Origin of the sequence: Actinomadura macra NBRC 14102, assembly GCF_001552215.1 — a bacterium.
GTDB lineage: Bacteria > Actinomycetota > Actinomycetes > Streptosporangiales > Streptosporangiaceae > Spirillospora > Spirillospora macra.
This window is the reverse complement of record NZ_BCQT01000019.1, coordinates 111,810-167,092: the sequence shown is the minus strand read 5'-3', so window position 1 is coordinate 167,092 and position 55,283 is coordinate 111,810. Positions and strand designations below refer to the sequence as shown.

The window sequence follows — 55,283 nt, the reverse complement described above, 5'->3', positions numbered from 1 at the left end:
ATCACCGTAGCGGGGCGAAGGCGCATGATCACCCCTTTTCGGCGGGCCCGGTCGGGCCGAGCTCCGCCAGCAGCCCGGCGAGCGCCCGGCCGAGCGGCATGTCCACGGTGACGAGCGCGTGGGCGTCACCGCGGGTGGCGCCCTGGTTGACGATCCCGACCGGGATGTCGAGGCCCGCCGCGTGCCGGACGAACCGGTACCCCGACAGCACCGTCAGCGACGACCCGAGGACCAGCAGCGCCCCGGCGCCCCCGGTCAGCGCGAAGCACTCCTGGACACGGGCGGGCGGTACGTTCTCGCCGAAGAACACCACGTCGGGTTTCAGCGGGCCGCCGCACCGGTCGCAGTCCACCATCCGGAACGCCGCCACGGCCACGTCGTCCAGGACGGCGTCGCCGTCGGGGTTGACGGCCTCGGCCCGCCCCTCCCAGCCGGGGTTGGCGTCGCGCAGCCGCCGCTCCAGGTGCTCGCGCGGCGTCCGGTCGCCGCAGGCCAGGCACACCACCCGGTCCAGGCCGCCGTGCAACTCCACCACGTCCCGCGCGCCGGCGGCCTGGTGCAGGCCGTCGACGTTCTGGGTGATGATCCCGCGGACCAGCCCGCGGCCCTGCAACGCGGCGACCGCGCGGTGCCCGGCGTTCGGACGGGCGCGGGCGATGTGCCGCCACCCGAGATGGCTGCGCGCCCAATAGCGGCGTCGCGCCTCGGCGCTGCTGGTGAACCGCTGATAGGTCATCGGCTCCGCCCGGCGCCGCCGCCCGGTCTCACCGCGATAGTCCGGGATTCCCGACTCGGTGGACAGGCCGGCGCCGCTCATCACCACCACGTCGCCGTCCGCCACAAGATCCGCCAGCACCCGCAGCCCGGGCCCGGCGACCGCCGCCCCGGCCCGCCCGGCCGCCTCCGCCGTCCCGTCCACCACCTGCGTCATCTCTCCATGGTGCCCGACGCGCGGCGATGGGCGCGTCAGTGGGCGCGTCAGTGGGCGGGTCAGTGATCGGCCGAGCGCTGTGGTGGCCCCTCTCCCGCCCCCGGCGGACGGACCGGAGGGCCCATGAGGGGTATTGCGGGTGTCCGAAACGGGGGTTCGGTTTGGTGGGGGCGGTGCTGGACATCCGGTAGGCACCCCTCGGGGCGCCCGCGCCCCCGACCGACCGGAGGTCCGCCATGCTCGCGATCGTCGCCGCGATCGTCTTCGTTCTCGCCCTGCTCTTCGACCTCGCCGACGTCACCTCGGACGCCCTGGACTACCAGACGCTGATCACCCTCGGCCTGCTGCTGCTCGCGCTGCACCTCGCCGGTGTCGGTGCCGGTACCGACTGGCGCGCCCGCCGCTCCTCCCGGCGACGGCGCTAAGAAATCTACAACGTAAAGGACGGTGCCGATGGTCGTCAGTCCTGCCCATGGGCGAAGGCGCGCAGGCCGGGGAGGTCCACGACGCTGATCCTCCGCCATCCGGTGCTGACCAGGTTCTTGCGGCGCAGGCTGTTCAGGGCGCGTGCGACGGTCTCGCGCGAGGCGTCCATCCAGCTGCCCAGCTCCTCCTGGGACAGCGGCGGCGCGATGTCGATCCGGCCGTCCGCCGCCGGCGGGCAGTGCCGCGTCGACAGCTCGGCGAGCTCGGTCAGCAGCAGCGCCAGCCGCCGCGCCCCGCGGGCCGACACGTGCGCCTGCAGGCGCCGGTCAGCGTCGTCCAGCCGCCGCACGAACGTGCCGCTGACCAGCAGCCACACGCTGGGATGAGCGTCCAGGAACCCGGTGAAGCGCGCCGCGGGCACCACCAGTGCCCGGATCGGGCTGAGCGCGGTGACGGTCGCCGACCGCCCCCGCCTGCCGAGTACCGCGCTCTCGCACACCAGGTCGCCCGGCCCGCGCACCGCCAGCACCACCTCGTGCCCGTCGGCGGTGGAGGAGGTCACCTTCGCCCATCCGCTCTCGACGATGATGATGTGGTCGGATTCCTCGCCCTGGTAGCACAGCGGCATCCGCGGCTGGTAGTGGCGCGGCCGCGCGACCTGCCGCAGCGTCGTGCGCTGCGGGCCGTCGAGGTCATCCCAAAATCCCTCGCCGCGCTGCAGCGTGGCGGCGGGGTCGGTCCTTTCGCTCACGAGGGGGATCCGCTTTCTGGGCCGGGGCCCGCCGGTCGAAGCGCGGACGTGCCGCCAGGTGAACCGGTACCCGCGGCATGTGGGGGGAGTGGGGCAGTGAGGCCCAGTGCCGCGGATACCAGTCCGCTCATGCGGCCGCCACGGCGCGGGCGCTCGTCATGGCCTCTCCCGCGGCGGTGTCCGTGCCAGGTGCATGGTCCCAAGCAAAGCCCCTCATCGAACGCAAGGCTGCACTCGCGGACCCGCCCTGTCTGCGTCACCTGACACAGTGGACCAGGTGAGAGTCAAGTCCCCAGCTCACGGTACCGGGTGGGGCAGACGCCCCCTCAGCGCGCGAGGGCGTTCAGGAGGCGGTTCACGGGACCGTCCAGGTTCCAGCGCTCGGCCAGCGCGACGAGCGCCTCCGGATCGCGCGGTGCCGACGGCAGCCGGTCGTCCAGCCCCGCCAGCGCGGGGGCGCCGATGTCGGTGACGACCCGCACCACCGTCTCGGCGGACGCCAGGTACTCGCGCGCCGCCTCCATCCGGCGCCGCGCACCCGCCGGGAACCCCTCGTCGGTGCCCGCGTCCAGCGCCGCGAGGATGCCCTCGACGGACCCGAACCGGGTGACCAGCGCCGCCGCCGTCTTGTCGCCGACCCCCGGCACGCCGGGCAGACCGTCGCTGGGGTCCCCGCGCAGCGTCGCGTAGTCGCCGTAGCCGCGGCCCGGGATGCCGTACTTGGCCGCGACCTCCTTCTCGCCCATGATCTGTAGGTTCCTGATTCCGCGCGCGGTGTACAGGACGGCGACGGGACCGTCGTCGTCGACCAGCTGGAACAGGTCGCGGTCACCGGTCACGATGTCGACCGGGCCGTCGGCCGCGCCCCGCACCGCGAGGGTCCCGATGACGTCGTCGGCCTCGTATCCCGCGACACCGACCCTGGCCAGGCCGAACGCGTCGAGTACCGCGTCGATGACGGGCAGTTGCGCCTCCAGCGCGTCCGGCGTCTGGTCGCCGCCGTCGTCCGCGACCCGGTGCGCCTTGTAGGACGGCAGCGCCGCCACCCGGAACTCCGGCCGCCAGTCGGCGTCCATGCAGCACACGAGCCGTTCGGGGGAGCGGTCCTGGACGAGCCGGGCGATCATGTCGATGAGACCGCGCACCGCGTTCACCGGCGTCCCGTCCGGCGCGGTCACCGACTCGGGCACCCCGAAGAAGGCGCGGAAGTACAACGACGGCGTGTCCAGCAGCATCAACCCGCTCATGGGCCCATCGTCGCACGGCCGTGGGACGGTTCTAGGCGACCTGGACGGCGAGGACGCAGGTGTCGTCGTCGGGATTGGCGGCGCCGAGGGAGCGCAGGACATGGTCGATGACCGCGTCCGGGGGCGCGGCGGCGCGTTCCTCGACGGCCGCGCGCAGCAGCCGGAACCCCTCGGCCAGATCCCGGTCGCGGCGCTCGATGAGGCCGTCGGTGTAGAACAGCAGCAGGTCGCCGTGCTCAAGGCGGGTGATGGCGAGCTCCAGGCAGGGCGCCTCCAGGGCGCCGAGCAGCACACCCTCCGGCGGGTCGAGCAGTTCGGCGCGTCCGCCGCGCAGCAGCAGCGGCGGCGGGTGCCCGGCCTGCGCCCACGTCAGGACGCGCGGACCCGGCTCGTAGCGGGCCGCGATGGCGCTCGCGGTGGGCGTGGAGTGCCGGTCGGGGGACGGCCGTTCCAGCAGCAGCCGGTTCAGCCACGCCAGCAGCCGGTCAGGGGCGGCGCCGGTGCAGGTCAGGCCGCTGAGGGCGTTGCGGAGCCGGGCCATCTGCGCGGCGGCGGGCAGGCCGTGTCCCGACACGTCGCCGATGGCGAGGAACACCTCCCCGTCCGACAGGGCGGCGGCCTCGTACCAGTCGCCCCCGACGCGCGTCTCGCTGCGCGCCGGCAGGTAGCGGACGGCGGTGCGCAGGCCGGGCAGCGCGCGCGGCCCCCGCGGCAGCGGCAGGATCGCGCGTTGCAGCTCCACGGCGATGTGCCGCTCCTCGGCGATGCGGCGGCGCTGCCGCATGAGCTGCCGGCGGGTCGCGGCGAGCGTCTCGTCGCAGCGGCGGCGCTGGGAGACGTCCTGGAAGACGGCGTGCAGGGCCGCCGGTTCACCGAGCGGGTCCAGGACGGGCTCGGCCGTCACCCGCACGTGCCGCACCTCCGCGCCGGCACGCAGCCGCAGCTCGGCGTCGGCGGGCTCGCGGTGAGCGAGCAGGCTGCGCAACAGATGCTCGGCCCGCGGCAGGTCGGCGGGGACGACATGGTCGGCGAGCCGGTCCAGCGGCGGCGGTCCGGCGGCCCGGTCCCGGCCGAAGATCTCGTAGACCTGGTCGGACCAGCGCGCGTCGCCGGTGGCCAGGTCCCAGCGCGCCCACCCGATGTTGCCGAGCCGTTGCGCCAGCGCGAGCTGCGCGGCGAGGTCGGCGGTGTCGTCGTGGAACCGCCAGCCGACCAGGACCCCGTCGCCCACCCGGCACGCCCGCACGCTGGGCCCGCCACCCGCGTGGCCGCGCCGCAGCGGGACACCGGTCTCCAGAACCCGGAGGTACTCCTCGAACAGCCCCGGGAGCGCGGTCGCGTCGGCGTTGACCGCCTCCACCCGGAACTCCACCACCCGTCCGGACGCATCGCGCACAGGCGTCATGAACGCGCCAGGCCCCTGCATGACGTCCAGCACCGCCTGTGGCCAGGGCTCGGGAGGCCCCTCGCCGGCTCCCTCCACCGGCCGCGCTCCGACCTCGGCTTGAGACGGCGCCGAGCCGCGGGCCCCGTACCGGAGCTGGGCTCGGCCAGGGCTTTCGAGCCCGCGCTGGGAATCGTGCAGGCTCTGGGCCGCGCGCCCCTCCAGGACCTCACGCTCGTGTGGACCCCCGTGCCCGCTTCGCCCCGCCGGGCGGCGGGGTTCGTGTGAAGTCTCCGGCCCTTGCGGAGCGAATGGCCGGAGCGGGGGGCCGGGGAGGGCAGGCGGCTCGGCGGTGCGGGGCGCGGGGATCGCGGGAGCGGCCGGGTCGGTACCGAGGAGGAGCGCGGCCGCGGTGGCGGGTTCGACGCCGGTGTCGGCGGCCAGCTCCAGCAGGTGGTCGTAGGCGGTGTCGAGCCCGCAGCCCAGGCGTTCGGCGAGGACGCCCTTGGCCTGCTCGACCGCCATGCGGGCGCGGCGGCCGCGCCGCTCGGCGTCCAGCTCCAGGCGCAGGCGCTCGACGGTGGCGGCCAGGGCGGTGCCGGCGTCGCTGTCCATCCCGAGCCCCGCGGATCAGCCGCCGCGTAGCGCGGTGACGGGCGGGCCGGGGCGGCGGCGCGCCCGGGTTCTTGGGATCCTGGTGCCGTATCCGAAGCGGGCGGTCCTGTATCGGAACACGTACAGAAGGTAACAGAACCAGGTCACAGGGAGGAGGAAGCGGCGGTTCGCGGCGCGGCACGTGCCGCGTGCGAGGCGCCGCGACCGGAATGGAGACGGATGTGACAACGGAGTTGTATCCGCGCGAGCGTCTGGGGCAGGTGCAGGAGGCGACGGCGAAGGCCGGCCTCGGCGCGGTGTTCCTCACGCCGGGCCCGGACCTGCGCTACGTCAGCGGCTATGACGCGCTGCCACTGGAGAGGCTCACCTGTCTGGTGGTGCCCGCTGCGGGGGAGCCGTTCATGGTCGTGCCGAGATTGGAGCTGCCCGCCGCGCAGGAGTCGCCGGCCGGTTCCCTCGGCGTGGAGCTCGTGCCGTGGGACGAGACCGAAGACCCGTTCGCGTTGGCCGTTGGCCGGTTGCCGCAGGGGGTCACGAAGGTCGGCGTGGCCGACCGCATGTGGGCGGTGATGGCGCTGCGGTTCCGTGCGGTGTTGCCGGGCGCCGAGCAGGTCGCCGCGGGCGGCGTGCTGCGCGAGCTGCGGATGCGCAAGAGCGCCGCCGAGGTGGAGGCCCTGCGGGAGGCGGGCGCGGCGATCGACCGCGTCCACCGGCGCGTGCCCGGCTTCCTGACGGCGGGACGGACGGAACGGGAGGTCGGACGCGACATCGCCGATGCGATCATCGCCGAGGGGCACGCCCGGGTCGACTTCGTCATCGTCGGGTCGGGGCCGAACGGCGCCAACCCGCACGCTGAGCTGTCGGACCGGGTCATCGCGCCGGGCGAGCCGGTCGTGGTCGACATCGGCGGGACGATGCCGAGCGGCTACTGCTCGGACTCCACCCGCAACTACTGCGTGGGCGAGCCGCCCGCGGCGTACCGGGAGTACTTTCAGGTGCTGGAGGAGGCACAGCGGGCATCGTGCGAGGCCGTCCGCCCCGGGGTGACGCCCGAGGCGGTGGACGCGGCGGCCCGCGACATCATCGCCGCGGCCGGGCACGGCGCGCACTTCTTCCACCGCACCGGCCACGGCATCGGGCTGGAGTCGCACGAGGAGCCCTACATCGTCGCCGGCAACCGGGAGCCGCTGGAGCCGGGCATGGCGTTCTCGATCGAGCCGGGCATCTACCCGGGCCCGCACGGCGCCCGCATCGAGGACATCGTCGTGTGCACCGAGGACGGGTACGACCCGATGAACGTCACCGGGCACGGCCTGGTGATCACGGGCTGACCCCTGCCGCCGTGGGGGCGGGGACGCACACGCGTCCCCGCCCCCACGGTGCTCCCGGAGTCTCGTGGGACGCCCGAAAGACCCGGGAGGCCGGTGGATAACGATCGCTGCACCAAATGTGTCAGCGCGCACAGTTCATATTGCACTGCGGGCGTCACGGCCTGTACCAGTTTGTCTCGTTGTTACGCGGGGGTAGCGCCGAGAGGAGAAGCCGTGGCAGGGGTCGATCTGACCAACGTCGGGAAGGTCTATCCCGACGGCACCCGGGCCGTGACCGACCTGACCCTCGGCGTCGCCGACGGGGAGTTCCTCGTCCTGGTCGGGCCCTCGGGCTGCGGAAAGACCACCGCGCTGAGGATGGTCGCCGGGCTGGAGGACATCTCCGAGGGCGAGGTGGCGATCGGCGGCCGGGTCGTCAACCGTGTCCCCGCGCGCGACCGCGACGTCGCCATGGTGTTCCAGAGCTACGCGCTGTACCCGCACCTGTCCGTCCGCGACAACATCGGGTTCGGGTTGTCGTTGCGCAAGGTGCCCAAGGCCGAGATCAGGGAGAAGGTCGACCGCGCCGCGCGGATCCTCGGGCTCACCGAGCACCTGGGCCGCAAGCCCCGCCACCTGTCGGGCGGCCAGCGGCAGCGGGTCGCGATGGGCCGGGCGATCGTCCGGGAGCCGCAGGCGTTCCTGATGGACGAGCCGCTGTCCAATCTCGACGCCAAGCTCCGCGTCCAGATGCGCGCGGAGATCGCCCGCATCCAGCGCGACCTCGGCGTCACCACGATCTACGTCACGCACGACCAGACCGAGGCGATGACCCTCGGCGACCGTGTCGCGGTGATGAAGAAGGGCGAACTGCAGCAGGTGGCGCCGCCCCAGGAGCTCTACGACCGGCCGGCGAACCTGTTCGTCGCCGGGTTCATCGGCTCGCCCGCCATGAACCTGCTCCAGGGCACGCTGTCCGGGGACGCGGGGCATCCGCTGCTGGAGGTCGGCGGCCAGCGGCTGTCACTGCCGGCCGGAACGCTGACCGAGCGCCCGGCCCTGGCGTCCTACCTGGGACGGGACGTCGTCGTCGGTGTCCGCCCGGAGGACATGGAGGACGCCGAACTCGTCGAGACGTCCGAGGGCGGCGCGCTGACCTCGACCGCCGAACTGGTCGAGGCGATGGGCTCGGACGTGCTGGTCCACTTCGCGGTGGAGGCCGCTCAGGTCGTCACCGAGGACACCCGGGAACTCGCCCGCGACGCGGGGACCGACGTGCTCGGGCGGCTGGAGAGTCCCCGTACGGACCTGGTCGCGCGGTTCAACCCCCGCACCCGCGTGAAGGTCGGCGACCCGGTGACGATCAACGTCGACACCGGCCGCCTGCACTTCTTCGATATCGATACCGGCGCGTCGATCTGGGGATCGGACGGCGCCGGGGCGTCCAGGAGGGATGAGGAATGAGGGTCGGCAGGCATGCGAGGGGCAGGCGCTTCCTGAGCGCGGCGGTGGCGACGGGACTGGTCCTGTCGGCGGCCGCATGCGGCGGCGATGACGACAAGAGCGACGAGGCGTCGGCACCCGCCGGCGGGGGAGCGCTCAAGGGCACCAAGATCGAGGTCGCGGCCAAGTGGACGGGCCCGGAGGAGGCCAACTTCCGCAAGGTGCTGCAGGCGTTCGAGAAGAAGACCGGCGCGACCGTCACCTACGCCTCGACCGGCGAGAACACCGACGCCTACCTCGGACCGAGGCTGGCGGCCAAGACACCGCCGGACGTGGCGATCCTGCCGCAGCCGGGCCTGATGCAGCAGTACGCGGCCAAGGGATCGCTGAAGCCGCTCTCCGCGGCCGTGGTGGCCGAGGTCGGCACGAACTTCTCGCCGTACTGGAAGGAACTCGGCTCCGCCAAGGGCCAGACCTACGGCGTGATGGTCAAGGCGGCCTACAAGTCGATCCTGTGGTACCGGCCGCAGGTGTTCGCCGACGCGGGCGTGCAGCCACCGGTGACGTTCGACGAACTGGTCAAGGCCGCCGGCACCCTCCAGGACTCGGGCACCACCCCCTTCACCCTGGCAGCCGGACCGCAGGACTCCTGGACGCTGACCGACTGGTTCGAGAACGTCTACCTCTCCCAGGCCGGACCGGACAACTACGACAAGCTCGCCAAGCACGAGATCAAGTGGACCGACCCGACGGTCGGCAAGGCGCTGCAGACCCTCGCCCAGATCTGGGGCAAGCCCGACCTCCTGAGCGGCGGCGTCGCGACCGCCACCAAGACCAAATTCGACGAGTCGGTCACGCAGACGTTCGGGCAGAACAAGGCGGCGATGGTCTACGGCGGCGACTTCGCCGCCGCGAACATCGCCACCACCAAGGCCAAGGTCGGCACGGACGCCAAGGTGTTCGCCTTCCCGAAGGCCGGCGGTACCGCGCCCGCGATCCTCGGTGGCGACATCGCGGTCGCGCTGAAGGACGGCAAGGGCACGCAGGAGCTGATGAAGTTCCTGGCGTCCCCGGAGGCCGGCAAGGTCTGGGCGGGGCTCGGCGGATACCTGACGCCGAACAAGGGCGTCGCCCCGGACGCCTACTCCGACCCGGTGGCCAAGCAGCTCATCACCCAGCTCCAGCAGGCCGGCGACGCCGCCCGCTACGACATGTCCGACCTGACGCCCGCCGCGTTCGGCGCGACCCCAGGCAAGGGGGAGTGGGAGGCGCTGCGGACGTTCGTGCAGAGGCCGTCCGACGTCAAGGGCACGCAGGCCAAGCTCGAAGCCGAGGCCGCCAAGGCCTACGAGTAGGCGGCCGGCATGCGACGGACAGGGACCTTGGATGATGGCTTCGCATGAGGGGACGCCGCCGGTCGCCGCGGCCGGCGGCGCCGCGGCGGTTCCGGACGGGCCGGCTCCCGACGGGCCGGCCACGCGGCCCGGTGGGACCGACAGACGCCGCGGCAGGCGCGAGCGGCTGACTCCGCCGTCGTGGCTGGCGCTGCTGTTCCTGCTGCCCGCGCTGCTGCTGCTCGGTTTCCTCGTCGTCTACCCGATCGTCTATTCGGTGATCCGCAGCTTCTTCGACGCCTCCGGCGACTCGTTCGTCGGCGTCGACAACTACACGGGGGTCTTCCAGGGGCACGACAACCTCGTCGCGGTCCGCAACACCGCGATCTGGGTCGTCGTCGCGCCGACGCTCGTGACCATCGCCGGCCTGCTGTTCGCCGTCCTCACCGAACGGATCCGGTGGTCGACGGCGTTCAAGATGGTGGTGTTCATGCCGATGGCGATCTCGTTCCTCGCCTCCGGTGTGATCTTCCGGCTGGTGTACCAGCAGGACCCCGACAAGGGCCTGGCGAACGCCGCGATGGTCGCCGTCCACGACATGTTCCGCGGCGGGACGGCCTATCCGGGCGCGGGGCCGCGCAGTGGCGGGAACCAGCCGATCCGCGAGGAGGGCGGTGCGGTCGTCACGACCGCGTCGTTCGCCGCCGGGCAGAGCGTGCTCGTCCCGCTGCTGAAGGTCAAGCCGGAGTACCTGCCGGGGAACGCCAGGCCCGCCGCGCCCGCGCCCGCCGCCCGGCCGGGGCAGCTCACCGGGACGGTGTGGTTCGACTTCACCAAGGGAGGCGGGGGCGCACCCAACACCCCCAACGCCGGGGAGGTCGGGCTGCCGGGCGTCAGGGTCGAGGCGGTCCAGGGCGGCAAGGCCGTCGCCAAGGCCACCACCGGCCCCGACGGGACGTTCACGCTGACGAAGGTGCCGTCCGGCCCGGTGACGGTCCGGCTGCCCAAGGACAACTTCACCGCCTCCTACGGCGGCGCCGAATGGCTCGGCGGCACCCTCATCACCCCGGCGATCATCGGGTCCTACCTGTGGGTGTGGTCGGGGTTCGCGATGGTGCTGATCGCCGCCGGGCTCGCCGCGATCCCCCGGGACGCGCTGGAGGCGGCCCGCGTGGACGGCGCGACCGAGTGGCAGGTGTTCCGGCGGGTGACGATCCCGCTGCTGGCACCGGTGCTGGTGGTCGTGCTGGTGACGCTGGTCATCAACGTGCTGAAGGTGTTCGACCTGGTGTTCATCATCGGCGGCGGCGACCCGGACGCCAGCGTCCTGGCGCTGCAGATGTGGACCGAGTCGTTCGGCGGCGGCAACGACCAGGGGGCGGGCAGCGCGATGGCGGTGCTGCTGTTCCTGCTGGTCCTGCCCGCCATGGCGTTCAACATCTGGCGACTGCGGCAGGAGCGAAGATGAGCACCGCTGACAAGGGCGCGCCCGCCGGCGGCGCCTCGGGCGCGCCGCGGCGGGGCCTGGCCGCGGCGGTCGTCGGGCGGCTCGGCGGCGGCGCCGTCCAGGGGGTGCTGGCGCTCGTCGCGCTGTTCTGGCTGGTGCCGACGCTGGGGCTGCTGGTGGAGTCGCTGCGCTCCAACGAGGACAACAACGCCGGCGGCTGGTGGAAGGTGTTCACCCAGCCGTCGCAGCTCACGTTCGGGTCCTACTCAGCGCTGCTGGACAAACCCGACTTCGTCGACTCGTTCTGGAACACCGTGCTCATCACCGTCCCGGCGACGGTGCTGGTGGTGGGGATCGCCTCGCTGGCGGCGTACGCGTTCGCGTGGCTGGAGTTCCCCGGCCGCGACTGGCTGTTCCTGCTGGTGGTGGCGCTGCTGGTGGTCCCCGTCCAGGTGGCGCTGCTGCCGGTGGCCAAGCTCTACGGCAGGATCGACTTCGGCGGGTTCACGATGTTCGGCTCGGTGACCGGTGTGGTGCTGTTCCACGTCGCGTTCGGGCTGCCGTTCGCGATCTTCCTGCTCCGCAACTTCTTCGCCGCGATCCCCCGGGACCTGCTCGAGGCGGCGCGGATGGACGGCGGCTCGGAGTGGACGATCTTCCGGCGGGTCATCTTCCCGCTGGGCGGCCCGGCGATCGCCTCGCTCGGCATCTTCCAGTTCCTGTGGGTGTGGAACGACCTGCTGGTCTCGCTGGTGTTCGCCGACACCGAGTCCCAGCCGATGACCAAGTGGCTGCAGTCGCAGATGCGGCAGTTCACCGGCAACATCGACATCCTCGCGCCCGGCGCGTTCCTGTCGCTGATCGTCCCGCTCGCGGTGTTCTTCGCCTTCCAGCGCTACTTCGTCCAGGGTGTTCTCGCGGGCTCGGTGAAGTGACGACGGACGCCTGGCCGCGGCGCACTCGACCGCCACGCGGCTGGACGCGGTGATGCCCCGGCCCGCCCGGGCCGGGGCATCACCGCGTCCGGTGCCGGTGCGGCTCTACTTGCGCAGGCCGTCGGTGACGGTGTCGGCCGGGGCCGGTCCGCCGGCGTCGGGGTGCCCGATGGCAAGGCCGCTGGCGAGGTCGAAGAAGTGCAGCCGCTTGGTGTCCACGGCCAGATCCACCTGCTGCCCGGGGCGGACGTGGGAGCGGGAGTTGACGCGCGCCGTCCACAGCGCCCGGTTGTCGATCAGCGGGATCGCCTCGCTCTCGCCTTCGGCGGCGTCCTCGGCGAGGTCGGCGGTGTCCTTGTGCTCGACCGGCGGGGCGTCGATGGCGAAGATGACGTTGATCTCGCTGCCGAGCTCCTCGGTGACGGTGCTCTTGACCGCCATCGGCGCCCAGTCGGGGTTGGCGTGCGCGGCGTCCTCGAAGTCGGAGGGGCGGATGCCGAGGATCACCTGGCGGCCGAAGTAGTTCTGCAGGCCGGGCTTGTCGGTGAGCGTCGCGTCCGGTACCGGCAGCGTGTATCCGGCGAACGCGACATGCGCGCCGCCGTCGCCGCGTACCAACTCGGCGGAGACGAAGTTCATCGCCGGGGAACCGATGAAGCCCGCCACGAACAGGTTGACGGGGTTGTCGAACAGCCGCTGCGGCGTGTCGACCTGCTGGAGCCGCCCCTCGCGCAGCACGCACACCCGCGAGCCGAGCGTCATGGCCTCGACCTGGTCGTGGGTGACGTAGACGGTGGTGACGCCGAGCCGGTCGTGGAGCTGGCTGAGGGACGCGCGCATCGACACGCGCAGCTTGGCGTCGAGGTTGGACAGCGGCTCGTCCATCAGGAACGCCTGCGGTTCCCGGACGATCGCCCGGCCCATCGCGACCCGCTGCCGCTGGCCGCCCGACAGCGCGGCGGGCTTGCGGCCGAGGAACTGTTCCAGGCCCAGCATCTTGGCGGCCTCCAGCACCTTCTGCCGGATCTCCGCCTTGGGCGTGCCGCGCAGCTTCAGACCGAACGCCAGGTTCTGCTCGACGGTCATGTGCGGGTACAGGGCGTAGTTCTGGAAGACCATGGCGATGTCACGGTCCTTGGGCGCCAGGTCGTTCACGACCTGCTCGCCGATGGAGATCTTGCCGCCACTGATCTCCTCCAGACCGGCGATCATCCGCAGCGCGGTCGACTTCCCGCACCCCGACGGCCCCACCAGCACCATGAACTCGCCGTCGCGGATTTCCAGGTCCAGGCCGTCCACGGCCTTGACGCCACCGGCGTACACCTTGTCCACCCGGTCTAGAACGATCTTTGCCATCAGCTCCCCTTCCGATGGAAACGTTTCCCATCCACCCTGTCCAACAGGGAATTCACGTCAGTGTGAGGAGTAAACAACATGGAATCGTTTCCAGGGGAGGGGTGGTCATGAGAAGATGATCGCCAGACCCGCGGACCGCGAGGAGACCCGACGATGACACCGGCGCGCTCGGCGACGATCAAGGACGTGGCCGCCGCGGCCGGCGTCGGTATCGCCACGGTGTCGCGGGTGTTCTCCGGGACGGGCTCGGTGAGCGCGGCGACCCGCGAGCGGGTGCTGGCCGCCGCCCGCGAGCTGGACTACCGGCCGAGCGCCCTCGGCCGCGGCCTCAAGCTGCGCCGCAGCGGCGGCATCGGGCTGATCGTCCCGGATGTCACCGACCCCTTCTGCGCCGACCTGGTCGCGGGAGTGCTCGCCTGCGCCCGCACCCTCGGCGAGCACGTCATCGTCGACGCCGCCCACGGCGATCCCGCCCGCGAGGCCGAGATCGTCGACCGGCTCGTCGAACAGCGCGTGGACGGGGTCATCGCGGTGCCCGCGGGCGAGGACGCCGACTGGCGCGCCGCCGCCCGGGTGTGCTCCAGCGTCGTGTTCGCCGACCGGGTCCTGCCCCGCCTGCCGGAGATCCCCGCCGTCCTCGCCGACGACGCCGGCGGCGTCCGCTCCCTCGTGGAGTACCTGGTCGGGCTCGGCCACCGGCGTATCGGCTTCCTCGGCGCCGCCCCGCCCGGTGCCCCCTCCGGAGCCGCTTCGACCGGCCGGGACGGCCCGCCCGGGGCGTCGTGGGGAGTGCGGGAGCGGGCCTTCCGCGACACCCTCGCCCAGCTGCGCGTCCCGCTGGAGGAGGACCTGATCGTCGCGGCCCGCTCGGCGGGTGATGCCGCCTACGCCGCCGCGGCCGGGCTGCTGCAGCGCCGCGCGGACGTCACCGCCGTGCTGGCCGCCGGCCACCTGCTCGGCGAGGCCGCCGTGCTGGTGGCCCGCGGGCTTGACCTGCGGGTCCCCGCGGACGTGTCCATCGCGATGGTCGACGACGTCGCCTGGGCCGAACTGTGCGACCCGCCGCTGACGGCGGTGGCCCGTCCCGCCCGCGACATCGGCTACCGGGCCTGCGAACTGCTGCTGCGCGACCGGGCCCGGCGCGGCAGGGGCGGTCCCGTGCTGCTGCCGACGGAGCTGGTCGTCCGGGGCAGCTGCGGCCCGCTTCGCACCGCCCGCGCCCCCGGGCGTGGGACGGCCCGGCACGCCTGAAACCTCCTGGACGCGCGTCCAACCGTCCAGATGGCGAGACGATCGGGGCGGGGACCTCGATATGTGATCCGCAGGGGCCCAACCACCGCGCCGGGCGCGCTAGATTTCCTGGGTGGAGGAGATCGATCGTCAGATCCTGGCGCTGCTGGCCGACGATGGACGCATGAGTTTCACCGATCTGGCCAAGGAGACCGGCCTGTCGGTGTCGGCCGTGCACCAGCGCGTCCGGCGGCTGCAAAAGCGCGGGGTCATCAAGGGATTCACCGCCCAGCTCGACAACGAGCAGATCGGGCTGCCGCTCACCGCGTTCGTGTCGATCAAACCGATCGACCCCGCCGCGCCCGACGACGCGCCCGACCGGCTGACGCATCTCGCGGCGATCGAGGCCTGCCATTCGGTCGCCGGGGACGAGAGCTACATACTCAAGGTCCGCGTCGGCTCACCGAACGAGCTGGAGGACCTGCTCCAACGGATCCGCGCGGCGGCGAACGTCGCGACCCGCACCACGGTCGTCCTCAGCACGCCCTGGGAAGGCCGGCGCCCGCCGCTGTAGATATTCATCCCAGCCCGTGGGCCTCGCCTTCGGCTTCGCCTCACGGGTCAGGTAGCGCGCTTGCGTGATGCTCTGGGCTGACGGGCCAGAGGGCCGGGTCACATGCTCGGTGTGATCGGGGCGAAGGCGTTCAGGGATTCGTGGGTTCGGCGCATCGCCTCGGTGGCGGCGGTGTCGGGGGCGCTGAGCTCGGGGTCGAAGTTCAGGTCGACGAACAGTTCGGTGACGCCCTGGGCGGCGATCGCCTCGAAGTCGCTCCTGATCTCCTCGTGGGTGCCGGTGAGCGGCCTGCGGTCGGGCTGGCCGCCGGGGCGGACGCGGACGGCGGCGCGGCACACGAAACGCAGGGTGGCGGGGTCCCGGCCGGCCTGCTCGGCCGCCCCGCGGACGATCTCGATGGACCGTCCGAGCGTGGTGGGGTCGGCGCGGCTCGCGCTGACCCAGCCGTCGGCCAGGCGGCCGGCGCGGCGCAGCGCGCCCTCCGACGCGCCGCCGAGCAGGATCGGCGGCCCGCCGGGCTGGAGGGGACGGGGGTCCATGGTGACGGGCGGGATGTCGTAGAACTCGCCGTGGTACTCGCTGGCGTCGCCGGGCCCGCCGCCCCACAGCGCCCGCAGCGCGCCGAGGAACTCCTCGGCGCGCGCCCCGCGCCGTTCCATCGGCGCGCCGACCGCGGCGAACTCCGCGGGCATCCAGCCGAGCCCGAGGCCGAGGTCGAACCGTCCGGCGGTGACGTGGTCGAGCGTCGCGGCCTGCTTGGCCAGGATCGGCGGCGGGTAGAAGGGCAGGTTCAGCACGGCGACGCCGAGCCGCGCCCGCCGGGTGAAGCCGGCGAGGTAGGCCAGCGTCACCAGCGGATCGGGCACCTCCCGGTAGGTCTGGTCGGCCGCACCGGCCGGATTGAGCAGGCGTTGTAGCGTCCAGAGCGAGTGGTAGCCGAGCTCCTCCGCCCGCTGCGCGATCTCGACCTGGTTGGCGGGTGTGGCCCACGCCCCGGTCACCGGCACCGAGAAACCGATCTGCACGGCGCGTTCCTCCTCGTCATCGCCCTCCAGCTCGACCTTACAACGTCAAGGTCCGGGGCGGTGGAAGCCGGCCCGGAGCGTCGCGTGGGCGGCGGGCGGGGCGGCCAGATGGTCCAGCCCGAGCAGCGCGGCGCCGAGGAGCGGCGGGGCCTCGGGGACGAGGAGCCGGGCGTGGGGGGCGACGCCGGCGTAACGTTCGGCGATCGCGTCCATCAGCAGGGGCCGGCGGGCGCGCAGGATGCCGCCGCCGAGGACGACGTCGGCGGGGGAGTCCAGCAGGTCCAGGCGGCGCAGCGCGACCGAGCCGAGGATCGCCACCTCCTCGGCGAGGCGGGCCACGACGCCGCGGGCCACCTCGTCGCCCGCCTCCGCGGTGTCGATCATCAGGGGGGACAGGACGGTGAGGTGGTCGAGGCCGATCTCGCCGCGGTGGATGGCAAGGCCCACGTCGATGGCGCGGGCGACACCGAAGTACGCGGCGACGGCGGCGGTCAGGGCGGTGGCGGGGCCGCGGCCGTCCTCGCCGCGGATGCCGTGCCACAGCGCCGCGCGGCCGAGCTCGCCGCCGCCTCCCCAGTCGCCGGTGTGGGGGCCGAGGGAGGGGAACCGGGCGGTGCGGCCGTCGGGGGCGACGCCAGCGCAGTTGATCCCGGCGCCGCAGACGACGGCGACGCCCCAGCCCTCGCTCACGGCGCTGCGCAGCAGGGCGAAGGTGTCGTTGCCGGCGGTGACGCTCGGCGCGGGGCCGCGGGCGAGCAGCAGCTTCTCCAGCCGCTCCTCCTCGCCCGGCAGGTCCACGTTGGCCATGTACGCGGCGAGGTGGGCGACGCCGCCGGGCGGGACGCCGGCGCGGTCGAGAGCGGTGTCGATGACCGCGCCGAGCGTGTCCACGGCGGTGTCGAGGCCGTCGGCCTGCGGCCGGAACCCGTCGCCGCGTGCGGTGGCGAGCAGGTCGCCGGCGGGCCCGACGACCGCTGCGTCGGTCTTGCTGTTGCCGCCGTCCACGGCGATGAGGACCCCCTCCGGACGGGTCATCGGGTGGCCCAGGGCAGGTGGGCGCGGTTGGCGGCGACCAGCTCGCGGGCGAGGCGGTCGGCGGTGTCGCGCTGCCCGATGAGGGGGTGGGCGAGCAGCGCGGCGGCGACGCGGTCGACTCCGCCGCGCAGCGCCGCGTCCAGCGCGAGCTCCTCGTAGGCCGACACATGGGCGACCAGGCCGGCGAACAACGGCTCCAGTGGTGAAACCGGCAGCGGCTCCGGCCCGGCGGAGGTGATCCGCGCGGGTACCTCGATGACCGCCTGCTCGCCCAGGAAGGGGAACGTGGCGCCGTTGCGGACGTTGACCACCTGCGTGTCGCCGCGTCCGGTGAGCAGGGACGCCGCGAGCTGGACGGCGGCCTCGGAGTAGTAGGCGCCGCCGCGCTCGTCCAGGCGGGCCGGTTTGGTGTCCAGGGTCGGGTCGGCGTACAGGTCGAGCAGGTCGCGTTCGAGCGCGGCGACCGTCTCGGCGCGGGTCGGGGAGCCCCGTTGTTCCTCGACCACGCGGTCGTGCTCGTAGAAGTACCGCAGGTAGTAGGAGGGGAGGGCGCCGAGCCCGCGCAGGAACTCCGCGGGCAGGCCGGACGCCCCGGAGAGCTGTTCGGCGTGCTCGTCGAGCAGCGCCGGCAGGACGTCCTCGCCGTCCACCGTCACCGAGCGGACCCAGGTGAGGTGGTTGAGGCCGGCGTGCCCGAGACCCACCCGGTCGGGTGGGACCTCCAGCAGACCGGCGGCGCGGCGCTGGACCCCGATCGCGACGTTGCACAGGCCGGCGGCGCGGTGGCCGGCGTCCAGCAGGGCGCGGGTGACGATGCCGACGGGGTTGGTGAAGTCGATGATCCAGGCGTCGGGGGCGCGGGCGGTGACGCGCCCGGCGATGTCCAGGACGACCGGGACGGTGCGCAGCGCCTTGGCGAGCCCGCCCGCGCCGGTGGTCTCCTGCCCGACGCATCCGCAGGTCAGCGGCAGTGTCTCGTCCACCTGCCGGGCGGCCTGGCCGCCGACGCGCAGCTGGAGCAGCACGACCGAGGCGCCCTCCACCGCGTCATCGAGGTCGGCGGCGGTGTCGAGCACGGCGGTGCGGACGGTGCCGGGGTGCCCGGCGCGGGCGAACATCCGTGCCGCGAGCCCGCCGACGAGCTCCAGCCGCCCGGCGTCGGGGTCGGCGAGGACGAGCTCGGAGACCGGCAGGTCGGCGCGCATCCGCGCGAGCCCGTCCACCAGTTCGGGGGTGTAGGTGGAGCCACCCCCGACGACTGTCAGCTTCAACCCTTCACTCCCGTCAAGGTTACGCCCTGGATGAAGACGCGCTGGGCAAGGAAGAACACCACCAGGACCGGCATGATGGTCAGTAGCGTCGCGGCCATGGTCAGGTTCCACTCCACGTGGTGGGCGGCGCGGAACGTCGCCACGCCGATGGCCAGTGTCCAGTTCTCGGGCTTGGCGTAGACCAGCGGCCCGTAGTAGTCGTTCCAGCAGTAGAAGAACTGGAACAGCGCCACCGCCGCCAGCGCCGGCCTCGCCATCGGCAGGACGACCCGCAGCATCGTCCGCAGTTCCCCGCAGCCGTCCACGCGGGCGGCGTCGGCGTACTCGCGCGGGATGGTCACCAGGAACTGGCGGAGCAGGAAGATGGAGAACGCGTCACCGAACAGCTGCGGGATGATCAGCGGCCAGAGCGTGCCGGTCAGCTGGAACCGGGACCACACGATGTACAGCGGCACCATCGTGACCTGCGGCGGCAGCATCATCGCCGAGATCACCACGACGAGCGCGGCGTTGCGGCCGCGGAACCGGAAGCGGGCCAGCGCGTAGGCGACCGGGACGCTGGAGACCAGCATGAACGCCGTGGACGCCAGCGCATACATGGTGCTGTTGAGCGTCCAGCGGACCATGTCGCCGGTGAAGACGCGGCGGAAGTTCTCGAAGTGCCACTCGCGCGGCCACAGCGTGGAGCTGAGAGCCTGCTCGTCGCTCATCACGGCGGTGAGGAACATGAATACCAGCGGTGCCAGGAACATCACCGCGAGGGCGACGGCGACGGCGTGGGTGGCGATGAACAGCAGCGTCCGCCGCGACCGCGAGGGCCGGGCGCTCGCGCGGGCGGTCACGACGCCTCCTCGCCGGCGAACGCGCGGAACTGCCGGAGCAGGACGAGCGTGAACGCCATCGCCAGCAGGAACATGACCAGCGCGAGCACGCAGGCGTAGCCCATGTTGAACTGCCGGAACCCTTCGTCGTAGAGCCACTGCGGGAACGTCAGCGTGGATCCCCCGGGGTAGCCGGGGGCGAAGTGCGTGCCGGCCAGGTCGGCCCGTCCGGAGGCGACCTTGGCCGCCACCATCGCCTGCGTGAAGTACTGCAGCGTCTGGATGACGCCGGTGACGGCCGCGAACGCCAGGACGGGCGAGACGGTCGGCAGCGTGATGTGCCGGAACCGCGCCCACGGCCCGGCGCCGTCGATCGAGGCGGCCTCGTACAGCGACTTCGGGACGTTCAGCAGCGCCGCCAGCAGGATGATCATCACGTCGCCGACGGCCCACAGCCCGAGCAGGCCGAGGCCGGGCTTGGCCCAGGCGGCATCGTTGAAGAAGTCCGGCAGCGAGAAGCCCAGGTGGCGGGTGATCACCGGGAAGGGGCCGGTGCCGGGGTTGAGCACGAACACGAACGCCACGGTCGCCGACACCGGCGGGATCAGGTACGGGACGTAGAACACCGACCGCAGCAGGTTGCCGCCGCGTCTGATCCTGGTGAGGAGCTGGGCGACGCCGAGGCCGAACAGGACCCGCAGCGGGACCACGATCGCCACCAGCCACAGCGTGTTGCGCATCGCCTTCCAGGCGTCGCCGTCGTTCAGCAGGAAGCGGTAGTTGTCCAGGCCGACGTACTCCAGCGTGAACAGGTTGTAGCGGGTGAAGGAGAAGTACACGGTGGCGGCGAGCGGGTAGGCGAAGAACATCCCGAACCCGATCAGCCAGGGGGACAGGAAGGCCAGCACCTGGAGCCGGCGGCGACGCCGGGCCCGCGGCGCCGCCGCCCGCGCGCCCCGGCCGGCCCGGCGGGAGGGGCCCCGCGGCCCGGTGCCGGAGGAGGCGCGCGGTGCGACGGAGGTCACCGGTCAGCCCCCGGCCAGCTTGAGGGCGTCGTCGACCTTGCGGTCGAGGCCGGTGAGCGCGGCGTCGAGGTCTTTGACCTTGCCGGGTTCCCACTCGTCCTGGACGAACTGCTGGAACTTCACCATGTAGTCGTTGCCGTTCGGGGTGGGCGGGGAGGTGGAGGAGTTCGGGTTCTTGAAGATGTCGAGGAACGTCTTGAACTGCGGGGGGAGGGTCAGGTTCGGCGAGGACAGGGACGCGATCGTGGTGGGGACGTTGCCGAGCGCGTTGGCGAAGGTGACGAGCGAGCCGGTGTCGGTGGTGAGGTACTTGATGAACTCCCATGCGGCCTGGGCGTGCTTGGAGCCGCGGGGGACCCCGATGACCGTCCCGGTGACGTAGCCGCCGCCGTAGTGGGCCTCCTGGCCGTCGGCGACGGGGGCGGGCGCGGTGCCGTAGTCGACCTTGGGCGCCTCCTCCTGGAGGAACTTGGTGCGCCACTCACCGTCGATGGCCATCGCGACCTTGCCCTTGTGGAAGGGGTTGGACGCCTCGAACTCCTGGCCCAGCGAGCGCAGGAACCGCTTGACGTTGTCGTATCCGTACCAGTCGATCAGGCTCTTGGTCCATTGCAGGTAGGCCTTGAACCCGGGGTCCTTGGAGAAGCCGGCGTGCCCGTCGGGGGTCAGCCATTTGACGCCGAACTGCGTGGTGACGTGCTGGGGCATGTGCTCGTAGTACTGGACGGACGGCATGAACCCGGCGACCTTGATCGTCCCGTCGGGGTCGCGGACGGTCAGCTTCTTGGCGAGGTCGGTCAGCTGGGTGATGGTCTTGGGCGGCTGCTGGCCCTTCATCAGGGCCTTGTTGTAGTAGAGGCCGTAGGCGTCGGCGAGCAGCGGCATCGCGCAGCGGCGGCCCTTGTACTGGGTGTACTCCTGGACGGCCTTGGGGAACTGGTTCAGGTCCAGCCCGGACTTGGCGATGTAGGGCGCCAGGTCCTGCCAGGCTCCGCTCTGGCACCACTGGCCGACGCTGTCGGTGGTGAAGGAGGAGACCACATCGGGCGGGCTCCCGCCGCGGATGGCGTTGGAGATGCGCTCGTCGGTCTGGTCCTTGACCAGCTTGACGGTGATGTTGGGGTGGGCCTTGTGGAAGCCGGCGGCGGCGCTCTCGAACGCCTTCACCTCGTGCGCGGCGCTCCAGCCGTGCCAGACCTCGATGGTCTGCGCCTCCCCGGCCTTGGGGCCGCTGGTGGACTGGTCGCCGCTGCCGCCGGCCGTGCAGGCCGCCGTGAGGCCGAGCGCCGCGGCGGCCAGGGCCGCCGCGACCCGGCGCGGTGTCGTGGTGCGCACTCCGGTTCTCCTTCGGGGGAGGGACGGCTGGTGGCGCCGTCCACGGGGGGAGGGATCTAGGGGGCGGTGCTGGAGAAGACCTCCTCGCGGGTCTCCTGGAGTGCCTGGCGGAGCGCCCCGGCCAGGACGGGGTTGCCCTCGACGGAGCTGAGCCGCACCTTGGGGCGCGGGATCGTCAGGCTGTGCAGGTGCTGCTGGACGCGGGCGCGCAGCGGTTCCCCGCCGGCGTGCAGGACGTCGCCGGTGAGGACGACGAGGGCGGGGTCCAGGACCGCCACGACCGTGGCGAGGGTGGCGCCGAGACGCGCCGCCAGTTCGGTGAGCGCACGCTCGGCGCGTGCGCCGGCGTCGGAGGCGCCGGCGGTGTGGCCGGCGGGGCGCGCCGCGCCGATGTCGGAGGCGGCGCGGCTGAGGGCGGTCGCGGCGTCCCGGCCGCGGAACCCGTGCTCGCGCATCAGCCGCAGCACGGCCACGCCGCCGGTGATGCTGTGCACGCCGCCGGTGTGGGTGCGGCGCACGTCCCGCATGAGGGGCGCGCCGACCACCGGCATGTAGCCGATCTCGCCGGCGCCGCCGGTCGCGCCACGGTGCAGCGCGCCGTTCAGCACGACGGCCATGCCGACGCCGTCGGCGACCCACAGCAGCACGAAGTCGCCCGTGCCGGTGGCCCGGCCGCCGGCGAGTTCGGCGAGCGCGGCGAGGTTGACGTCGTTCTCGATGGCGACGCGGACGCCGAGGCCGCCGGCGAGCGTGCCGGTCAGGTCGGGGATGTGCCAGCCGGGGATGTGCGCGGCGTACCCGAGGCGGCCGGTGCCCGGGTCGACCGCGCCCTGGATGCCGATGACGGCGCGGTCGAGGTGGGCGCGGGTGAGGCCCGCGGCCGCGGCGGCACCGTCCAGCGCCTCGCCCACCCGGGCGACGACGTCCACGTGCGTGCGGCCGGGGGTGCGCAGGGTGTGTGCGCCGACGACCGTCCCGGTGAGGTCGGCGACGGTCGCGCGGATCCGCGCGGGGGTGACGTCGGCGCCGGCGACGTGTGCGACGGCCGCGTTCAGCCGGTAGAGCTCGGCGGTCCGGCCGGGCAGGCCCTCGCGGATCCCGTCCCGCACGACGAGCCCGGCCTGCTCCAGCCGCGCGAGCAGCTGCGAGGCGGTGGGCTTGGAGATGCCGGTCAGCTCGGAGATCTGCGGGCGGGTGAGCGGCCCGCGGGCGAGCAGGGCCTCCAGTGCGGCGCGGTCGTTGATGGAGCGCAGCAGGCTGGGGGTTCCGGGGCTGGGCGTCCCGGGGACGGGCGAGGGCACGGCGCTCCCTCCGAATTAGGAAAGTTTCCTAACTTGGAGGAGAAAGTAAGGACTCTAAACGATCACGTCAAGACCCAGGACCGAGAAAGGTCGCGGGGAGTGGGGGCCGTCAGGGCGCGGTGACGATGAACGCGGCGTTGCCGAAGCCGACCTCGTCGCCGGGGCGGACGCGGGCGGGGCCGGTCAGCCGCCAGCCGTTCACCCGCGTGCCGTTCATGGAGCCGAGGTCGGAGATCATCCAGCCCTCGTCGGACTGGTAGATCTCGGCGTGGAAGCGCGAGACCGTCAGGTCGGTGAGGACGAACTGGCAGCCGGGGGCGCGGCCGACGACGATCCGGGTCAGCTCGCGCGGCGGCAGCGCGAAGCGGGGCAGCCGCGGCGCCCGCCAGGCGGCCTCGATCCGCGCGGTCACCTGCGAGACCGAGGAGATGATGCCGGTGAGCCGGCCGACGACGCGGCCGGCGGGCGGCAGGTCGTGCACGATGTCGGCGAGTTCGGCCCGGCTGCGCGCTCGCAGCACCTGGTCGACGCGCCGCTCGAACGTCTCGTGCGACATCCGTCCCTCGGCCACGCGGTCACCGAGGGCGCGCAGGACCCGGTCGCGTTCCCGGTCGGACGCTCGCACCGGATATGAGGGCCGACCGTCCATGCTGTGAGTATCCAGTTCTCGTTGTCGCCTGTCCAGAACGAGCCGGGAGACGGGCGCTCGCCCGCACCCGCCCCCCACCTGTTTCGACGTCGCGCGGTCTCGAAAGGTTCGTGCCGTTCCCTCCGAGGCGGGGTCCGCTAGCGCGAGAGGAGGTCGCGGGCGATGTGGGTCACCTGGATCTCGTCGGTGCCGGCGTAGATCTGGAACGACTTGGCGTCGCGGGCGAGCTGCTCCACGCGGTACTCGCTCATGTAGCCGTTGCCGCCGAACAGCTGGACGGCCTCCTGCGCGACCTCGCTGGCGGCCTGCGCCGAGTACAGCTTCATCGCCGACGCCTCGGCGAGGGTGGGCGCGCGTCCGGCACGCTGCATCTCGATGTGCCGGAACACCAGGTTCTGGACGTTGAGCCGCGCGACCTCCATCTTGGCCAGCTTGAGCTGGATGAGCTGGAAGTCGCCGATGCGCTGGCCCCACAGCTCGCGGGTCTTGGCGTACTCGACCGACAGTTTCAGGCACTCCTCGATGACGCCGAGCGCCATCGCGGCGACGCCGGCGCGTTCGGTGACGAAGTTCTGCCGGGCCGACTCCTTGCCGCCGCCCGCGCCCGCCGCCAGGAGCCGGTCGGCGCCCGCGCGGACGTCGGTGAGGTACAGCTCGCCGGTGGGGGAGGAGTGCAGGCCCATCTTGCGGAACGGCTTCGTCTGCTCCAGGCCCGGCATGCCGCGGTCCAGGACGAAGGTGAGGATCTCTCGCTCGCGCGGGTCTCCGCCGTCGTCGAGCTTGCAGTAGAACACGATCGTGTCGGCGTAGGGGCCGTTGGTGATGAAGGTCTTGCCGCCGTTGAGGACGTACTCCTCGCCGGCCTTGCGGGCGGTGGCCTGCATGCCGCCGAACGCGTCGGACCCGGAGTTCGGCTCGGTGATGGCCCACGCGCCGACCTTGTCCAGGGTGAGCAGGTCCAGCGCCCAGCGCCGCTTCTGCGCGGCCGTCCCCCGCTTCATGATCGTGCCGGCGGCGAGGCCGAGGCTGACGCCCATCGCCGAGACCAGCCCGGGCGCGACCCGGCACATCTCGATGACCGGCAGCAGGGTCATCGCCGCGTTCCCGCCGCCCGGCCGTCCGCCGTCGGCGCTCTCGCCGTCCGGGGCCGCCTCGCCCGGCGTGCCCCCGTGTGCCCGGGCCAGCCTGGCGTGGAAGGACGAGCGGGCCATCTCGTCCATGCCGAACGTCTTGTACAGCCTCCGGATGAGGTCGTAGGGCGGCAGATCGCCCGACTCCAGGGCGTCCAGGTTGGGGCGGACCTCCGTGTCGATCCAGCCGCGCACCGCGTCCCGGATCATCAGGTCTTCCTCGGACCACTCGATCATGACCGCCCGCCCCTCGACTCCCGCAGGTCTGCGATCCCATCCAAGCAGACGTCGAAAGTGAGCGCTTATTCAGGTGGTGTACCGAGGTCGATCACGTCGGCGACTACGCCGCCGTGCGGGGTGAGGCGCCCGGGGGAGGGGCTGTCGTAGACCACGAGGACACGGGTGCCCGCCGCGTCGGCCTCGTCCAGCACGGCGATGCCCTCGGCGTGGTCGTCGCCGTCGCCGTACGGGAGGTCGCCCACCACCTCCAGTTCGTCGGCGGGCACGATCTCGGCGGCGTCCGCCTTGACCGCGCCGCGCCACCGCACGACGCGGACCGGGCCGTCCAGGTCCATGCTCGGGCCGGTGAGGACGAGCAGGTCGTCGCCGTGCGGGCACAGGTCGCGGATGCCGAGGCCGCCGAGGTCGAGGAAATGGGTGCGGTACAGCTCCTTGCCGTCGCCGACCGGGCGCAGCCGCAGCCGGTGCGGGTCGTCTGGATCCTGGTCGGGACGGATCTCGATCAGGACGGCCCAGCCGCGCAGCACCGGCCCGCGCAGCCCGATGTAGAGGCGGTCGCCGTGCGCGGCCACGCCTTCGACGTCGATGCCGTTGTCCTTGCTGGGGATCGACAGGAACGGCGCAAGGTGCGGGTCGTCCTCCAGCAGGTCGGTGAGGGAGTCGCCGCGCCCGCCGAGCACGGCGGCGGTGCGGTCGCCGTCCGCGCGGACGACCTCGGGCAGCCCGTCCTCACCGGTGACGAGGGGGAGCCGCGCGAGGATGAAGCGGTTGTCCTCGCGGACGATCGTGGCCAGGCGCTTGCGGGCCTTGGACGCGGACTGCCCTGGTTTGATCTTCTTGCGCTTGAGGCTGTGCGAGCCGATCGCCCACAGCCACCCGTTGGCGCGTGCCAGGCCCTCGATGTCGGCCTCCTCGTCGGGCCCGGCCGGCAGCGGGACCAGCTCGGCGAGCGCGATCGTGGCCTGGCCGTCGTAGCCGGTGACGCGCCCGTCGCCGTCCAGGGTGGCCGTGAGCCGCTCGATGGTGGCGGTCTCGTCGCCCGCCACCCACAGGCAGCGGCCGTCCTGGCGCACGGCGGACAGGTTGGTGTGCGTCTCGGCTTCCCGGCTTTCATGCCCGAAGCGCAGCTCGACCCGGCGTTCGACGATCATTTGGAGATGTTCCCACAGAACTCGGATCCGAATGCCCGGTGGGCCGGTCCTGGACGGGCCGCTAAACGTCCCACAGCACGTGCAGGTGGGGTGGTTTGCGGAACACCAGGCCGTGCGGCGCGGACGGGCGGGACGGGTCGAGCCGCAGCCCGGGCAGCCGCTCCAGCAGAGCGCCGAGCGCGGTCCGGGCCTCCAGCCTGGCCAGGTGCGCGCCGAAGCAGAAGTGCGGGCCGTGCGCGAACGCCAGGTGCTCGCCGGCGTTGGCCCGGCGGACATCGAACCGGCCGGGGTCGGGGAAGGCCGCCGGATCGCGGTTGGCGCCCGTGATCGAAACCCGGACGAGGTCGCCCGCCCGCACGGCTGCCCCGCCGAGGTCGGTGTCGCGGGTGGCGTAGCGGTCGACGACCGATGCCGAGGGTTCCAGCCGCAGCGACTCCTCGATGGCGGCGGGCAGCAGGCCGGGCTCGTCCAGCACGAGCCGGAGCTGCGCGGGGTCGCCGAGCAGGTGCCACGCCAGGTTGGCGATCATCCCCTCGGTGGTGTCGATGCCGCCGAACATCAGGATGGCGGCGTTGGCGACGACCTCGGCGGTGTCCAGCCCCGCCTCCGGGTGCGCGGCCTCGGTGAGCACCGACCCGGGGGCGCCGTCCCGGATCGCCCCGGCGACCGCGTCGCGGAGCAGCGCGTACGCCTGACTGGAACGTTCCGGCGCGCTGCCGCCGGCGGTGATGGCGGACACGGCCTCGACGAACGCCCCGTACCAGGAGCGGACGGTCGCGGCGTCCACACCGTCCAGGCCGAGCGCCTCGGCGACGACCGCGACGGCCAGGGGCCCGGCCAGGTCGCCGCGCAGTTCGCCGCGGCCCGCCGGGGCGAGGCCGCCGACGAGCCGGTCCACCTCGTCTCGGACGAAGGCGGCGAACCGCTCGCGTGTACGGGCGGGGCGGAACGGCCGGGCGAACGGGTCGCGGTGCCGGGTGTGGACGGGGCCGTCCAGCGACAGCATGCTCGGCCCGACCAGCTGGGCGGTGGAAAAGCGCGGGTCGTCCACCGTGAACGCGGCGGCGTCGCGCATGACGCGCAGGGCCGGGGGGCGGGAGGTCACCAGCCACCCGCCGAGGGCGGGCAGCCACGAGACGGGTTCGCTTCCGCGCAGCCGGGCCAGCAGCGCGTACGGATCGTCCTGCAGTTCGGCGACGGTCGCCGATGAGCCGAGAGGGTACCGGGCCGTCAGATCCGCCCGCGGGCCGTGGGGCAGGGGGCCGGCCGGGGCGCCGGGCAGGTCATCGGAGGTCACCCGTTCGAGGATATGCGGCGATCCGGCCCCTCGGCCTATCTTTGATCTACAATGTAAAGGCGTCGGGTGGGTGTCGCCGAGATCAGGCCGCCTCGGAACGTTCCCGCCACCACTCCCGGCCCGTGTCCGGCAAGGTGTAGATCGGGTCGTGGTACTCGTAGCGCCTGGTCAGGGCGTCGGGGTCGGCGGCCTCAAGGCCGGTGCGGTAGTTCTTCGTCCAGTACGAGATGCCGCGCTCGCGGTCGTAGCCGGCGAGCTGGTGCACCCACCGCTTGCCCACGTAGGGAACGTCGCACACGATGCGCGGGGTGGCGAACCCGGGCAGGTAACCCATGATCGCGTGTTGCAGTTCCTGGGCCTCCCAGACGGCGAGCCGCCAATGCTCGCTGTTGGGGATCATGTCGCACATGTACAGGTAGTAGGGCATGATTCCGGCCTCGTCCAGCAGCGCGAACGACAGGTCGAGCAGCGCGGCGGGGGAGTCGTTGACGCCGCGCAGCAGCACGCCCTGGTTGCGGACGTCGCGGATCCCGGTGTCGAGCATCGCGCGGGCGGCGCGGGCGACCAGCGGGGTCACCGACTGGGCGGCGTTGACGTGGGTGTGGATCGCGATCTGGGCGCCGCGCTCGCGCGCCTTGGCCGCCAGGCGCTCCATGCCCGCGCGGACCTCGTCCTGCAGCCAGTGCTGCGGCAGGCCCATCAGCGCCTTGCTGGCCAGCCGGATGTCGCGGACGTTCTCGACGTCCAGCAGGGAGTCGACGAAGGACTCCAGGCGGGGCCAGGGCAGGTTGGCGACGTCGCCGCCGGAGACCACCACGTCCCGGACGCCGGGGGTGCGGTGCAGGTAGTCGATCATGGCGCCGAGCCGGTCGGCGGGCTTGGCGGCGAACCGGTGCTTGTCGACGTTGGGGGTGGAGTTGCCGACCAGATCCATCCGGGTGCAGTGCCCGCAGTACTGCGGGCAGGTCGGCAGCAGTTCGGCCAGGACCTTGGTGGGGTAGCGGTGGGTGAGGCCCTCGACCGCCCACATCTCCGCCTCGTGCAGGGAGTCACGTGTGGCGTGCGGGTGGGAGGGCCAGTCGGTGCGTCGGTCGCTGAGAACGGGCAGCATGTAGCGCCGCACGGGGTCGGCGTAGAACGCCTCGGTGGAGGTGGAGTCCATGGTGTTGAGCATCTGCGGCGGCAGGAGCATCGACATCGTCGCCCGCTCGGCCATGTCGCGCTCCAGGTCGGCGTAGAACCGCTCGTCCAGCAGGTCGCTCATGACCTGGCGGAGTTGCCGCGTGTTCTTGACGCAGTGGGCACGCTGCCACTGCGCGGACTCCCATTCGGCGCTGGTGACGTCCCGCCATCCGGGTAGGCGGCGCCAGTCGGGCTCCTCCAGGGGGCGGCGGCGGTAGGCGTAGGGCTGGCCGGTGGACTCCCGGCCGCCCGCCGATGAGGACCGGACGGCGGCGTCTGGGTCCGGGTGCAGGCCTGTGGTCATCGTCGACTCCCTCCTCGCCTCACATTGATCGCATAAAAGTCTTGTATGAAGCCGACGCTACGGGAAGACTTTCGTTGAAACCAGTGGTGTTCGGAATATCTTCCGGGAGATGGGGAGATGGCGAGATCTCAGGGGTGATCATGGGTGCTGAGGGTGCCGCGGCGGGGCTGCGCCGCGTTCTGGAACCCGCCGGGGTCCTGCCCCAAGCCGCGCTGCGGCTGGACACCGACCCGCGGATCCACCCGGACGAGGTACGCGTCCGGGTGGAACGGCTCAACCTGGACGCCGCGTCCTACCGGCAACTGCACACCGCGCACGGCGGCGACCCAGACGCGATCAGGGCCGAGGTGCTGCGCATCATCGGTGAGCGCGGCAAGATGCACAATCCCGTCACCGGGTCGGGCGGCATGCTCGTCGGAGTGGTGGAGGAGGCGGGACCGGACTCGCCGCTCGGGCTGAGACAGGGCGACCGCGTCGCCACCCTGGTCTCCCTCACCCTCACCCCGCTGGTGGTGACCGACGGGCTGGCCCGCTGGGACGGCCTGTCCGAGCAGGTCCCCGCCGAAGGCCACGCGATCCTGTTCGCCCGCTCGATCGCCGCCGTCCTCCCGGACGACCTGCCCGTCCCGCTCGCGCTGTCGGTCATGGACGTGTGCGGTGCGCCGGCCCTCACCCACCGTGTCGTCGCCTCCCGCACCTCCGCCGGGAACCCGGTCAAGGCACCGGTGGTGGCGGTGCTGGGCGCCGCGGGCAAGAGCGGCTCGCTCTCGCTGGCCGCCGCCCGCCGCGCCGGCGCGTCCCGCGTGATCGGGCTGGTCCCCACCGCGGCGGAGCAGGAGCGGCTGACCGCCGCGGGCCTCGCCGACGCGGTCGTGCGCGCCGACGCCCGCGATCCCGTCGCCGTCGCCGAGGCGCTCGGCGAGCCCGCCGACGTCACGATCGTGTGCGTGGACGTGCCCGGATGCGAGCACGGCGCGATTCTGGCGACCGCGCCGGGTGGCACCGTCGTGTTCTTCTCGATGGCGACGTCGTTCTCGGCCGCCGCGCTCGGCGCGGAGGGGCTGGCCGCCGACGTCACGATGCTCATCGGCAACGGTTACGTTCCCGGGCATGCCGGCATGGCGCTGGAGTTGCTGAGGTCTGAACCGGCGGTTCGCGCGTTGTTCACCGCCCGAGTGGGCGCCGATTAGGCACAATGACCGGAAACGGCCCGGCGGGGCCGCCCGATCATCGAGGAGAGAGCCTGATGGCGAGCATCACCGAGGACCTGCGTGGGCGCGACCCCAAGGAACGCCAGGCGCAGATCGTGGACGTTCTGGTCGACGCGTTCTCGGACCTGATGGAGCGCAGCCCCGCCGAGTTCCGCCGCCGCTTCCGCAAGATGGCCTCCGACCCCTTCGCCTTCTACCGGGGCAGCGCCTGCCTGTTCTACGCCGACATCGTCCACGACGAGGACCCGTGGGCCGACGAGCGCACCGCGCGCGTCTGGATCCAGGGCGACCTGCACGCGCAGAACTTCGGCACCTACATGAACGACGACGGCGTCTTCGTCTTCGACGTCAACGACTTCGACGAGGCCTACGTGGGCCACTTCACCTGGGACGTCAAGCGGCTGGTGGGAAGCCTGGCGTTGCTGGCGTGGCAGAAGGCGATCTCCGACGACGACATCCGCCGGCTCATCGAGACCTATGTGCGCGCCTACGTCGACCAGGTCCGCCGCTTCGCCGCCCACGAGGGTGACCACCGCTTCGCGCTCACCCTCGACACCGCCGACGGCTACGTCCGCGACGTGCTCGTCGCCGCGATGACGGGCACCCGGATCGGGCTGCTGGAGGGCATGACGGTGGTCGAGGGCCACGAGCGCCGGTTCCGGGACCGTCCCGGCGTCCGCCGTCTGGGCGACGCCGAGCGCGCCGAGGTCGAGGCCGCCTACCAGGAGTACCTGGGCACCATCCCGGCCGAGAAGCGCTTCGGGAGTCTCACCTACGAGGTCAAGGACATCGTCGGCGCGTCCGGGTTCGGCATCGGCTCGGCGGGACTGTCGGCCTACAACATCCTGGTGGAGGGCAACACCCAGGCGCTGGAGAACGACGTGGTGCTGTCGATGAAGCAGGGCAACATCGCCGCGCCGAGCCGTGTCGTCGACGATGCCCGCATCCGCGAGTACTTCCAGCACCATGGTCACCGCACCGCGGTGTCGCGCCGCGCTCTGCAGGCCAACACCGATCCCTGGCTCGGGTACACCCAGATCGGCGGGGTCGGCTACGTCGTCCAGGAACTGTCCCCCTACGAGGAGGACCTGGACTGGGGTGGCCTGACCGAGCCCGAGGAGATGCTGTCGGTACTGGACGACCTGGGCCGCGCCACCGCCAAGGTCCACTGCGTGTCCGACACCGACTCCGACCACACGCTGGTCGGTTTCCAGGTCGAGGACGCCATCGGCTCGGTGATCGGCCCGGACGAGGCGGCGTTCGTGGAGGCGATGGTGGCGTTCGGCACCCAGTACGCGGAGGTCGTCCGCGCCGACCACGCCTTGTTCGTCGACGCCTTCAGGAACCATCAGATCCCTGGCCTGTGAGCATTGCGGTTTCGGCCCGGCGTGAGGGTGCGGGTGGCGCCGACCCCGAGCGGTTCGTGAGGCTCGGGGTCGGCGCCGCCTCGCGGCGCGGCGGGGTCAGCGGGCGAACGCGATGGCTGTTCCGGCGCTGACGACGACGGCGATGACCACCAGCACCAGGGTGATGTCGAGCGGTGCGCGGCGGCGCTGTGGCGTGGCCGTGTGCGGTGCCGCGTTGCGCACGGTGACCTCGGCCGGGGGGCGTTGCCGGGGCTTGGCCGAGGCGGGCGGTGCCTGTGGCGCGCGTGTCAGAGGCCGGGCGACCGGTGCCGGAGTGAGTCTGGGGCCGATGGTCCCCGGCGGGGTCGGTCGCGGTGTCGTGGGCGGCTCCGGCGAGGGTGCCGGCGGTGAGGGCGTCGGCGGTGAGGGCGTCGGCGGCTCGGGCGGGGTCGGCTCCGGGGGTGTCGGTTCGGGGGGCGTTGGCGGCTTCGGTGGCGTGGGTGGTGTCGGGGGCTCGGGCGGTGGTGGCTTCGGTGGTGGTTTGGGGGGTGGCGGGCAGCCGGGGGAGCCGACGCTGACCTGGGCATGGATATGGGTGGTGACATGTACGTCGATGCACACGCTGACCCCCGGCCCTGGACCTGACCGCAGCCCTGGACCTGACCGCGGCTCCGGGCCCGACCGCAGGCCCGGTCGTGAGCGTGGGAGGAGGACCAGGCGTGGAGCCGGTTCCGGCCGCCGGGCCGGTCGTGCGCGGGGGGCCGGGTCCGGGCGGGGGGCCGGGTCTGCTCTCGGGGTCTGGCTTTCCCCGGCGTCGGGCCCCGGGTGCGGTTGGGGGATGGCGGCGAGCGCGCACTGCGGGAGGGCCAGCGTTCCGGCGATGGCGGCGGGCAGGATCACCGCGGCGCGCAGCGCCGCGGGACGGGTGCTGGTGAGCCGGCGCATGTCTATCCGCCTCCGGAGATGCGCTGCATCTCGCCCAGCAGGTTGGTGAACGCGTCGGGTGACACGGCCAGCGCACCGCTGAACACATGCGAGATGTCGATGGTGAGGTAGGCGCCGGCGGCGAGCAGCGCCGCCATCAGCCCGACCGGGACCAGCGCCGTTCCGCGCGGCCGGCTGCCCGCCATGAACGGCAGCAGCATGACCGCGGTGCCGGTGATCAGGGTGATGACCAGCAGTCCGATGGGCGGGGTGGTGCGGGCGTCCACCTCGCGCTGGCGTCGGGCGGCGGAGACCTCGGTGAGGTAGTTGAGGATGGTGCCGCGGGCCTCCTTCGCGTCGTCGTTGCGGGGATGCAGCGCGATGACGTCGCGGCGTATCTGGTCCAGTCGTGTCCATCCGTCCGAGCTGAGCCGGCTCCTGTCGCGCATCAGGCGCCATTCGGGGCCGCGGACGAGGTCGGTGTAGCCGCGCAGCGCGTCCCGGGTGCGCTGGGCGTCGGGGGCCGGCAATTGCCCGGCCGCCCAGTACGCCTCGGTGATGGCCTGGGTCTCGGTGAAGGTGTTGGCGCGGGCCGAGTCCGCCGTGGACCAGGGCACGACGATGGCGATGGCGAACGAGAGCAGGAACAGCGCGGACAGCATCGCGCCGGCGTGGGAGGTGCTGGGGCCGCCGGGTTCGGCATCGTCGAGGCCGTGCCGCAGCCACCGGAACAGGCCGCTGGCGATCAGCACGACCGCGATCGCGCATACCGACGCCAGGACGTAAATGATCATGACCCTCCCTGGATCGGATCTCGGGAGGCCGCAGCGCGGCCACCGTGACGTCAAGTGATTATAGATTCACTTTACGTGTCTAATAGCTGGTCGTGAGCAGGTCGTCACCCATTGGTGAGGTCGATGGGCGGATGCGCGAGGTTCGTCTGTCGGTTGCGGACCGCGATTTCCGGGTTCGGCGGGTTCGGCGGGCGGTGGACGGTGGAGGGGCGGGAGGTGGCCGATCCTCATGCGAGATCCGAACTCGTGATGGTTCTTGCGGATTCTGGGGTATATGCCGGAAGATCTCCTGTAGTGGGCTCGCTGATACGGATGATTGTCAGTGTCCGGCCTGAGAGGGGCGGCTGTGTGAGGGGAGACGGCGATGGCGCCGCAGGGCAAACTCGATCTGGACCCGGAGGCCGTGCGCGCCGCCCGGCGGCTGGCCGCCCGCGCGGCCGAGCCGATCATCGCGATGGCGCGGTCCCACACGACGGTCTCGGTCGAGCGGGCGCTGCTGCGCCTGGCGGGCCTGGCGGGCGCCGACGACGGCGGTCGTCCCTGGGTCAACCACCTCGCCGACGCCGTCGCCGGCCAGGTCGGGCTGGAGCACGGCCTCGCGCTGCCGGTGTGGGACGCGCTGCTCAACGGCCCCTACGGCTCGCTCGCCGACCTCGCGCGCGACGCCGCGCTCGGGCGCGCGGCGTTCCGGCTACCCGAGGGCGCCGGGGCCGCCAAGGCCCGTGAGGCCGCGCGCCGGGCCGCCCGGGACGGCATCGCCCGCGTCGATCGCCGGCGCGCCGAACGCGACCGCCTGCTGGGCGAGCTGCCCACCGCCGGCGCGGCCGGCCCGCCCCAACCACTGATCTACCTGATCGTGGCGACCGGCGACATCTACGAGGACATCCCGCAGGCGCAGGCCGCCGCACGCGAGGGCGCCGACGTCGTCGCGGTGATCCGCTCCACCGGTCAGTCGCTACTGGACTTCGTTCCCGAGGGCGCCACCCGCGAGGGCTACGCCGGGACGTATGCGACACAGGAGAACTTCCGGCTGATGCGCGCGGCGCTGGACGAGGTGTCGCGCGAGCTCGGCCGCTATGTCCGGCTGACGAACTACGCGTCGGGGCTGTGCATGCCCGAGATCGCGACGCTGGCGGGGCTGGAGCGGCTGGACATGATGCTCAACGACTGCATGTACGGCATCATCTTCCGCGACATCAATCCCCGCCGCACCTTCATCGACCAGCGGTTCTCCCGGCAGATCCACGCCCGCGCCGGCATCATGATCAACACTGGTGAGGACAACTACCTCACCACCGCCGACGCGGTCGACGCCGCGCACACCGTGATCGTCAGCCAGCTCCTCAACGAGCGGTTCGGGCATGAGGCGGGGCTGTCGGACGCCCAGCTGGGCCTCGGTCACGCCTTCGAGATCAACCCGGCCGTCCCCGAGTCGTTCCGGCTGGAGCTGGCGCACGCGCAGCTGGTGCGGGAGCTGTTCCCCGACGCGCCGCTGAAGTACATGCCGCCGACCAAGCACATGACCGGCAACATCTTCGCCGGGTACCTGCTGGACGCCTTCTTCAACCTCGCCGGCGTGATGACCGGGCAGTCGATCATTCTGATCGGGATGATGACCGAGGGCATCCACACGCCGTGGTTGTCGGACCGCGACCTGGCGCTGGAGAACGTCCGCTACGTCCGCGACGCGTGCGGGGGCCTGGCGGAGGACTTCATGCCCCGTCCGGACGGGATGCTCGTCCAGCGCGCGCGGCAGGTGCTGTCGGAGTCGGTGGAGTTGCTGGAGCGCGTCGCCGGCGACGGGCTGCTCACCGCCATCGCCGAGGGCACCTTCGGTGTCACCCGCCGCCCGCCGGACGGCGGCAAGGGGCTGGAGGGCGTGGTCCCCCATGCCGACGGCTACTTCAATCCCGCGATCGAGATCCTCGACACCGAGGACCCGCACGGCGCCCGCTCCGAGCAGGAGGTGCACGCATGACCCTGCAGACTCCCGGCACGCACACCCCGGTGGAGCCCGCCGACACCCGGCAGGTGATCCGTCCCTACGGGGACACGACCGGCGACGGGCTGGTGCAGATGTCGTTCACGTTGCCGATCCCGGCGGGACGCCGCGCCGACGCCGCAGCCCTGCAACTCGCCGGGAAGATGGGCCTGGACCCGGCCAGCGTGGTGCACGCCAAGCCGATGGGCCCCCACTTCACCTTCTTCATCGTGTACGGGAAGGTGGGCCATCTCATCGACTACGCCTCCATCCCCGTCCCGGAGGAGCGCGCGTATCCGCTGTTGACCGCGCAGGAGGTGAACCAGGCGATCCGCCGGGCACTGAACCGGCGGCTGGTGGTGGTCGGCGCCTGTATCGGCACCGACGCCCACACCGTGGGCATCGACGCGATCCTCAACGTCAAGGGGTTCGCGGGGGAGAAGGGCCTGGAGTACTACCGGGAGATCCAGGTGGTGAACATGGGCGCGCAGGTCACGGTCGCCGAGCTGGTGGAGCGCGCCAAGGCCGAGGACGCCGACGCGGTCCTGGTGTCGCAGGTCGTGACCCAGCGCAACGCCCACCTGCACAACACCAAGCAGATGGCCGCCGCCTTCCACGCCGAGTACCCGACGGCGGTGGCCGCTGGGATCGGACGTCCGCTGCTGGTGGCGGGCGGCCCCCGGTTCGACACCGTCACCGAGGGGGACCTGGGCGTCGACCGGATCTTCGGCAAGGGCACCACGCCCGCCGAGGTCGCCAGCTACCTCGTCCATGCCCTGTTGCCCGACGACGCCCCTTCCGACGACGACGGCCCACCCGGGCAGGAGGGCGGGCAGGACGATGCGGGCGGCGGCCAGGGGACCGGCCGGGGCGGCGCCGGGGAGGAGGGCCGATGAGCGGGGATGCGCGACGGGGGCTGACGGTGACGCATCGCCGGTACGTGCCGTACTCGCACGCGCATTACGCGGGTGACCTGGTCGACGGCGCCTACGTGCTGGGCCTGTTCGGGGACGTGGCGACGGAGGTGTGCATTCGCGCCGACGGTGACGAGGGGCTGTTCGCCTCCTATTCCGATGTGCAGTTCCGTGCGCCCGTCCGGGCCGGTGACGTGCTGGAAGCCACCGCCGTCGTCGTCGGTGTCGGCACCCGCAGCCGGGTTCTGGAGTTCGAGGCGCGGGTGGTGTGCCGGGGCCGCCCGGAGCGGGGCGCGTCGTCGGCCGGGCTGCTCGCCGAGCCCATCATCGCGGTCACCGCAACCGGAACGGTGGTCGTGCCCGGCCCCGGCGTCTGACCCGTCGCCGTAACGGGCCGCTACCCTCCGCCCCGCCGTTCGGTGGGGGTTCGCCACGACCGAAATGTCCACACGCCCTGATCATGGTCCTGAGCTGGGGAAACAGTGAGTCGCCGCAGAACATGCGGCGGTTGACAAGGCTGGGGAAGCCGGTAGTTTTGCTGCAGTCCAGCATGGGACTCACCGATCGGCCGCCCGAGGCGCCACCGGGCACCGCGCCGCGACGGGACGGACGCGGAAGACGCCCCGCCCGTCCGAGCCAGTGCGGTGATCCGGAAGCCGTGTCCGAGCGGAGCCGCCCGATCGTGCGGGGGCTTGGACCCGGGAAGGGCCCGGACATCCAGTAGAAAACGGAGTTTTCGTTCCCACCGCCTGTGGGGCGGCTCCGGCCCGATGGATGTCGCGGGCCCTCTTCCGTGTCGCGGGCCCTCTTCCGTGTCCCGGGCCGGCCCCCCGGGGCCCGTCTCCCCGGCCGGTCTCGGGAATGCTTGCGGGGGCTCCTCCTCGTTTCAGTTGGATGTCGCTCACTTCCGGATAGAGCGGATCGGGCGCGGGCACGCGATGATGGTGCCGGCGGCCGGGTCGTGGTCGCCGTGGTGTCCGCGGGCCGGTAGCGTTCCCGCCAGCAGACCGAGCGAACGAGGTGTGGAGTTGGCCCAGGAGACCCTCCCGGAACGCCCCCCGGCCCCCGGGCCGGCCCGGGGTGCCCGCCCGGGACGGCTGACCCGGCTGCGTCGCGGCGGCCGTGCGGGCTGGCCCCGCACGCTGCTGGCGGTCGCCGGGGGCCTGGTGATGTGGCCGGCGTTCCCGCCCGCCGACCTCACCCCGCTGGCCCCGCTCGGCGTCGCGCTGCTCACCCTGGCGATACGCGGCCGGGCCGCCCGCACCGGCGCCTGGCTCGCCTTCGTCGGCGGTGCCGCCTTCTTCCTGCCCGTCCTGGACGGCATCATCAAGATCGGCCCGGACGGGTGGGTGCTGCTGAGCCTGGTCCAGGCCGTCTACTTCCTCCCGCTCGGCGCCGGGATCGCGCTGGTGACCCGGTTGCCCGGCTGGCCGGTGTGGACCGCTGCGCTGTGGGTCGGCGAGGAGTCGCTGCGCGGCCGCGTCCCGTTCGGTGGCTTCCCGTGGGCGCGGCTGGCCTTCAGCCAGACCGCGACGCCGTTGACGCCCTACGCGTCGTGGGGCGGCGCGCCTTTGGTGTCGTTCCTGACCGCGCTGATCGGCGGGCTCCTCGCCTTCGCCGTCGTTGCCGCCCTGCGCGTGCGCTCCACGGCCGGCACGGTCACCGCGACCGGTGGCGGCGGTGAGGGGGAGGCCGGGGACGATGTGCCGGCGGCCCGGACGCGGCGGGCCGCGCTGCCGTCGGTCGTCCCGGCGGGCGTGGCCCTCGCGGTAATCGCGGTGATCGCCGGCGGCGGGACGCTGATCCCCACCCCGACCGCAGGGCGTCCCGTCACCGTCGCGGTGGTCCAGGGGAACGTGCCGCGGCTCGGGTTGGACTTCCTTGGCCAGCGCAAGGCCGTGCTGAACAATCACGTCCAGCGCACCCATGAGCTGGCCGCGCAGGTCCGCGCGGGCAGGCTCGCCCAGCCCGAACTGGTGGTGTGGCCCGAGAACGCCAGTGACCTGGACCCCTACACCGAGCCCGAGGCGCGCACCGCCATCGACAGCGCCGTCCGCGACATCGGGGTGCCGGTGCTGGTCGGAGCGCTCACCGACACCCCCGACGGGAAGAAGGTCGAGAACCGCGGCATCGTGTGGGATCCGCGCAGCGGGCCCGGCGACTACTACGTCAAGCGGCACCCGGTGCCGTTCGGGGAGTATCTGCCGTTCCGCGATGTCCTCACCAAGCTGATCACGCGGTTCGAGCGGATCCCCCGCGACTTCGCCCGGGGTGACCGGTCGGGGGTGATGCGGCTCGGCCCGGTCGACATCGGCGACGTGATCTGCTTCGAGGTGGCCTACGACAAGGAGGTCCGGGACGTCTCGCGCGGGAACGTCCTGGTCGTCCAGACCAACAACGCCACCTACGGCCGCACCAGCCTGCCCCCGCAGCAGATCGCGATGTCGCGGCTGCGCGCGGTGGAGCATGGCCGTACGATCTTGGTTGCCGCCACGAGCGGCATCAGCGCGATCGTCGCGCCGGACGGCCGGATGGTCGACCGGTCGCGCGAGTTCGTCCCCGACATCCAGGTCGCCCGTGTGCCGGCGCGTACGTCGCGCACGCTGTCGGACCGGCTGGGGGAGGTGCCCGAATGGGTGCTCGCGGCGCTGGGCCTGGGGGCGGTCTGCGCGGCGGCGTGGTCAACGTCCAGAAAGAACGAGGGGAATTGACACCGATGGAGATCCCAGCCGACCTCGGCCGGGTGCTCGTGATCATCCCGACCTACAACGAGCGGGACAACATCGAGGACATCGTCGGCCGGGTGCGCGCGGTGGCGCCGCCGGTGGACGTGCTGGTCGTCGATGACGCCAGCCCGGACGGCACCGGTGCGGTGGCCGATGCCCTGGCCGCCGCGGACGCGCAGGTCCAGGTCTTGCACCGCACCGGCAAGGATGGTCTGGGCGCCGCCTACATCGCCGGGTTCGGCTGGGCGGCCGAGCACGGCTATGACGTGATGGTGGAGATGGACGCCGACGGGTCCCACCAGCCCGAGGAGTTGCCGCGGCTGCTGGCGGCGCTGGAGGACGCCGATCTGGTGATCGGCGCACGCTGGGTGCCGGGCGGCAAGGTGCTGAACTGGCCCAAGCGGCGCGAGGCGCTGTCGCGGGGCGCCAACACCTACGCGCGGCTGATGCTGGGCTTCCACCTGCACGACGCCACCGGCGGCTACCGGGCCTTCCGCGCCGCGACGCTGGAGAAGATCGGGCTGGAGGGCGTGGAGTCGCGCGGCTACTGCTTCCAGATCGACCTGGCGTTGCGGGCCCTGAACCAGGGCCTGCGGGTGGTGGAGGTCCCGATCACCTTCGTGGAGCGCGTGCACGGCACGAGCAAGATGAGCCGGGACGTGATGGCCGAGGCGGCGCTGCGGATCACGCAGTGGGGCATGTCGGACCGGGTCGGCCGGATCCGGGGCCAGCGCCCGCCGGGCGGCGGCTCCCGCCGCTGACCCGCTCCCGCGGCGGCCCGGCGAGGACCGACCTGGAGACGGGCCTGAAAGGCGCTGGAACGGCCTTGGGGTGGCCGGTCCGGGCGGGTGCCGCCGGGGTCCGGCCAGGGGCGGGCCGGGAAACGTTCGGGGCCTGCCCGGCGTTGGAACAGGCGAAGGACGTTCCGCAACCCGAAGATGGAGCCATGCTGCCGCTCGCACTCGTCCTGGCGTTCCTGCTGCTGCCGGTCGTGGAGATCTATGTGATCATCCAGGTCGGCCAGGAGATCGGGGCGTGGCCGACCGTCGCGCTGCTGGTCGCCGAGAGCCTGCTCGGCGGCTGGATCGTGCGCCGTGAGGGACGCCGCGCCTGGCGGGTGCTGCAGGAGACGTTCGGGCGCGGCGCGATACCCGACCGCGAACTGGCGGACGCCGCGCTGGTGCTGGTGGGCGGGGTGCTGCTGCTGACGCCCGGGTTCGTCACCGACGTGCTGGGATTTGCGTTCGTGCTGCCGTTCACCCGGCCGCTGGTGCGGCGGGCCCTGGCCCGGTACGCGGCGCGGCGGGTCCGGCGCGCCGAGGCGCGGGCGGGGATGTTCCCGCCGGGTCTCGGTGGTCTCGGTGGCCTGAGCGGAGATCCTTTTGGGCCGTCCGATGTGTCCGGCCTCGGCCGGGACGGGGGCGGTGCGCCGCGGGGGCCGGTGGTGCGCGGCGAGGTCATCGACGACGAACCCGAGGGCACCGGCGACGCGGGCGGACGGGCCGGGGGCGGCAGCCCGTCCCGCGCGTGAGGAACGCCGGGCCCGGTCAGATGTCGCGGGCCGTGAACAGCACGCCGCCGATCACCAGGACCACCGCGGTGTAGGCGGCGAAGACGCCGAGGCCCGCCCACGGGCCGATCGGCAGCCGGTCCAGGGCCCGGGTCGACCGGATGGCCAGCCCGGCCGACATCGGGGCGTACTTCTCCAGCCGGTCGCGCCAGTCCGGGTCCCCGACGAACCGAGTGATCACCGGGGCGATCCACAGCAGCGCCAGCACGGCGGTGATCGCGCCGGCCGAGTCCCGTAGCGCCGCGCCGGCGCCGAGGGACAGCAGCGCGACCAGGACGAGGTAGAGCACCGTCCCGAACGCCGCGCGGGCGGTGGGCCCGTCGGTCAGTGACAGCGGAGGGTAGCCGTGGGCGGGGGTGAACCCCCCGCGCGGCAGGATCGTCCGGGCGGTCGCGAGGGACGCCAGCACCCCGGCGGTCCCGGCGGCGGCCACGACCGCGCCGACCACGACCGCCTTGGCGAGCAGCACCCTGAGCCGCCGGGGGACCGCCGTCAGCGTCGCGCCGATCGTCCCGGTCGCATACTCCCCGCCGATCGCCAGCACCCCGAGGACGACTGCGACGACCTGCCCGACCTGGACGCCCGACAGCGCCAGCTTCGGCGTGTCCTCCGCGCATCCGGCGGGCGTGTCGCAGTGCGAGGTGTCGACGGAGCCGGTCACCGCCGCGCCGACCAGGACGGTCGTGGCGATCAGGGCGAGCAGCAGCCACGCGGTGCTCGGCAGCGTCCGCAGCTTGGTCCATTCGGCGTGCAGTGCGTGGCCGCGATCGCCGCGGTGCCCCTGCGCACGCCCGCCCCGGGGCGCGGTCATGGGCGCGCTCACGCGTCGCGCCGCTTCAGCAGCCACGCCGCGGCGCCCAGCGCGCACGCGGCGTAGGCGCACAGCACCGCCAGCCCGGTCCAGGGGCCGATGGCGGTGTCGTAGCGGACGAGGGTGCGCTGGACCGCGAACCCGGCGGCGGGGGTGACCCGGTCCAGCCACCGCGCCGCCGACACCGGGAGCCCGGTCGCGACGATCTGCGGGACGAGCAGCAGCAGCAGCACCGCGGTGATCGCGGGGGCGCTGCGCCGCATGATCGTGGCCATGGCCAGGCTGAACACCGCGATCACGGCGAGCAGCACGGCGGTGCCGATCGCGGCGCGCAGGACCGGGCCGTCGGTGATGGGCGGCGGCGACATCCCGTGCGAGCGCAGCACCGGCCCGGCCAGCAGCAGCGACCCGAAGCCGGCGATCAGTCCCGCGACGAACACCGCGGCGCCCACCACGACCGCCTTGGCGGCCAGGACACGGCCGCGACGCGGGCTGGCGGCGAACGTGGTGCGGATCGTCCCGCGCCGGTACTCGGCGGTAACGAACAGCACGGCGAGCGCGACGACGGCGGTCTGCCCGATCAGCACGCCGGTGAGGGTGGTCTGGGTGATGTCGTCGGCGAACAGATCGCGGCCGACGTCCCCGGACCCGGCCAGCAGGAACGTGCCGCCCTCCTGCGTGGACTCGTCGGTCCGCGCCCCGGCGGCGGGGCCGCCGGGGCCGCCGCGGTCGCGCCACGGGCCCGCCGCCCCGCCGGAGGTGGGGGCGAGGGTGACCTTGTCGAAGGTGGCGCGGGTGTCGGCGGGGGACCCCGACACGGACTCGCCGCCGAACATCCGCTTGACCTTGATGTCGTCGGGGACGGCCACGAACAGGCCCGCGGCGGCCGCAGACGGGAGCCCGCCGAGCCGGACCGCGCCGACGCGCCGCCAGTCGCGGCCGTCGCCGGACTCGTAGCCGGTGATCGTCGTCCCGGTGCGGGTCAGCTTGAGCCAGCGCGGGAGCGGGCCGGTGCCCGCCGTGCCGGCGGGGCCGCCGGAGCGGTAGCCGGTCTGCATCCGGACGCCGTGCCCGGGGGTCACCGCGATGGCCGCATAGGGGGTGCCGCGCCGCACGTCGCCGCGGATCATGAGGCCGGCCTTGGCCCAGGCGCGGCCGCGGTCCTGGGAGGTGACGCGGGCGACGATGGAGCCGTCGCCGGTCAGCGTCCGGTAGGTGAGGTGCCCCTGGTCGGTGATCCCCGCCGTCCGGGGCGGCGGCTCACCGCCGGCGCCGTTGCCGGAGGTCTGCGCCCCGGACGCGGTGAGCAGCGCGACCAGGACGGTCAGCAGCACCGACATCGCGAGGGTGAGCATCCAGCGGGGCACCGAGCGCAGCTTGGTCCACTCGGCCCGCAGCAGCCGCCCGAACCCGTCGCGGGCCTGCGCCTGGACGGTGCTGCGGTAAGGCGTGGCGGTGGTCATGACGCGTCGCCGCCCGTCCGGTCGGCGCCCGTGCGGCCGGTGACGGCGTGGAACTCTACCGCGTCGCGGGTCAGTTCCATGTACGCCTCCTCGAGCGTCGCGCGGTGCTCGGCGACGCCGGTGAACGGCACTCCCGCCCGGCCGAGCAGCACGATGATCTTCTCGGGGGTCAGCCCGGAGACGGTCACGGTGTCCAGGCCACCCGCCGCGACCTCGGCGCCGGCGCGTGCCAGCACCGTCATCGCCTCCTGGCGGCTGGTGGTGCGCAGCTCGACCCGTCCGCCGGACGCGGCGGCCAGCAGCTCCCCGACCCCGGTGTCGGCGATGACGCGGCCCCGCCCGATCACCACCAGGTGGTCCGCGCCGCCCTCCAGCTCGCTCATCAGGTGGCTGGACACCAGCACCGCGCGGCCCTCGGCGGCCAGCGCCCGCAGCAGCCCCCGGATCCAGGCGATCCCTTCGGGGTCCAGGCCGTTGACCGGCTCGTCGAACATCAGGACCGGCGGGTCGCCCAGCAGTGCGGCGGCGATGCCCAGCCGCTGCCGCATGCCGAGGGAGAACCCGCCGGCCGGGCGGCGGGCGACGCCGGCCAGCCCGGCCAGCTCGATCACCTCGTCCACCCGCCGGACGGGCAGCCCGTTGGCGTGCGCGAGCCACAGCAGATGGTCGCGGGCCCGGCGGGCGGGGTGCACGGCCGCCGCGTCCAGCATCGCGCCGAGACGGCACAGCGGCGTCCGCAACGACCGGTATGGTTGCCCGCCGACCAGCGCCGTCCCCTCGTCGGGCCGGTCCAGCCCGAGGATCATCCGCATGGTGGTGGACTTGCCGGCGCCGTTGGGGCCGACGAACCCGGTCACCCGCCCGGGGGCGACGGTGAACGACAGGCCGTCCACGGCGACGGTGGGCCCGTACCGTTTGCGCAGGTCCCGCACTTCGATGGTTGCCTCCATGCCACCGGAGGCTACGGACTGGGGCGGGGCCGGGTCATCACGCCGCGGGGTCGTCTTGCGCGGCCGTGGCCGGGGGACGCGCGTCCCCCATGGGAGGGACGCCGGGCCGGCGCGGCGCACGCGACAATGGCGTGCGTGGCGGACAACGGCGCGGACGCGCGGCCGGGGCCGGGACCGGCGGTCCGGCCGAAGGGGCGGTATGGGGCGGTGGCGTCGTGGGGGGTGTGGCCGGGATGGTGGCGGGTGGCGGGGGTGTGCCTGGCGGTGGCGGGCGTGGTCGAGGCGGCGCAGCGCAAGGGTGATTCGGGTGTGGTGCTGCCGTTGGTGATCCTGCTCGACCTGTGCGCGACGCTGCCGCTGGTCCTGGCCCGCGACCATGCCCTCGCCGCCGCCGTCACGATCACCGTCGCGGTGGTCCCGGCGTCGGCGCTGCACCGCGGGCCCGCGGTCGCCGGGCTCCTCGCCCTGGTCGTCGTGTGGACGGTCGTGGTCCGCCGCCGGGTCCGCCGCCGGCGTGCCGAGGCCGCCGAGCGTGATGCCTCCCGCCGTGCGTTCGAGGACACGCTGCTGGAGCACACCGCGCGGGGGGAACGCGCCCGCATCGCCCGGGAGCTGCACGATGTCGTCGCCCACCACATCTCGATGATCTCCGTGCAGGCCGAGACGGCGCGGCTGGCCACCCCGGGGATGCCCGAGGAGGGCGCCAGGCGGCTGCTGGCGATCGGTGACACCGCGCGGACGGCGCTGACGGAGATGCGGCGGCTGCTCGGTGTGCTGCGCGAGGACGCCGGGGCGGAGCCGACGCGCCGCCCGCAGCCGGGCCTGCAACAGCTGCTGGAGCTGGTCGATGAGACCCGCGGCTCCGGTGCCGCGGGCACCCGGTTGATCGTCCGGGGCCGGGTCGCGGCGCTGGACCCCGGCGTGGAGCTCACCGCGTACCGGATCGTTCAGGAGGCGCTGACGAACGCGCGACGGCACGCGCCGGGCGCGGCCGTCGACGTGGAGATCGACTATGCCGGGGAGGCGCTGGTGGTGAGCGTCCGCGACAACGGCCCTGGCCCGCCCCCGGATCACCAGCATGATCAGGAGCATCCGGGCCGCCGGGACGACGGCGGGCGCGGCGCGGGCCCCGGGGCGGGGCACGGGCTGCTGGGGATGCGCGAACGCGCGGCGGCCATGGGCGGCGACCTGCGGACCGGGCCGGGGCCGGTCGGCGGGTTCCTGGTCCAGGCGACGCTGCCGGTGGCGCCCGCCGAGGAGGGGACGCTGCCGTGAGCGCGCCGGTGCGGATCGTGGTGGCCGACGACCAGGAGGTCGTCCGCGCGGGGTTCAGCGCGCTCCTGGGCACCCAGCCGGACCTGTCGGTCATCGGCGCCGTCGCCGACGGCGCGGCCGCGGTGGCGGCGTGCCGCGAGCACGGACCCGACGTGGTGCTGATGGACGTGCGGATGCCGGTGATGGACGGCATCGAGGCCACCCGCCGGATCGCCGCGGCCGACCAGGCGCCGCGGGTGCTGATGTTGACCACCTTCGACCTGGACGAGCACGTCTACGACGCGCTCGTCGCGGGCGCCAGCGGGTTCCTGCTCAAGGACGTGACGGCCGAGCGGCTGTTCGACGCGGTGCGGGTCGTCGCGGCGGGGGAGGCGCTGCTGGCCCCGGCGGTGACCCGCCGGTTGATCGGGGAGTTCGCGCGGCTGCGGCCCCGGCCGCCGTCAGAGGTGCTGGAGTCGCTGGAGGCGCTGACGCCGCGCGAGACCGACGTGCTGCGGTTGATCGCCGAGGGGCTGACCAACGCGGAGATCGCCGCGCGGCTGGTGGTGGGGGAGCAGACCGTCAAGACCCACGTCAGCCGTGTCCTGCGCAAGCTGGGCCTGCGTGACCGGGTCCAGGCGGTGGTGGCGGCCTATGAGAGCGGGCTGGTGCTGCCCCGTCTCGGCCGTTGAGACGCCCGGTCGCGGGCCCTTCTGCTGTCCCGCCGAGGCCGGGGCCGCGAGACAGGGAAGGGCCCGCACCGCCCCTGTCGGCGGTGCGGGCCCGTCCTCGAAGTTCCCGGTCGGTGCGGGTCAGCCGGTCATGCCGACTTTCTGCGTCCCGCGCGCAGGATCTCCAGGCGCTCGGCGAGGACTTCCTCCAGGTCCTCGACGGTGCGCCGTTCCATGAGCATGTCCCAGTGGGTGCGTGGCGGCTTCCCCTTCTTGGCTTGGGGTAGCTCGCCGTCCACTCGCAGGGCCGCGGCGCCGCAGCTGCGGCAGTCCCAGGTCATCGGCACCTCTGCCTCGGCTGCGAGCGTCACGGTGAACCGGTGTCCCTTGGTACAGGTGTAGTCCACCTCTTGCCGAGGGGCCAGATCGGTGTTGCGATCGTTCTCGTAGCTCGTCGCTCCGAGTCGGGTGCCGCGAAGTGCGCGCTCGGCCATCGTCAAGTGCCTCCCAGACGGCTTGCGGTCTTGCCCTGACCAACGCTGATAACCCCGACAAGATTCCCTGTACCGGAGGGATCCAACCCTGTCGTTTCCGGCCGCACCGGGCCGTCCGGGGGAGACCTTCCGGACGGGGCGCTATCTACGGGTGGTGAGCACCTCGTCGATCAGCCCGTACTCTCTGGCTTCGGCGGCGGTGAAAAAGCGGTCGCGGTCCAGGTCGCGGCGGACGGTCGCGGCGTCGCGTCCGGTCGCCTCGGCCACGATCGCCTCCGTCTGCTCGCGCAGCCGCAGCACCTCCCGGGCTTGGATTTCCAGATCGCTGGATTGGCCGCGGGAGACCTCGATCGCCGGTTCGTGCAGCAGGATCCGGGAGCGGACGAGAGCGGCGCGCTTGCCGGGGGCGCCGGCCGCCAGCAGGATCGCCGCCGCCGACCCGGCCTGCCCGACGCAGGTGGTCTCGATCTCCGGGCGGATGAACTGCATGGTGTCGTGGATCGCCATCATCGCGGTGAGCGACCCTCCGGGCGAGTTGATGTAGAGGGCGATGGGACGGTCGGGGTCCATGCCTTCCAGCGCGATCAGCTGCGCGGTGACGTCGTTGGCGCTGGTGTCGTCGACGGGCGTGCCCAGGAAGATGATGCGGTCCTCGAACAGCTTGTTGTAGGGGGTCATCTCCTTCAGTCCGTACGACGTCCGCTCCACGAAGGAGGGGAGGACGTAGCGGCCTTCGGCCCGCATCAGGATCCGACCCGGTCGGTGGTGTCGATGACGTGGTCGACCAGGCCGTACTCGCGGGCCTGCTCGGCGGTGAACCAGCGGTCGCGGTCCCCGTCGGCCTCGATCCGCTCCAGCGGCTGCCCGGTGTGGAACGCGGTCCGTTCGGCGAGGGTGCGCTTGAGGTACAGCGACTGCTCGGCCTGGATCTTGATGTCGGAGGCGGTGCCGCCGATGCCGCCGTGCGGCTGGTGCATCATCACCCGGGCGTGCCGCAGCGCGTACCGCTTGCCGGCGGTGCCGGCGCACAGCAGGGTCTGCGCCATCGAGGCGGCCATGCCCATCGCGACCGTGGAGATGTCGTTGGGCACGAACTGCATCATGTCGTAGATCGCCATCCCGGCGTCCACGACGCCGCCGGGAGAGTTGACGTACAGGGTGATGTCGCGGCGGGCGTCTTGCGCGGCGAGCAGCAGCAACTGCGCGTTCACCCGGTTGGCGATCTCGTCGTCGATCTCTGAGCCGAGGAACACGATCCGCTGCGCGAGCAGCCGTTCGTACAGCTGCGCGTCGGCGAGCCGGGGGGCTTCTGCGACCTTGGCCCAGGACCTGCCCACGTACGTCTCCGGCCGTGCCGCGGGCGGGTTCCCCTCGGGTGCCTCGAACCCCGCTGTGCCGAATCCCGCTGGGCCGGATCCCGGTCGGTCGAACATGGCGCCTCCTTGAAATGATCTGTACAGAGCGTACGCTATGTACATGTGCGGAGCGTACATCCGCCGCCCGGGAGGGACCAGGAAAGTTCGCTATACGATGAACAGCGTGGAAAAGCCGGTGACGGAGGCACGCAAGGAGTTCGCCGACCTGGTGAACCGGGTGGCCTACACGGGTGAGCGTGTAGCGCTGACCCGTCGCGGGAAGATCATGGCCGCCCTGGTCTCGGCGGAGGACCTGGAGCTGCTGGAGAGCCTGCGCGCCGGGAGGTTGGACCTGAGCCAGGCGGGCCCGGTCGCCCAGCCCGCCGACCGCTCCCAGCCCGGTCCGCTGCGGATCGCGGCCGAGTACCGCCCAGGTGGCCCGCCACGCCCCCCCGGCTTCGGCCGCTGATCTCTCGCTGCGGCGCGTGACGCGCCACCCCGTCACTTACTTTGTAAAGGTAGGGGGCGGTGGTCCTGCGGTGGCCGTCAATCGTCCTGGGGGATATCGGGCGAAGTGGGACGGGGCCAGAGGCCGCGGGCCGCCATGACGTGGCGGAGGGTGACCAGTTCGTCGGTCATGATGCCGTCGATGCCGAGGTCGAGGAGGCGCTGCATGGCGGGGGCGTCGTTGACGGTCCAGGCGTGGACCTTCAGGCCGAGTTCGTGGGCCTGGGTGATGAACGCCTCGGTGACGAACGGGACGGGCCCCAGGCCGTAGGGGACCTGGGCGCAGGCGACGCCGGTGGCGGCGAGGCGGACGAGTTTGGCGGTGGGCCCGCCGTAGGACTTGGCGCGCAGGGCCATCAGGCCGCGGGGGCCCAGGGCGGTGCAGACGTCCTGGTCGGTGAACAGGGGGAGCCGGGCGCGCATCTGCGCGAGGCGACGCGTGGAGAAGGAGGTGATGCACACCCGGTGCCAGGCGTTGGTGCGGTGCAGCGCCTTGGCCAGGGGCCCGATGACGGGGGCGTCCTTGAGGTCGATGTTGACGCGGGCGGCGGGGAAGGAGCCGAGGACGTCCTCCAGCCGGGGGATGGGCTCGGTGCCGCCGATGCGGGCCTTGGCGACCTCGGTGTAGGGGAGGCGGGCGATCGCGCCGGCGCGGTCGGTGACGCGGTCCAGGGTGCGGTCGTGGAAGGCGACGACGACGCCGTCGGCGGTGGCGTGCGCGTCGGTCTCGAGGTAGCGGTAGCCGAGATCGCAGGCGCGCTGGAAGGCGGCCATGGAGTTCTCGGGGCGGCCGCCGGCGCCGCCGCGGTGGGCGAAGGGGATGGGGCCGGGATGGTCGAGGAACTCGTACGAGCGGCGCACCCCTCCGATTATGTCGGACCCCCGAAACCATCGGGACCTTACTATGTAAAGCGCGGGGGTGGTGTTACCGTCGACGCCCCGACGATCACCAGGAGGAACCCGGCGATGGCCACAGTGGACGAGTATAGGGCGACGTTCGATCTCGTGGACGTCGACGGTGACGGCTACATCACCACGGCCGAGCTGAAGAACCTCATGAGCGCGCTGGGCGAGCGGATCAGCGAGACGCGAGCGGTGGAGGTGGTCGTGGCGGCGGACGCCAACCATGACGGGAAGATCTCCCTGGCGGAGTTCACGGCGCTGATGGAGCGCACCGCCGGCCGGTAGCCCCCGATAGCCCTGGCCGGGGGAGTCTGCTGGGGACGGGTCCCCGCACCGCACGCGAGGGCGTGCGGTGGGGCCGTCTGCGGCTGCGCGGGCGCGGCGCCCGCGCCGTCAGGTGGGCAGGCGCCGCATCTTCAGGACGTTGTCCGTGCGGGTGCCGGGTTGTCCGTCGGGGCGGGTCTGGATGCGTTCGTGTTCCTCGCTGAGCTGGAGTTCCCATTGCTCGCTGGGGAGCCCGAGGGAGAGGTAGACCTCGTCCGGGGTGGGGAAGTGGACGTCGTGGTCGTGGTCGTGCTCCCAGGACGGCCAGCCGGCGTGCCCGACGACGAGGAGGATTCCGCCGGGGGCGACGGCCGCAGCGGCCGACCGTAGGACCTCCTCGCGGGGCAGCAGGTCGCCGGGGGAGTGCAGGAAGTGCGCGGAGACCAGGTCGAAGGTCCCGGCGGGGAAGGATTCGCCGAGGTCGTGCCGCTGGAAGTCGATCCGTCCGGCGACGCCGGCGTCGGCGGCGTGTCGGGCCGCGCGGTCGAGGGCGACGCGGGAGATGTCGGTGGCGGTGACGCGCCATCCGTGCCGGGCGAGCCAGACCGCGTCGGCGCCCTCTCCGCAGCCGAGGTCCAGGGCGATGCCGGGCGGTAGGTCGGTGGTCTCGCGGACCAGGATGGTGTTGGGGTCGCCGCTCCAGATCCGCTCGTGTTCGGCGTAGCGGGCGTCCCAGAACGCGGCACCGGAATCGGTCTGTTCGCTGTGTTCGGTCATCGTTCCTCCTCACGGCTGTGCTCCGCATCATCGGCGCCGCAGCGCCGTTTCGGCGAATCTTGTTGCCGTTCCCGCAAACATCCGAACGTGGCTAGATTGCTAGCATCCTAGCCCCGATGCTAGCGTCGGGTAGTGGGCGATGAGGATGTGAAGCAGTTCAACGTGTATCTGCCGGTCGGGCTGATCAAGCAGGTCAAGCATCAGTCCGTCGAGTCGGGTCTGTCCCTGTCGGCGCTGGTCGCCGAAGCGCTGCGCGCTTACCTCGCCGGCGTCCACGGGCAGCAACAGCAATCGTCGGAGAAGGAGAGATGACATGACGACCGAGGGCATCGAGGCCGTGTTCCTGGAGACCCACAACTGGGGCAAGGCGGCCAAGTTCTTCCAGGCGCTGGGCTTTGAGCTGGAGTTCGCGACCGACCATGCCTCCGGGCTGCTCCGCAACGGGGACGGGCCGTATGTCTTCATCGCCGAGGTTCCCGAAGACCGTGAGCCCGAGGTCCGGCTCGCGCTGAAGGTGCCCGACGCCGACGGGTTCCGCGCGGATCCGTCCGTCGAGGTGGTCACGCCGTTCGAGGAGACCCACTACGGCACCAGGGAGATGACCGTCCGCGATCCCGACGGGCGGCTCTGGAGCCTCCAGGCCCCTGCCAAGAGCTGACGTGAGGGGCGGCCGGGTGGTCCGCTGAACAGGCGGCGTGGCAACCCCTGGGCGGTCCTGCTGACGCTCAGCCTGGGGTTCTTCATGACGCTGCTGGATCTGACGGCCGTCAACGTCGCCATCCCGATGGTGACCGTCGCGATGCACAACGTGGAGCCCCGGGTGGCCGGGGCGGCCTCCGGCGTGCTGAACACCATCCGACAGATCGGCACGATCGTCGGTAGCGCCGCGGTCGGCGCGGTGCTGCAGAGCCGGCTCGCCGTCGCGCTTCAGGACGAGGCGTCCCGGCGGCCCATGGCTCTTCCGGTGGGCGTTCGGGGCGGGCCGGCGCGACGCTGACCGTGCCGCCGGGGCTGGCGCGCCAGATCCATCAGGTGGCGGCGGCCACGTTCGAGCAGGGGTTCGTGCACGCGTTGCGGCCGACGCTTGCACTGCCCATCGCGGTGGTCGCGGTCGGTGCCCTCTCGTGCGCCCTGGTACGTCGCCGGCCGGCCGACGTCCTGGCCGGTGCCGGTGAGCGTCCCGCCGAGCGGTCGCAAGCCCGACCGCCTGATCCTCAGGATCGTCGAGGGGGCGGAGAGGTGGGGGAGGGGTCAGTCGGCCCATTCGCGGCGGCGGGCCTCGGCCAGGGCGATCGCGGTGGCGACGGCGACGTTGAGGGAGCCGACGCGGCCGATCTGGGGGATGTAGGCGACGGTGTCGGCGGCGGCGAGCAGGGCGGGGGAGCAGCCGTGGTCCTCGCCGCCGACGGCGAGGCAGACGTCGCCGGACAGGGGCGCCTCGTGCAGCGGGACGGCGTCGGTGGTCAGCTCGATCGCCACGATCCGCAGGCCCTCCTTGCGGACGGCGGCGGCGGCCTCGGCGGCGGTGCCGGCGTGTTCCCAGGGCAGGAGCCGTTCGGTGCCGAGGGCGGTCTTGGCGACGTTGCGGTGGGTGGGGGGTGTGGCGTTGCCGGCGAGCCAGAGGTGTTCGACGCCGAAGGCGGCGGCGCTGCGGATGATGGAGCCGGTGTTGAACGGCTGGGTAACCGATTCGACGAGCAGTCCGAGGCGCGCGCCGGTGCGGCGGCGCCAGTCGCGGTTGAGGCGTTTGACGTCGGTGGGGCGCAGTTGCCGGCGTCCCTGCGCGGGGTCGGGGGTGCTCATCGGGGTGCTCCTTGGGGGGTGCCTTCCGCGCGGAGGGAGACGCGCAGGACGCGGTAGGCGGACCGGGACGCGATCCGTTCGGCGGGCAGTCCCTGGGTGTCCAGCCAGCGTTGCAGGGAGTCCGAGCCGAGGTGCTTCTGGACGACGAGGTGGGCGGTGCCGCCGGGGGACAGGCGGGGGAGCCAGGCCAGGAGGAGGTCGTGGAGGGCGGCCTTGCCGATACGGATCGGTGGGTTGGACCAGATCGCGTCGAAGCGCAGGCCGGGGTCGATCCCGTCCGCCAAGCTGAACTTTACATTGTCAAGCCCGGCGGCGGTGGCATTACCTTCCGCCAATTCCAAAGCCCGCTGATTGACATCCAAACCCCATACGCTCGCCTGCGGCGAGCGGCGGGCCATGGTGAGGGCGATAGGGCCGTATCCGCAGCCGAGGTCGAGGAGGTTCCCGGTCGGCGGGGGAGGGGGGACGGTTTCCAGCAGGATGCGGGTGCCGGGGTCGACGCGGTCGGGGGAGAACATGCCGCTGTCGGTCTGGAGCCGCAGGTGCAGGTCGGGCAGGACGAGGTCGATGGTGCGGCGGCGTCCGGCCGCGGTGGGCCGTTCGGCGAAGTAGTGTTCCCCCACGTCGGCCGACCGTATCAGCGTCCGGGAGGTCCCGGCGCCACGATACGGGCGGTCAGGGCAGGCGCGAGAACCAGGCGAGGGACGCGCCGCCGGCGGCGAGCGCGAACAGCAGCGCCAGGCCGGTGTAGCGGGCGGCGACGTCGCGGTGCTCGGTCTTGAAGCCGAGGGAGCTGCCGATGTTGGCGTAGACGTCGTCGAGCTGCCCGGCGTCGGCGGCCTCGTACGCCTTGCCCTGGGTGCTGTCGGCGAGGGTCTTGAGGGTCTCCTTGTTGACCGACACGCTGGTGGTCTCGCCCTCGATGTCGACGGTGCCGTAGGGGGTGCCGAACGCGATGGTGGAGACGGGGACGTGGGCGGCGCGGCTGGCGTCGACGGCTTCCTGGACGGTGCGTCCGGTGGTGTTGTCCCCATCGGACAGCAGCACGATGTGGGCGGGCGGCGGGTCCTGGCTGGCCTGGGCGTCGAAGGAGCGGATGCCCTGCAGGGAGGTGAAGACGGCTTCGCCGATGGCGGTGCGTTTGGCCAGGACGAGCTGGTCGAGGGAGGCGATGGCGGCGTCGCGGTCGGCGGTCGGCGCGGCGACGAGGTTGGCGTTGCCGGCGAAGGACACGACGCCGACGTTGAAGCGGGACGGTAGTTCGCGGATGAAGGTCTTGGCGGCGCTCTTGGCGGCGTCGAAGCGGGAGGGGGCGACGTCGCGGGCCATCATCGACAGGGAGACGTCGACGGCGACCATGATGGTGGCGCGGTCACGGGGGACCTTGACGGAGGTCGCAGGCCGCGCGAACCCGACCATCATCAGGACGATCATGATGAGGAACAGGGCGGCGGCGACGTGCCGGCGCCAGCCGGGGCGTTTGGGGGCGACCTGCGACAGCAGCGCGAGGTTGGTGAACCGGACGGCGTACTTGCGGCGGCGCATCTGCAGCAGCAGGTAGGTGGCGGCGAGCAGCGGGGCCAGGATCAGCAGCCAGAGGCGTTCGGGTGACAGGAAGGTCATGGGCGCGCTCCGGCGGTGGTGACGGCTCGTCCGGCCGCGCGGCGCTGGCGGAGGGCAAAACGGGCGATGTCGGTGATCCAGTCGCGGTCGGTGCGCAGGACGAGGTGGTGGGCGCCACTGCGGCGCAGCGCGGCGCGGGTGCGGTCGCGTTGGGCGGCGGCCGCGGCGGCGTAGCGTTCGCGGACGCGGCGGTTGAGGACGATCTCGTGGACGGCGCCGGTCTCGGGGTCGCTCATCTCGATGAGGCCGACGTCGGGGAGGTCGAGTTCACGGGGGTCGATGATCTCGATGGCGAGGACCTGGTGGCGGGCGGACAGGCGGCGCAGGGGACGTTCCCAGGGCGGCTGGAGGTGTCCGTCGGGCTGTGCGGTGCCGCCGCCGGGGTCGTCGAGGGGCGCGAGGAAGTCGGAGATGATCACGCGGAGGCCGCGGCGGGTCTGGCCGCGGTCCAGGGAGGTGATGGCGGCGGCGAGGTCGCCGTGGGGGGTGGTGCCGTGCGACAGGCCGGCGCGGGCGCCGGTCATGGTGGTCTCGCCGGTGGCGGTGCCGGTGGTGGGGGCGTCCAGGACGGCCTGCAGGAGGGCGTACATGGCGGCTTTGCCGGTGCGGGCGGGGCGGCGGCGTAGTCCGTCGCGGTGCAGCAGGTAGGCGCCGGCGCGGTCGCCGAGGCGGACGGTGAGGAATCCGACGGCGGCGAGCGCGGCGGCGGCGAGGTCGCGTTTGACCAGGGTGTCGGTGCCGAAGTCCATGCTGGGGGTGAGGTCGACCAGGGACCAGGCTTCGAGTTCGTGGTCGGCGATGAGGTCGCGGACGTGGGGGGTGGTGGTGCGGGCGGTGACGGCCCAGTCCATGTGGCGGACGTCGTCCTCGCCGGGCTGGTAGACGCGGGCTTCGGCGAGTTCGGTGCCGGGCCCGGGCAGCAGGCCGAGGTGTTCGCCGTTGAGGAGGCCGTCCAGGCGGCGGGTGACCTGGAGTTCGAGGCGCCGCAGGGTCCGTTCGGGGGCGAGTTGGGCGAGTTTCGCGCCGCGGCGCGGGCCAGGTGGGTCCGCCGTGTCGGGGGGTGGGGGCGGCGCGTAGTGGGGTGCGGGGCGGCGGCTCATGCGGTGGTCACCGCCGCTGCTCCGTGGTTCCAGACCACGCGGGGCGGGGGGACGGCGGTGAGGATCTGGGTGACGACGTCGCCGGGGTCGATGCCGTCGGCGAGGGCGTCGAAGGTGAGGACGAGGCGGTGGGCGATGACGTCGCGGGCGACGGCGCGGACGTCGTCGGGCAGGACGTAGTCGCGGCCCGACAGCAGGGCCAGGGCGCGGGCGGCGGCGACCAGGCCGAGGGTGGCGCGGGGGCTGGCGCCGATCTCGATGACGGTGCGCAGGTCGGGCAGGCGGTACTGGTCGGGTTCGCGGGTGGCCATGACGAGGCGGACGATGTAGTCGGCGATGAGTTCGTGGACGGAGACCTCTTCGGCGGCGCGTTGGAGGCCGGCGAGGCGTGTGGTGTCCAGGAGGGGGGTGGCCTCGGGTGGGTCGACGCTCATCCGCTGGAGGATCTGGAGTTCCTCGTGGGCGGCGGGGTGGTGGACGTCGATCTTCATGAGGAAGCGGTCGCGTTGGGCTTCGGGGAGGGGGTAGACGCCTTCGGATTCGATGGGGTTCTGGGTGGCCAGGACGATGAAGGGGCGGGGGAGGGGGTAGGTGTTGCCGCCGAGGGAGACCTGGCGTTCGGCCATGACCTCCAGGAGGGCGGACTGGACCTTGGCGGGGGCGCGGTTGATCTCGTCGGCGAGGACGAAGTTGACGAAGACGGGGCCGAGTTCGACGTCGAACTGTTCGGTGGAGGGGTGGTAGATGCGGGTGCCGACGATGTCGGAGGGGACGAGGTCGGGGGTGAACTGCAGGCGGGCGAAGGTGCCGCCGACGACGCGGGCGAGGGTGCCGACGGCGAGGGTCTTGGCGACGCCGGGGACGCCTTCGATGAGGCAGTGGCCGTGGGCGAGGAGCGCGACGACCATCCGTTCGACCATGTGTTCCTGGCCGACGATGACCTTTTTGACCTCGGTGACGGTGCTCTGCAGCTGGGCCGCGGCCTCGTCGACATCGTGCGCGGCGATGGTCATCTGGTGTCCCTCGGTGTCCTCGGGTGTGCGGGCGGGCGCCTTCTGACCCTACGCGATCACTTGTACCCGTTCGTGCCGGA

At 72.7% G+C, this 55,283-nt stretch carries 55 protein-coding genes; 23 read left to right on the top strand and 32 right to left on the bottom strand.

Annotated features, from left to right (window positions below):
• Positions 1-28: 28 nt before the first annotated feature.
• Positions 29-931, bottom strand: coding sequence for an NAD-dependent protein deacetylase (locus AMA02S_RS30450; RefSeq protein WP_084265751.1), 903 nt, complete (start codon positions 929-931; stop codon positions 29-31).
• A 236-nt stretch (positions 932-1,167) separates the two neighbouring features.
• Between AMA02S_RS30450 and AMA02S_RS30445 the strand changes: the two genes are divergently transcribed.
• Positions 1,168-1,356, top strand: a complete 189-nt coding sequence (locus AMA02S_RS30445) for a hypothetical protein (RefSeq protein WP_067465029.1) — start codon at positions 1,168-1,170, stop codon at positions 1,354-1,356.
• A gap of 35 nt (positions 1,357-1,391) precedes the next feature.
• Here AMA02S_RS30445 and AMA02S_RS30440 read toward each other — a convergent pair whose 3' ends face one another.
• The 3 genes from AMA02S_RS30440 to AMA02S_RS40780 all read right to left on the bottom strand — a co-directional run bounded on the left by AMA02S_RS30440 (position 1,392) and on the right by AMA02S_RS40780 (position 5,354).
• On the bottom strand, positions 1,392-2,108 hold the full coding sequence (locus AMA02S_RS30440) for a Crp/Fnr family transcriptional regulator (RefSeq protein WP_067465026.1): 717 nt from the start codon (positions 2,106-2,108) through the stop codon (positions 1,392-1,394).
• A gap of 326 nt (positions 2,109-2,434) precedes the next feature.
• Positions 2,435-3,355 carry a 5'-3' exonuclease gene (locus AMA02S_RS30435; RefSeq protein WP_067465023.1) on the bottom strand — a complete coding sequence of 307 codons (921 nt, stop codon included), beginning with the start codon at positions 3,353-3,355 and terminating at the stop codon, positions 2,435-2,437.
• A 31-nt stretch (positions 3,356-3,386) separates the two neighbouring features.
• Positions 3,387-5,354, bottom strand: coding sequence for a SpoIIE family protein phosphatase (locus tag AMA02S_RS40780; protein ID WP_084265750.1), 1,968 nt, complete (start codon positions 5,352-5,354; stop codon positions 3,387-3,389).
• Between the two features lie 221 nt (positions 5,355-5,575).
• Here AMA02S_RS40780 and AMA02S_RS30425 point away from each other — a divergent pair, with 221 nt between their 5' ends.
• From AMA02S_RS30425 to AMA02S_RS30405, 5 genes are all read left to right on the top strand, one after another.
• Positions 5,576-6,685, top strand: coding sequence for a M24 family metallopeptidase (locus AMA02S_RS30425; protein ID WP_245667899.1), 1,110 nt, complete (start codon positions 5,576-5,578; stop codon positions 6,683-6,685).
• Between the two features lie 213 nt (positions 6,686-6,898).
• Positions 6,899-8,128: an ABC transporter ATP-binding protein gene (locus AMA02S_RS30420; protein ID WP_067465021.1), complete on the top strand. Its 1,230-nt coding sequence runs from the start codon at positions 6,899-6,901 to the stop codon at positions 8,126-8,128.
• Positions 8,125-9,462 carry an ABC transporter substrate-binding protein gene (locus tag AMA02S_RS30415; protein WP_067465018.1) on the top strand — a complete coding sequence of 446 codons (1,338 nt, stop codon included), beginning with the start codon at positions 8,125-8,127 and terminating at the stop codon, positions 9,460-9,462. The genes AMA02S_RS30420 and AMA02S_RS30415 overlap by 4 nt, the downstream gene beginning before the upstream one ends.
• Positions 9,463-9,493: 31 nt before the next feature.
• The gene (locus tag AMA02S_RS30410) at positions 9,494-10,909 is read left to right on the top strand and encodes a carbohydrate ABC transporter permease (protein WP_067465015.1); all 1,416 of its coding nucleotides are present in this window, start codon (positions 9,494-9,496) and stop codon (positions 10,907-10,909) included.
• Positions 10,906-11,823, top strand: coding sequence for a carbohydrate ABC transporter permease (locus AMA02S_RS30405; protein WP_067465012.1), 918 nt, complete (start codon positions 10,906-10,908; stop codon positions 11,821-11,823). Before AMA02S_RS30410 ends, AMA02S_RS30405 begins: the two co-directional genes overlap by 4 nt.
• 105 nt (positions 11,824-11,928) lie before the next feature.
• Here AMA02S_RS30405 and AMA02S_RS30400 read toward each other — a convergent pair whose 3' ends face one another.
• The gene (locus AMA02S_RS30400) at positions 11,929-13,179 is read right to left on the bottom strand and encodes an ABC transporter ATP-binding protein (RefSeq protein WP_067465008.1); all 1,251 of its coding nucleotides are present in this window, start codon (positions 13,177-13,179) and stop codon (positions 11,929-11,931) included.
• A 153-nt stretch (positions 13,180-13,332) separates the two neighbouring features.
• Here AMA02S_RS30400 and AMA02S_RS30395 point away from each other — a divergent pair, with 153 nt between their 5' ends.
• Entirely contained in the window at positions 13,333-14,430 is a 1,098-nt protein-coding gene (locus tag AMA02S_RS30395; protein ID WP_067465005.1) for a LacI family DNA-binding transcriptional regulator, read from the top strand.
• A gap of 112 nt (positions 14,431-14,542) precedes the next feature.
• On the top strand, positions 14,543-14,983 hold the full coding sequence (locus tag AMA02S_RS30390; RefSeq protein ID WP_084265749.1) for an Lrp/AsnC family transcriptional regulator: 441 nt from the start codon (positions 14,543-14,545) through the stop codon (positions 14,981-14,983).
• Positions 14,984-15,081: 98 nt separating this feature from the next.
• Here AMA02S_RS30390 and AMA02S_RS30385 read toward each other — a convergent pair whose 3' ends face one another.
• From AMA02S_RS30385 to AMA02S_RS30330, 12 genes are all read right to left on the bottom strand, one after another.
• A complete protein-coding gene (locus tag AMA02S_RS30385; RefSeq protein WP_067465002.1) occupies positions 15,082-16,008 on the bottom strand; it encodes a TIGR03619 family F420-dependent LLM class oxidoreductase in 927 nt (308 codons plus the stop codon).
• Positions 16,009-16,053: 45 nt separating this feature from the next.
• Positions 16,054-17,043, bottom strand: a complete 990-nt coding sequence (locus AMA02S_RS30380; RefSeq protein WP_067465000.1) for an N-acetylglucosamine kinase — start codon at positions 17,041-17,043, stop codon at positions 16,054-16,056.
• Complete coding sequence (locus AMA02S_RS30375; RefSeq protein WP_067464997.1) at positions 17,040-18,314, bottom strand: 6-phospho-beta-glucosidase; 1,275 nt, start codon at positions 18,312-18,314, stop codon at positions 17,040-17,042. The genes AMA02S_RS30380 and AMA02S_RS30375 overlap by 4 nt, the downstream gene beginning before the upstream one ends.
• On the bottom strand, positions 18,311-19,156 hold the full coding sequence (locus AMA02S_RS30370) for a carbohydrate ABC transporter permease (protein ID WP_067464994.1): 846 nt from the start codon (positions 19,154-19,156) through the stop codon (positions 18,311-18,313). Before AMA02S_RS30370 ends, AMA02S_RS30375 begins: the two co-directional genes overlap by 4 nt.
• Positions 19,153-20,160 carry a carbohydrate ABC transporter permease gene (locus AMA02S_RS30365; RefSeq protein ID WP_067464991.1) on the bottom strand — a complete coding sequence of 336 codons (1,008 nt, stop codon included), beginning with the start codon at positions 20,158-20,160 and terminating at the stop codon, positions 19,153-19,155. Before AMA02S_RS30365 ends, AMA02S_RS30370 begins: the two co-directional genes overlap by 4 nt.
• A gap of 3 nt (positions 20,161-20,163) precedes the next feature.
• Positions 20,164-21,495, bottom strand: coding sequence for an ABC transporter substrate-binding protein (locus AMA02S_RS30360; RefSeq protein ID WP_067464988.1), 1,332 nt, complete (start codon positions 21,493-21,495; stop codon positions 20,164-20,166).
• A 56-nt stretch (positions 21,496-21,551) separates the two neighbouring features.
• On the bottom strand, positions 21,552-22,796 hold the full coding sequence (locus AMA02S_RS30355; RefSeq protein ID WP_067464985.1) for an ROK family transcriptional regulator: 1,245 nt from the start codon (positions 22,794-22,796) through the stop codon (positions 21,552-21,554).
• A 109-nt stretch (positions 22,797-22,905) separates the two neighbouring features.
• Complete coding sequence (locus AMA02S_RS30350; protein ID WP_067464983.1) at positions 22,906-23,445, bottom strand: FHA domain-containing protein; 540 nt, start codon at positions 23,443-23,445, stop codon at positions 22,906-22,908.
• A 137-nt stretch (positions 23,446-23,582) separates the two neighbouring features.
• Positions 23,583-24,812 (bottom strand): acyl-CoA dehydrogenase family protein, encoded by a 1,230-nt coding sequence (locus AMA02S_RS30345; RefSeq protein WP_067464981.1) that lies wholly within the window; start codon positions 24,810-24,812, stop codon positions 23,583-23,585.
• Positions 24,813-24,877: 65 nt separating this feature from the next.
• Complete coding sequence (locus AMA02S_RS30340; RefSeq protein ID WP_067464978.1) at positions 24,878-25,966, bottom strand: DUF3616 domain-containing protein; 1,089 nt, start codon at positions 25,964-25,966, stop codon at positions 24,878-24,880.
• 61 nt (positions 25,967-26,027) lie between these two features.
• Positions 26,028-27,263 carry a cytochrome P450 gene (locus tag AMA02S_RS30335; protein WP_245667898.1) on the bottom strand — a complete coding sequence of 412 codons (1,236 nt, stop codon included), beginning with the start codon at positions 27,261-27,263 and terminating at the stop codon, positions 26,028-26,030.
• A gap of 82 nt (positions 27,264-27,345) precedes the next feature.
• Positions 27,346-28,749 carry a KamA family radical SAM protein gene (locus AMA02S_RS30330; protein WP_067464975.1) on the bottom strand — a complete coding sequence of 468 codons (1,404 nt, stop codon included), beginning with the start codon at positions 28,747-28,749 and terminating at the stop codon, positions 27,346-27,348.
• Between the two features lie 140 nt (positions 28,750-28,889).
• Here AMA02S_RS30330 and kdd point away from each other — a divergent pair, with 140 nt between their 5' ends.
• Positions 28,890-29,939, top strand: a complete 1,050-nt coding sequence (gene kdd, locus AMA02S_RS30325) for an L-erythro-3,5-diaminohexanoate dehydrogenase (RefSeq protein ID WP_067465624.1) — start codon at positions 28,890-28,892, stop codon at positions 29,937-29,939.
• Positions 29,940-29,995: 56 nt separating this feature from the next.
• Positions 29,996-31,327 (top strand): DUF2252 domain-containing protein, encoded by a 1,332-nt coding sequence (locus AMA02S_RS30320; protein WP_067464972.1) that lies wholly within the window; start codon positions 29,996-29,998, stop codon positions 31,325-31,327.
• Positions 31,328-31,423: 96 nt separating this feature from the next.
• Here AMA02S_RS30320 and AMA02S_RS44775 read toward each other — a convergent pair whose 3' ends face one another.
• Together AMA02S_RS44775 and AMA02S_RS30315 are read right to left on the bottom strand one after the other, a co-directional pair.
• Positions 31,424-31,549: a hypothetical protein gene (locus AMA02S_RS44775; RefSeq protein ID WP_281181937.1), complete on the bottom strand. Its 126-nt coding sequence runs from the start codon at positions 31,547-31,549 to the stop codon at positions 31,424-31,426.
• A gap of 704 nt (positions 31,550-32,253) precedes the next feature.
• Positions 32,254-33,024, bottom strand: coding sequence for a bestrophin-like domain (locus AMA02S_RS30315; RefSeq protein ID WP_067464969.1), 771 nt, complete (start codon positions 33,022-33,024; stop codon positions 32,254-32,256).
• 364 nt (positions 33,025-33,388) lie between these two features.
• Here AMA02S_RS30315 and kamD point away from each other — a divergent pair, with 364 nt between their 5' ends.
• The 6 genes from kamD to AMA02S_RS30285 all read left to right on the top strand — a co-directional run bounded on the left by kamD (position 33,389) and on the right by AMA02S_RS30285 (position 40,176).
• Positions 33,389-35,002, top strand: coding sequence for a lysine 5,6-aminomutase subunit alpha (gene kamD, locus AMA02S_RS30310; RefSeq protein ID WP_067464966.1), 1,614 nt, complete (start codon positions 33,389-33,391; stop codon positions 35,000-35,002).
• Positions 34,999-35,901: a lysine 5,6-aminomutase subunit beta gene (kamE, locus tag AMA02S_RS30305; protein WP_067464963.1), complete on the top strand. Its 903-nt coding sequence runs from the start codon at positions 34,999-35,001 to the stop codon at positions 35,899-35,901. Before kamD ends, kamE begins: the two co-directional genes overlap by 4 nt.
• Positions 35,898-36,296 (top strand): 3-aminobutyryl-CoA ammonia lyase, encoded by a 399-nt coding sequence (gene kal, locus AMA02S_RS30300; protein ID WP_067464959.1) that lies wholly within the window; start codon positions 35,898-35,900, stop codon positions 36,294-36,296. Before kamE ends, kal begins: the two co-directional genes overlap by 4 nt.
• Positions 36,297-36,947: 651 nt before the next feature.
• The gene (gene lnt / locus AMA02S_RS30295; RefSeq protein WP_067465621.1) at positions 36,948-38,630 is read left to right on the top strand and encodes an apolipoprotein N-acyltransferase; all 1,683 of its coding nucleotides are present in this window, start codon (positions 36,948-36,950) and stop codon (positions 38,628-38,630) included.
• A gap of 5 nt (positions 38,631-38,635) precedes the next feature.
• Complete coding sequence (locus AMA02S_RS30290; RefSeq protein ID WP_067464956.1) at positions 38,636-39,406, top strand: polyprenol monophosphomannose synthase; 771 nt, start codon at positions 38,636-38,638, stop codon at positions 39,404-39,406.
• A 185-nt stretch (positions 39,407-39,591) separates the two neighbouring features.
• Positions 39,592-40,176, top strand: a complete 585-nt coding sequence (locus AMA02S_RS30285) for an FxsA family protein (RefSeq protein WP_067464953.1) — start codon at positions 39,592-39,594, stop codon at positions 40,174-40,176.
• Positions 40,177-40,192: 16 nt separating this feature from the next.
• On the opposite strand, the gene AMA02S_RS30280 is transcribed toward AMA02S_RS30285, so the two are convergent.
• Genes AMA02S_RS30280 through AMA02S_RS30270 form a run of 3 tightly spaced genes read right to left on the bottom strand, consistent with a single transcriptional unit; the run spans position 40,193 to position 43,439 of the window.
• Positions 40,193-41,026 (bottom strand): ABC transporter permease subunit, encoded by an 834-nt coding sequence (locus AMA02S_RS30280; RefSeq protein ID WP_067464950.1) that lies wholly within the window; start codon positions 41,024-41,026, stop codon positions 40,193-40,195.
• 8 nt (positions 41,027-41,034) lie between these two features.
• A complete protein-coding gene (locus AMA02S_RS30275; RefSeq protein WP_067464947.1) occupies positions 41,035-42,489 on the bottom strand; it encodes an ABC transporter permease subunit in 1,455 nt (484 codons plus the stop codon).
• The gene (locus AMA02S_RS30270; protein ID WP_067464944.1) at positions 42,486-43,439 is read right to left on the bottom strand and encodes an ABC transporter ATP-binding protein; all 954 of its coding nucleotides are present in this window, start codon (positions 43,437-43,439) and stop codon (positions 42,486-42,488) included. Before AMA02S_RS30270 ends, AMA02S_RS30275 begins: the two co-directional genes overlap by 4 nt.
• Before the next feature lie 135 nt (positions 43,440-43,574).
• Between AMA02S_RS30270 and AMA02S_RS30265 the strand changes: the two genes are divergently transcribed.
• Both AMA02S_RS30265 and AMA02S_RS30260 read left to right on the top strand, forming a co-directional pair.
• Positions 43,575-44,714, top strand: a complete 1,140-nt coding sequence (locus tag AMA02S_RS30265) for a sensor histidine kinase (RefSeq protein WP_218005166.1) — start codon at positions 43,575-43,577, stop codon at positions 44,712-44,714.
• A complete protein-coding gene (locus AMA02S_RS30260; protein WP_067464941.1) occupies positions 44,711-45,385 on the top strand; it encodes a response regulator in 675 nt (224 codons plus the stop codon). The genes AMA02S_RS30265 and AMA02S_RS30260 overlap by 4 nt, the downstream gene beginning before the upstream one ends.
• A 128-nt stretch (positions 45,386-45,513) precedes the next feature.
• Here AMA02S_RS30260 and AMA02S_RS30255 read toward each other — a convergent pair whose 3' ends face one another.
• From AMA02S_RS30255 to AMA02S_RS30245, 3 genes are all read right to left on the bottom strand, one after another.
• The gene (locus AMA02S_RS30255) at positions 45,514-45,858 is read right to left on the bottom strand and encodes an RNA polymerase-binding protein RbpA (protein WP_067464938.1); all 345 of its coding nucleotides are present in this window, start codon (positions 45,856-45,858) and stop codon (positions 45,514-45,516) included.
• 141 nt (positions 45,859-45,999) lie between these two features.
• A complete protein-coding gene (locus AMA02S_RS30250; protein ID WP_067464935.1) occupies positions 46,000-46,602 on the bottom strand; it encodes an ATP-dependent Clp protease proteolytic subunit in 603 nt (200 codons plus the stop codon).
• The gene (locus tag AMA02S_RS30245; RefSeq protein ID WP_084265746.1) at positions 46,602-47,291 is read right to left on the bottom strand and encodes a ClpP family protease; all 690 of its coding nucleotides are present in this window, start codon (positions 47,289-47,291) and stop codon (positions 46,602-46,604) included. The genes AMA02S_RS30250 and AMA02S_RS30245 overlap by 1 nt, the downstream gene beginning before the upstream one ends.
• 106 nt (positions 47,292-47,397) lie before the next feature.
• Here AMA02S_RS30245 and AMA02S_RS30240 point away from each other — a divergent pair, with 106 nt between their 5' ends.
• On the top strand, positions 47,398-47,682 hold the full coding sequence (locus tag AMA02S_RS30240; protein WP_218005165.1) for a type II toxin-antitoxin system Phd/YefM family antitoxin: 285 nt from the start codon (positions 47,398-47,400) through the stop codon (positions 47,680-47,682).
• A gap of 77 nt (positions 47,683-47,759) precedes the next feature.
• On the opposite strand, the gene AMA02S_RS30235 is transcribed toward AMA02S_RS30240, so the two are convergent.
• Complete coding sequence (locus tag AMA02S_RS30235) at positions 47,760-48,581, bottom strand: glycerophosphodiester phosphodiesterase family protein (RefSeq protein ID WP_067464928.1); 822 nt, start codon at positions 48,579-48,581, stop codon at positions 47,760-47,762.
• A gap of 105 nt (positions 48,582-48,686) precedes the next feature.
• Between AMA02S_RS30235 and AMA02S_RS30230 the strand changes: the two genes are divergently transcribed.
• Entirely contained in the window at positions 48,687-48,908 is a 222-nt protein-coding gene (locus tag AMA02S_RS30230) for an EF-hand domain-containing protein (RefSeq protein WP_067464924.1), read from the top strand.
• 108 nt (positions 48,909-49,016) lie between these two features.
• On the opposite strand, the gene AMA02S_RS30225 is transcribed toward AMA02S_RS30230, so the two are convergent.
• A complete protein-coding gene (locus AMA02S_RS30225; RefSeq protein ID WP_067464921.1) occupies positions 49,017-49,664 on the bottom strand; it encodes a class I SAM-dependent methyltransferase in 648 nt (215 codons plus the stop codon).
• Between the two features lie 132 nt (positions 49,665-49,796).
• On the opposite strand from AMA02S_RS30225, the gene AMA02S_RS30220 reads away from it, so the two are divergent.
• From AMA02S_RS30220 to AMA02S_RS43650, 3 genes are all read left to right on the top strand, one after another.
• Positions 49,797-49,976, top strand: coding sequence for a ribbon-helix-helix domain-containing protein (locus AMA02S_RS30220; RefSeq protein ID WP_067464918.1), 180 nt, complete (start codon positions 49,797-49,799; stop codon positions 49,974-49,976).
• A gap of 1 nt (position 49,977) precedes the next feature.
• Positions 49,978-50,322 (top strand): VOC family protein, encoded by a 345-nt coding sequence (locus AMA02S_RS30215; RefSeq protein ID WP_067464915.1) that lies wholly within the window; start codon positions 49,978-49,980, stop codon positions 50,320-50,322.
• 84 nt (positions 50,323-50,406) lie between these two features.
• A complete protein-coding gene (locus tag AMA02S_RS43650; RefSeq protein ID WP_067464912.1) occupies positions 50,407-50,661 on the top strand; it encodes a hypothetical protein in 255 nt (84 codons plus the stop codon).
• Between the two features lie 254 nt (positions 50,662-50,915).
• On the opposite strand, the gene AMA02S_RS30205 is transcribed toward AMA02S_RS43650, so the two are convergent.
• From AMA02S_RS30205 to AMA02S_RS30185, 5 genes are read right to left on the bottom strand one after another with little or no spacing between them, the layout of a single operon-like run.
• Positions 50,916-51,467: a TrmH family RNA methyltransferase gene (locus AMA02S_RS30205; protein ID WP_067464909.1), complete on the bottom strand. Its 552-nt coding sequence runs from the start codon at positions 51,465-51,467 to the stop codon at positions 50,916-50,918.
• Positions 51,464-52,090: a class I SAM-dependent methyltransferase gene (locus AMA02S_RS30200; protein WP_067464906.1), complete on the bottom strand. Its 627-nt coding sequence runs from the start codon at positions 52,088-52,090 to the stop codon at positions 51,464-51,466. Before AMA02S_RS30200 ends, AMA02S_RS30205 begins: the two co-directional genes overlap by 4 nt.
• Positions 52,091-52,142: 52 nt before the next feature.
• Positions 52,143-53,090 (bottom strand): VWA domain-containing protein, encoded by a 948-nt coding sequence (locus AMA02S_RS30195; RefSeq protein ID WP_067464903.1) that lies wholly within the window; start codon positions 53,088-53,090, stop codon positions 52,143-52,145.
• Positions 53,087-54,190: a DUF58 domain-containing protein gene (locus AMA02S_RS30190; protein ID WP_084265745.1), complete on the bottom strand. Its 1,104-nt coding sequence runs from the start codon at positions 54,188-54,190 to the stop codon at positions 53,087-53,089. Before AMA02S_RS30190 ends, AMA02S_RS30195 begins: the two co-directional genes overlap by 4 nt.
• Positions 54,187-55,203 (bottom strand): AAA family ATPase, encoded by a 1,017-nt coding sequence (locus AMA02S_RS30185; RefSeq protein WP_067464900.1) that lies wholly within the window; start codon positions 55,201-55,203, stop codon positions 54,187-54,189. The genes AMA02S_RS30190 and AMA02S_RS30185 overlap by 4 nt, the downstream gene beginning before the upstream one ends.
• Positions 55,204-55,283 lie beyond the last annotated feature (80 nt).

Coding starts and splice junctions, on each gene's coding strand:
- AMA02S_RS30410 (WP_067465015.1), top strand. CDS start 9,494: ATGATGGCTTCGCATGAGGGGACGCCGCCGGTCGCCGCGGCCGGCGGC.
- kdd (WP_067465624.1), top strand. CDS start 28,890: ATGGGTGCTGAGGGTGCCGCGGCGGGGCTGCGCCGCGTTCTGGAACCC.
- AMA02S_RS30405 (WP_067465012.1), top strand. CDS start 10,906: ATGAGCACCGCTGACAAGGGCGCGCCCGCCGGCGGCGCCTCGGGCGCG.
- kamD (WP_067464966.1), top strand. CDS start 33,389: ATGGCGCCGCAGGGCAAACTCGATCTGGACCCGGAGGCCGTGCGCGCC.
- AMA02S_RS40780 (WP_084265750.1), bottom strand. CDS start 5,354: ATGGACAGCGACGCCGGCACCGCCCTGGCCGCCACCGTCGAGCGCCTG.
- AMA02S_RS30275 (WP_067464947.1), bottom strand. CDS start 42,489: ATGACCACCGCCACGCCTTACCGCAGCACCGTCCAGGCGCAGGCCCGC.
- AMA02S_RS30380 (WP_067465000.1), bottom strand. CDS start 17,043: ATGACCCGTCCGGAGGGGGTCCTCATCGCCGTGGACGGCGGCAACAGC.
- AMA02S_RS30445 (WP_067465029.1), top strand. CDS start 1,168: ATGCTCGCGATCGTCGCCGCGATCGTCTTCGTTCTCGCCCTGCTCTTC.
- AMA02S_RS30195 (WP_067464903.1), bottom strand. CDS start 53,090: ATGACCTTCCTGTCACCCGAACGCCTCTGGCTGCTGATCCTGGCCCCG.
- AMA02S_RS30415 (WP_067465018.1), top strand. CDS start 8,125: ATGAGGGTCGGCAGGCATGCGAGGGGCAGGCGCTTCCTGAGCGCGGCG.
- AMA02S_RS30280 (WP_067464950.1), bottom strand. CDS start 41,026: ATGACCGCGCCCCGGGGCGGGCGTGCGCAGGGGCACCGCGGCGATCGC.
- AMA02S_RS30185 (WP_067464900.1), bottom strand. CDS start 55,203: ATGACCATCGCCGCGCACGATGTCGACGAGGCCGCGGCCCAGCTGCAG.
- AMA02S_RS30435 (WP_067465023.1), bottom strand. CDS start 3,355: ATGAGCGGGTTGATGCTGCTGGACACGCCGTCGTTGTACTTCCGCGCC.
- AMA02S_RS30330 (WP_067464975.1), bottom strand. CDS start 28,749: ATGACCACAGGCCTGCACCCGGACCCAGACGCCGCCGTCCGGTCCTCA.
- AMA02S_RS30450 (WP_084265751.1), bottom strand. CDS start 931: ATGACGCAGGTGGTGGACGGGACGGCGGAGGCGGCCGGGCGGGCCGGG.
- AMA02S_RS43650 (WP_067464912.1), top strand. CDS start 50,407: ATGACGCTGCTGGATCTGACGGCCGTCAACGTCGCCATCCCGATGGTG.
- AMA02S_RS30400 (WP_067465008.1), bottom strand. CDS start 13,179: ATGGCAAAGATCGTTCTAGACCGGGTGGACAAGGTGTACGCCGGTGGC.
- AMA02S_RS30215 (WP_067464915.1), top strand. CDS start 49,978: ATGACGACCGAGGGCATCGAGGCCGTGTTCCTGGAGACCCACAACTGG.
- AMA02S_RS30395 (WP_067465005.1), top strand. CDS start 13,333: ATGACACCGGCGCGCTCGGCGACGATCAAGGACGTGGCCGCCGCGGCC.
- AMA02S_RS30245 (WP_084265746.1), bottom strand. CDS start 47,291: ATGTTCGACCGACCGGGATCCGGCCCAGCGGGATTCGGCACAGCGGGG.
- AMA02S_RS30345 (WP_067464981.1), bottom strand. CDS start 24,812: ATGATCGAGTGGTCCGAGGAAGACCTGATGATCCGGGACGCGGTGCGC.
- AMA02S_RS30190 (WP_084265745.1), bottom strand. CDS start 54,190: ATGAGCCGCCGCCCCGCACCCCACTACGCGCCGCCCCCACCCCCCGAC.
- AMA02S_RS30350 (WP_067464983.1), bottom strand. CDS start 23,445: ATGGACGGTCGGCCCTCATATCCGGTGCGAGCGTCCGACCGGGAACGC.
- AMA02S_RS30230 (WP_067464924.1), top strand. CDS start 48,687: ATGGCCACAGTGGACGAGTATAGGGCGACGTTCGATCTCGTGGACGTC.
- AMA02S_RS30320 (WP_067464972.1), top strand. CDS start 29,996: ATGGCGAGCATCACCGAGGACCTGCGTGGGCGCGACCCCAAGGAACGC.
- AMA02S_RS30270 (WP_067464944.1), bottom strand. CDS start 43,439: ATGGAGGCAACCATCGAAGTGCGGGACCTGCGCAAACGGTACGGGCCC.
- AMA02S_RS30285 (WP_067464953.1), top strand. CDS start 39,592: ATGCTGCCGCTCGCACTCGTCCTGGCGTTCCTGCTGCTGCCGGTCGTG.
- AMA02S_RS30205 (WP_067464909.1), bottom strand. CDS start 51,467: ATGAGCACCCCCGACCCCGCGCAGGGACGCCGGCAACTGCGCCCCACC.
- kamE (WP_067464963.1), top strand. CDS start 34,999: ATGACCCTGCAGACTCCCGGCACGCACACCCCGGTGGAGCCCGCCGAC.
- AMA02S_RS30340 (WP_067464978.1), bottom strand. CDS start 25,966: ATGATCGTCGAACGCCGGGTCGAGCTGCGCTTCGGGCATGAAAGCCGG.
- AMA02S_RS30290 (WP_067464956.1), top strand. CDS start 38,636: ATGGAGATCCCAGCCGACCTCGGCCGGGTGCTCGTGATCATCCCGACC.
- AMA02S_RS30255 (WP_067464938.1), bottom strand. CDS start 45,858: ATGGCCGAGCGCGCACTTCGCGGCACCCGACTCGGAGCGACGAGCTAC.
- kal (WP_067464959.1), top strand. CDS start 35,898: ATGAGCGGGGATGCGCGACGGGGGCTGACGGTGACGCATCGCCGGTAC.
- AMA02S_RS30225 (WP_067464921.1), bottom strand. CDS start 49,664: ATGACCGAACACAGCGAACAGACCGATTCCGGTGCCGCGTTCTGGGAC.
- AMA02S_RS30315 (WP_067464969.1), bottom strand. CDS start 33,024: ATGATCATTTACGTCCTGGCGTCGGTATGCGCGATCGCGGTCGTGCTG.
- AMA02S_RS30250 (WP_067464935.1), bottom strand. CDS start 46,602: ATGCGGGCCGAAGGCCGCTACGTCCTCCCCTCCTTCGTGGAGCGGACG.